This is a genomic window from Microbacterium sp. Ag1 (assembly GCF_001005635.1).
Classification (GTDB): domain Bacteria; phylum Actinomycetota; class Actinomycetes; order Actinomycetales; family Microbacteriaceae; genus Microbacterium; species Microbacterium oxydans.
The window spans coordinates 1-56,078 of record NZ_LBCR01000034.1; the positions used below are offsets into that span (position 1 = coordinate 1).

The window sequence follows — 56,078 nt, forward strand, 5'->3', positions numbered from 1 at the left end:
CACCCGCCTTGACACTTTCCGGGGAGCCGCATCGTTCCACCGAGATGAAGGAGACCCACGATGGCTCGCGAATTCCAAGGCAAGATCGAACTCGACGTGCGCGATTCCGTTCCTGACTGGGACGCCTTCCGACCGCCGACCCCGCCGAGCGGCGCTCCGAACGTGCTGGTCGTCCTGTACGACGACACGGGCATGGCGGCGTGGTCGCCGTACGGCGGACGGATCAACATGCCGACGATGGACCGTCTCGCTCAGAACGGCCTCACCTACTCCCAGTGGCACACGACGGCGCTGTGCTCCCCCACCCGGTCGACGTTCCTGACCGGACGCAACCACCACCTCAACGGCTTCGCGACGATCTCCGAGTCCTCGACGGGCTTCCCCGGCTACAACTCCCACATCCCCGATTCGAACGCGACCATGGCGCACGTGCTCCGTGACGCCGGCTGGTCGACCTTCTGGGTGGGGAAGAACCACAATGTGCCGATCGACGAGTGGACTGCCGGTGCGTCGAAGAAGCACTGGCCGCTCGCTCAGGGGTATGACCGCTTCTACGGGTTCATCGGCGGAGAGACCAACAACTGGTACCCCTCGTTGGCTGAGGACAACCACTACATCGACCAGCCGTACCTGCCGGAAGACGGGTACCACCTCTCGAAGGACCTCGCCGACCAGGCCCTCACGATGATCCGCGACGTCAAGCAGACCGAGCCGGAGAAGCCCTGGTACCTGTGGTTCTGCCCCGGCGCGAACCATGCTCCGCACCACGCCCCGCAGGAGTACATCGACAAGTACAAGGGGCAGTTCGACGACGGCTACGAGGCCTATCGCGAATGGGTGCTCGCCCAGATGATCGAGAAGGGAATCCTCCCCTCCGACACCGACCTCACCGCACTGAACCCCATGCCGGAGGGGACGTTCACCCCGAGCGACGAGGTGCGCCCGTGGGACACGCTGAACGCCGAGGAGAGGGCCATGTTCTCGCGGATGGCCGAGGTCTACGCGGGTTTCAGTGAATACACGGACTCCCAGGTCGGCCGCATCGTCGACTACCTGGAGGAATCGGGGCAGCTGGAGAACACCCTCATCATCTACTGCGCCGACAACGGGGCGTCCGGCGAGGGCGGCCCCAACGGCTCGGTCAACGAGGGCAAGATCTTCGGCGGATACCCGGACGACGAGGCGGAGAACCTCCGCATGGTCGACAAGCTCGGCTCGCCGGAGACCTACAACCACTACCCCACCGGGTGGGCGGCGGCGTTCTCGACTCCATACAAGATGTTCAAGCGGTACACCTATCAGGGCGGCGTGTGCGACCCGCTGGTGATTCACTGGCCCGCCGGGATCAAGTCACGGGGAGAGGTACGCCATCAGTACCACCACTCGACCGACATCGTGCCCACGATCCTCGAGGCGTGCGGCGTGACGTTCCCCGAGACCTACAACGGCGTCGAGCAGACCCCGCTCTCGGGAGTCTCCATGGCGTACTCGTTCGATGCCGCCCCCGACGGGGCGACCGAGAAGAAGACCCAGTACTACGAGATGTTCGGCCAGCGCGGCATCTGGCACGAAGGGTGGAAGGCCGTCACGGTGCACGGTCCGGTCAGCGGCAAGGGCGACTTCGAGAACGACGAGTGGGAGCTCTACCACACCGACACCGACCGGGCCGAGGCGAACAACCTCGCCGCCGAGCACCCGGACAAGCTCGAGGAGCTCAAGGCGCTCTGGATGACCGAGGCGAAGGCCAACGACGTGCTGCCGCTGAACGATCTGCAGATCATCGGAAACGCGAAGGACTTCGAGACCTTCATGACTATGGAGTTCCACCAGCCCGCGCCCCCCTCCGGGCAGTTCATCTACTACCCCGGTACAAGCGAAGTCCCGGAGCGGTCGGCTGCGAACGTGCACGGGGTCTCCTACAAGATCGCCGCCGAGGTCGAGTTCACGCCCGACACCGAAGGAGTCATCTTCGCGCACGGCTCGCGCTTCGGCGGTCACGCCCTCGTCGTGAAGGACGGGCAGGTGCACTACGTGTACAACTTCCTCGGCATCCCCCCGGAGGACCGGGTGTCCGCGCCCGTTCCCACCTCCGGGAAGCACATCATCGGGGTGGAGTTCACGAAGGAACGCATGGGCGAGTACCGCGAGGGAATCGGGCCGGTGAAGCTCTACATCGACGACGAGGTCGTCGGTGAGAAGCAGATCCGCACGGTGCTCGGTCACTTCTCCTTGTGCGGCGAGGGCCTGACGATCGGTCGAGACAGCGCCGATCCCGTGTCGTCGCTGTACGGGTACGGTTTCGACTTCACCGGGGGCGAGATCGCGAAGGTCGTGTTCGACATCGCCGACGACGCCTACCTCGACCTCGAAGCACATCTGGCAGCAGCCATGGCACGCGACTGAGTCGCTCTCCCCGCGGCGGCTGCGTGCGCTACTCGATCCCGAGAGCGTGCGCAGCCGCCGTCACGCTGTCCCGGTCGGAGACGCCCAGCTTGCGGTAGATGTTGCGCACGTGCGTCTTGACCGTGTTCGGGGAGATGAACTCCTGCTCCGCGATCTCCCGGAGCGTCGCGTTGCGACTCAACGCCGCGAGCACGATGCGTTCGCGACGGGTGAGCTCCTCCTCGACGAGCACTCCTGCAGCGGTGAGACGTTCGCGGACGCGATCCGCGAAGCGACCGCGTGATCCCGGAGTCGCGCGCGCGGCGAGAAGGCGCGCGACGACCGGCCCGGCGTCGGCGAATCGTCGGATGTGCTCCTCCGGTTCGGCCAGGGCGAGCGCGAACGACAGCGACACCTGCGCCTGATCGGGACAGCCGGCCTGCACTTCGATACAGGCAGCGACCAGCCAGGCGTCGATCATCGACGCAGGGAGAAGGCACGGCGCCACCCCTTCCAGCACCGGAGCGAGAGCGGCCCGCGCCGGCTCGAACGCCTGATCGTGCAGCGCGGCGATCGCGCGGAGCACGGCCACCTCGCCGACCTCGCCGAGAGCGTCTCCGACGTCGTGGATGAAGCGGTCTCTGAGGGCGTACTCTCCGAGCGCGTTGAAGGCGCGGATCGCGAAAGCGCTCGTCATCGCATACCAGTGCACAGGCAGCGGCATGTCGTCGCGCGGTGCGAGGTTCTCGAGGAGAGCGAGAGCCGCCGCGTGCGCGTCGATGGCGCCATCGACGTTCAGCAGGGCGATCAGGCCGCGCAGACCCCGTGCGATCGCCGGCTCCGTTCCGGACTCGATGATCCCGGTCGCCGTACGCAGCGTCTCATCCACATCCCCGACGAGCATCTGCTCGAAAGGCACCCAGTACCGCCACACCCGCGTGACCTCGTAGAAGGAGTCCGCAGGCATGCCGAGCGCGCGCCAGCGCTCATCCAGCAGCGCGCCGGAACGCAGCACCTCTCGCATCCGTCCTCGGAAGAGATCGGCGGTGTTCAGGATCGCGGCCGCCTGCAGCTCCGCCGCGGCAGTGCCCGCGGCGTGAGCGTGGTCCCCCGCGAGCCGGGCGAACCGGTCGGCATCGTTCAACGCCCCCGTATACAGCTCTGCCATGGCAGCCTGCAGGAATACATAGGTGTCGAGCTGCGACTCCCCCGACACCTCGTAGAGACCCGGCTCCAGCCGGTCGAGCGTTTCCGAGAGGCCCCCGCGACGCACGGCTGTGTGCAGCTCCAGGCCCTTTCGCCATTGACGGACCGCAACGGAAGCCTCAAGGTCCGAGTCCGACTCGAGCAGCGCCGCAGCGCGGGCCGCGTCTCCCTGTGTGAGCTCGGCGGACGCCGTCAGCATCCGCATGGCAGGCTCCGCGAGCACAGGTCGAGGAAGACGCGCGATCGCTGCGACCACCTCAGCCACATAACCCATGAGGATCAGCTGCAGCCCACTGCGACGGAGGATCCGTGAGGTCGAGCAGTCGTCGCCGCTCCGCGCGGCGTGGAACATGGCGCGCTCGTGCTCCTGCTCGGCCGCGAACCACTCCGCCGTCACGCTCTCGAGCTCCTCGACGGCCGCCTCTCCTCTGTCCTTCAGGCGGGCATAGAGGAACTCCCGCAACAGCGGATGGTAGTGATACCAGACCGGTTCTTGACCGCTACGACTGATCAGCACGTTGAGTCGCATGAGCTGTTCGATCAGCGGTTCGGCCGGCATTCCTGCTGTCAACTGCGAGGCTAGAGCCGGCGTGAACGACTCGGGCACCGAGGTGAGAACGAGGAACTCACTGAGGCTTTCGTCGAGATCGGCGAAGACCTCCTCGGCGAAGTAGTCGGTCACCGTCGGAGAGTCACCGCGCAGCGGGAGGACCGTGGCGAACGAATCATGCAGCGCCGCCAGCTCCAGCAGCCGGAGTCCCGTGGCCCACCCCTCGGTACGCAACAGCACGGTGGTGATCTCGCCCTGCGAAAGGCGCATCCCCCTCGCGCGGAAGAACGCTCGCACCTCCGCCGGTGTGAATGCCAGGTCACGGCTTCCGAGTTCCAGTGCCATGCCGACGATACGTCGACGCGCAAGAGGCAGACGCCGGGTTCCGCGTCCGGAGACCACGACGTGGGCGGTACCCGGCACTGCGCTCAGGAACGCCGACAGCATCTCGGCGAGTGACCCGGTCTCGATGAGGTGCACATCGTCGATGATCACGACTACCCGACGGCCCGCGGTGCGGAGGGTCCGGGCCAGATCTCGCGCCCTCTCCGTCGACCACGGCCCGGTGAGGCGGTCGAGTGCCTCGCGCAGCGAGGGGTCTTCGATGCTCCGAAGAGCAGACTGCAGGGGCTCGAGGTCCCGGTGCCAGCGCTGGAGCGAGAGCCACACCACACGCGATCGATCGTCGTCCGAGGAGGTAATCGAATGCGCCCACTGGGTGAGCAGCCGTGTCTTGCCCGACCCCGCGGGGGCCGACAGGACGGTGAGTGTCCAGGGCTCGTCCAACGCGGCGGAGAGTCGTGACAGCAGTCGGGCTCTGGGGATGTCACCGGGGCCTGCGGGAAGCGGAGGGATCCACGCTGAATCGACGTCTGGCTGTTCTTCGACCATCAAGAGCCCCCGGTGAAATGTTAGATACTACGCCCTCCCCTCCTCGAAGTATCCCACCATGGGAGCGCGCACATCAAGCAACTTTCGTCCAGAACCCTCATCGGGCGACCGAGCTTCGCAGCCGGATGAAGCCGACCACCGAGGGCAGCACGGCACCGAACAGCAGAGCGAGCCCCACCCCGAGAAGCGTCTCCACCGCGCGTTCCGCGAATCGAGCCCCCGGAGGCTCCGGCGAGGTGGACATGATGAGGGTCAGGGCGAGGAACGTGGTGAAGCCGGGAACGACGTACCACCGGCTCTCCTGGATGGCGCATGTCGATCCGATGACAGCCCCGACCACGAGCCCGGTCACGAGACCTCCCGGAGCCAGGACAGCCAGGCCCGCGGCCGCGAACGCTCCGACGAGCACCGATGCCGCGCGCCCGATGCTGCGCGAGATCAGCTGCCCCCTGACCGGACGCATGACGAGGAGCACCGCGCCCGTCGCCCACCCCACGTGCTCGAGATCGAGAACGAAGCCGATGGTGGCGGCGAGCGCCGCAGCAATGCCGAGGAGGATCCCGTAGACCAGGAGGGCTCGCCCCCGAGGTACAGGACTGGCGGCACGCGCCCGCTCTTCACGCTCGGGCAAGAGCAGGGAGACCATCCACGCGTACACGGAGCCGGCGACGATGCAGGCGGCGAATCCCCCTGTGGCCGAGGACCAGGAGAAGCTCAGCCCGATCCCGGTCATCGGCAGCACCAGAACGAGGATCAACTGCCCGAGCCGACCTCGCGGGGCATTGAGACTCGCGACGATCGCGAGCCCGAGCACGGCGAGCACGGCGACCACGGGCCACTCCGCCAGCAGCGCCCCGAGAAGCAGACCGAGGGCGCTGAGCGTGCCGACGACGGGGATGATGGCGCGGGCTCTCCTGCGTGGGGGGAGACCGAAGGCGGCGGCGGGTATCACGCCGATCCCGAGCGCGACACCGAGCGTCGGATGGAAGGGGGCGACGAGCATCGCCGGCGCGGCGAACAGCAGACCCAGACCGAACCGCGACCATCGCCAGCTCAGCCCGGCATCCTCACTCATGCATCTCTCCCTCAGCTCCGTCTGCCGGCTTCCCGAGCCGCTGCCGCGACGCCGTCGCTCACCGATGCGTGCACGCGACCGTGCGATTCCAGTCCGAGGAACCAGGGTGTGCGGCGAGCGACAGCGGCTGCCCGCTCGGGAAGCGCGGCGATGTGCAGCACGGTGCCGCGCTGAGCGAGCTCTCCGTCGAGGTTCTCCAGAGCGTCAAGGACGGTGATCGTCATCACCTCCTGCTGCTTCAGACCCAGGACGAGCATGCGGACCGGCTGCTCCTCAGCCTCGACCAGGGCGAGGATCTGCTTCTCGTTGGCCATCGCGTTCGCCGTGTAGAGGCCCCGTTCGAGACGGAGCCCCAGAGCGTCGCCGATGCGAGCGTCGACCGTCACTTTCGGCACATTGAGCTCGCGGAGCACCAGGATCAAGGTCACGACCACACCGACCGCCACGGCCGGGAGAAGGCCGGCGGTGAGCCCGAGGATCGCGACCGCGAGCGCGATCCAGAAATCCACCGGACTGATCCGCGCCCACCGCACGAGCTCGGGGATGTTGATGAGCCCGGCGACGGCCACGAACACCATCGCGGCCAGCGTCGCCTCGGGGAGCAGACTGAGAACGGGTCCCAGGAAGAGCGCGACCAGCACGGCGAGCACCACGGTGACCAGGGTCGCCGCCTGGGAGCGCGCCCCCGCACTCTGATTGACCGCGCTCTGCGAGAAGCCTCCCGCGGCTGGCATCGTGCCGAAGAATGCGCCGACCGTGTTCGCCGCGCCGGTCGCGAACAGCTCCTGGTCGCTGTCGATCTGAGGTTCGCTCGCCGCCCGCAGGCTGCGGGCGACGGCCGCGGACTCCAAGAACGCCATCACGGCGATAGCGAGGGCGCCGGGCACGAGGACGACCGTCTGCGAGAAGTCGGGCACACCCGGAACGGGGAGCCCGCTCGGCACCGGGGCGATGAGGTCGACGCCGTAGCGATCCAGACCAGCGAGGGCGACCAGGAGGATCCCGGCGACCACCACGACGAGTGCGCCCGGCACACGCGGGGCGAACCGCTTGAGCACGACGATCACGAGGATCGAGCCGGCAGACAGCGCGACCGTCGGCCAGTTCACGCTGTCGAAGGCCTGTGCCACTGCACCGAGCGACTTGAGGAATCCATGACCGGAGAAGTTGTAGCTCTCGCCCAGCAGCTTCGGCAGCTGTCCGACGGCGACCGTCGCGCCGACACCGATCTTCAAGCCGAGAACAGTGGCTCCGCTGATGTTCTCCACGAGCGAGCCGAGGCGACAGAGTCTGGCGATCAACAGGATCACTCCCACGAGCAGCGTGAGCATCGTCAGAGAGCCGATCGCGTCGTCCGATCCCGCGGCGACTCCCGCGGACACCAGGGTCGTCGCGGTGAGGGTCGCGATCGTCGAGGTCGTCGACACACTCATGGCGCGGCTTCCACCGAGGAACGCGTAGACCAGCATCGGCAGGATGCACGTGTAGAGCCCGACCTGCACCGGAAGATTGGCGATCGTCGCGTAGGCCATGCCCTGCGGGATCACGACGGCACCAGCGGACAGACCCGCGACGACGTCACGGACCACCCACTCCCGGCGGTAGCCCTCGACCGTGCTGAACAGCCATGGCGGTCTTCTCGTCGCGGTCATCCGCTTCTCCGTCCTCCGGTCGTCAGAAGCGTACTGCGGGGGCATGCGGGGATCGAGTGATCGCACGATCGGCTCACCCTGGTGAACTCCACCGGGAATCGGTGCGCGTGCTGGCGCGGGCCGAGTATCGCCCGACGAGTTGTGCACAATTGAATGACGTGCAATGCTATCTTGGTGCCGATGACCGATGAGATGCTCTGCTTCTCCCTGTACTCCGCCGCGCGTGCCACCACGCAGGCATACCGGACGCTGCTCGCCCCCTGGGGTCTGACGTATCCGCAGTATCTGGTGCTCGCCGCACTCTGGCTCGACGGCGAGCAGACGATCGGGTCGCTGGGGGCGGTGATGCGCCTGGACTCCGGCACGCTCTCCCCCCTCGTCCGGCGACTCGAGCAGGCCGGACTCGTGACCAGGACACGCGGCCGCGACGACGAGCGTGTGGTGACGGTGACCCTCACCGACAAGGGCCAGGACCTGCGGGCCGAGGTGGCCCCCATCCACACCACCATCGCGTCGATCTCCGGGCTCCAGGACGAGGAGCATCGCCGTCAGCTCATCGCCGAACTGCACGACATCACCGACCGCCTTCAGAAGACCACGAAAGATCTCGCCGACGCCCACCAGAGCGACCGGCCCTGATCGACACCCCGAGAGAGAACGGAATCGCCATGCGCGCACTCATCCACCCCACCTTCGGCACTCCGGAGGAAGTCCTCCGAGTCGAAGATCGACCTCTTCCGGAGCCCGGCGAAGGCCAGGTCCGTCTGCGGATCGTGCTCTCCCCCATCCACAACCACGACCTGTGGACCGTTCGCGGCACATACGGCTTCAAGCCGGAGCTCCCCGCCGCGTCGGGGACCGAGGCCCTCGGCGTCGTCGACGCGCTCGGTGCCGGAGTCGAGCACCTCGAGGTGGGCCAGCGCGTCGCCACCGGCGGAACCTTCGGCGCCTGGGCCGAGTACATCGTGACGAATGCCGCCGGACTGATCCCGATCCCGGACGGCCTTCCTGACGAGACGGCGGCTCAGCTGGTCTCGATGCCCTTCAGCGCGATCACGCTGCTGGACTTCCTCGATGTGCAGGCCGGCGGCTGGATCGTGCAGAACGCCGCGAACGGAGCTGTCGGACGCATGCTCGCTCAGCTCGGCTCAGCGCGCGGAGTGAACGTGCTCGGGCTGGTGCGTCGGACAGCGGGGGTCGACGAGCTCCGCGCACAGGGCATCGACAGGATCGTCGCGACCGATCAGCCCGATTGGAAGGAGCAGGTCGAGGCGATCACCGGAGGTGCGCCGATCACCGCCGGCGTCGATTCCGTCGGTGGTGCATCCGCCGGCCAGGTTCTCTCGCTGCTCGCGGAAGGCGGCACGTTGGTCGCGTTCGGAGCGATGGACTCCCCCACCATGGAGATCGCCTCCTCCGACGTGATCTTCAAGCAGGCCACAGTGAAGGGCTTCTGGGGCAGCAAGGTGATCCCGAGCCTCGATCAGGCCACCCGTAGCGCACTGTTCGGTGAGCTGTTCCAGCGTCTCGCCGACGGCAGCCTGACGTTGCCCGTGGCCGGCATCTTCGACGCCGCCGACATCAGCGCGGCCGTGCGTGCGAGCGACACCCCGGGTCGCGTCGGCAAGGTGCTGCTGCGCTTCTGAGCTGCACGCCGACGAGGGACTTCCGGATGTCGGCGCCCCGGTGCAGAGTGTGGCCATGGAGATCACACTCGGACAGCCCGATGGGCTCGTCGTCAGTCCTGCATTCAGCCATGTGGCCGTCGTCCCGCCAGGGGCGACGACAGTGTACGTCGGCGGCCAGAACGGTGTCGACGTCACCGGAGCCGTCGTCTCGAGCGATGCCGGCGAGCAGTCCGCTCGCGCCGTCGAGAACGCCAGGATCGCCCTCGAGTCCGTGGGTGCAGGGCTCGAAGACGTGATCAGCTGGACGGTGCTGATCCATCAGGACGCGGACCTGCGCGCGGCGTACGGTGCGGTCGCCTCACGGCTGGCGCGGGACGGAGCCCCACCCCTCGTCACCGCGGCGCTCGTGGCGGGCCTCGGAGTCCCGGGTGCCCTGATCGAGGTGAGCGCGGTCGCGGCCGTGCTCCGCCCCTGAGCGGACGACGCTTCCCTCGATGTCCCGGTGCGGGGTCAGATCCTTCCCCGCACGGGTGTGCGCTCGACGCCATCATCCTCCGGCGCCGTCATCTCCGCGCGGACTCCGAGCAGTCGCACCTCTCGCTCCGGATCGAGCGTGCCGGCCAGCGCCGCGGCAACCGCGACGAATTCCGCGCGGTCCGTGGTCGGCGCGGAGAGCTTGCGGCCGAAGGTCTTGGTCTCGAACGGGGCATATCGCACCTTGAGGTGCACGCGGACGACCGGCCGCCCCTCCACCGCGCAGTCGTCGAACGCGTGGGCGGCGAGATCGCGGATCGCCGCATCGACCTGCTCCGGCGTCGTGAGGTTCTCCTGGTACGTCGTCTCCCGGCTGTGGCTTCGCGCAACCCACGGCGTGTCGTCGACGCTGCTCGGGCCGATCCCTGAACCCAGCCCGTGATACCAGACGCCCATCCGCGGTCCGAACTCGGTCACGAGGGTCTGCTCGTCCGCCTCGGCGAGATCTCGCACCGTCGCGATGCCGTGGACCGCGAGACGCTTCTGCACCTTCGGCCCGACACCCCAGAGGTCGCGCGTCGGCTTGTCGCCCATCACCTCGAACCAGTTGTCCGCGGTGAGGCGGAACACACCGCGGGGCTTGCCGAACTCGGTGGCGATCTTCGCCCTGACCCTGTTGTCCCCGATCCCCACCGAGCAGTGCAGCTGTGTCGCCTCGAACACGGCTTCCTGCGCGGACGAGGCCACACCTTCGGGAGAGTCCGTCTGCACCCCGAGGAAGCACTCGTCCCATCCCACCACTTCGAGCACCACGTCCGGCAGCGCACGGAGAGCAGCCATGACCTCGTCGGATGCCCGTGCGTAGGCGTCCCGATCGACCGGGAGGAACACGGCATCGTCCGGCGCCTTCCGCGCCGCGATCTTCAACGGCATGCCCGAGCCGATCCCGAACGCACGGGCTTCGTAGGAAGCGGTCGACACCACCGCCCGCTCGGTCGGATCGCCGCGTCCGCCCACGATCACCGGGCGACCGGCCAGCTCCGGTCTGCGCAGCACCTCCACCGCGGCGATGAACTGATCCATGTCCACGTGCAGCACCCAATCGGCCATGCAACGAGTGTGACCGGTGCCGACGTGGATGTCACCCCTCGATCGTCACCGGATCGCGAGGCCGATCGCGGTGACCACGACAGCGAACAACGGCAGGGTTCCCTGCATCGCCGCAGCACGCACCTTGGTCCGATCGGAGAGCACGAGCACGAGCGCGGCGGCGAGCATCATCCCGGTTCCGGCGAAGACGAGGGTGAGACCCGCCGTCTCGGCTCCGACGATCACGAGGCCGATGCCGAGCAGGGCCGTCAGTGCGAGGAAGAGGTTGTAGAAGCCCTGGTTGAAGGCCAGCTGCTTCATCGTGACCGCGTCCGCCTCGCTGGGGACGCCGAAGATCTTCCTCGTCTCCGGCTCGGTCCACCGCAGCGACTCGAGCGCGAAGATGAAGACGTGGAAGGCCGCAGCTGCGGCGGCGAGGACGAGACCGACGATGAGCATGGGCTGATTCTTCCGTTCCCGGGGGCCGGGAGCAAGCCGACAGCACCGGCGCGCACGAACCTCCTCGTCACAGGAGGAAGATCGGAAGAAGTCCCGGGTTGTGTGCGTGTACCAGCACGGCGAACACCACAGCATCGAAGAGCAGGTGCACCGTCACGACATAGGCCAGCGAGTGCGTCCGCACGAAGATGTACCCCTGCAGCAGGGCGAACGGGATCGTCAACAGGGGTCCCCACTCTCGGTAGCCCAGCTCCCACAGGAAGGAGACGAAAACGATGGCCTGCAGGACGTTGGCGAGCAGGTCGGGAAAGTGTCGGCGCAGCAGGGCGAACACGGTGCAGATGAAGAACAGCTCGTCCCAGATGCCCACGGCGCCGACCCCGACGAAGAGACGGGCGATGAGGTCAGGAGTGTCCACGACCGGCCAGTTCTGGTACACCCCGCTGGTGATGAAGTAGAAGGGCAGGATCAGCCAACCCAGCAGGAGCACCGCCACGAGCCACCCCCATTGCAGCCGTCCCCAGCGCTTGTGTGTGCGCCAGGGGAAGCCGATGGCACGGTCTCGATAGACGAACCTCGAGATCAGGTAGGGCACCGCCACCGCGCCGCCCAGGGCGAGCGTGAACCGCAGCATCGCGAGGTTGTCGAGTTCCGCTGCCAGCGGGATGATGCTCACGATCAGCATGCCGATCGCGATCAGCGAGAGATCGCGGGTGAGCGAAGGACGGCGTGGGCTCCCGGCTGGATCCGCACCCCGCTCACCGCCGCGACGTTCGACGACACGGCGTTCGAGGAGACCGGCGACTGCGATGCCGGCGGCGAGGAGCGTCCAGCCCAGCCACGGGATCTCCAGCACGAAGAATGCCGGAGCAGCGGCGCACACGAGGAGCGCGGGAAGGAGCCCCGTCCGCGACGCCGTGTCGCGCCGCGTGTCGGTCACGCGCGGGTCCTGCGCCGGTACACGAGATCGCGGATATCCCGTCCCTTCGCGATGCCCTTGCGCTCGAACGCGGTCATGACGCGACCGTCGAAGCGTTCGGCCCACTCCCCCTCGAACGCACGCTCGAACAGCGGATCCGCGTCGAGCACATCGCGCATCTGCAGGGCGTAGTCCTCCCAGTCGGTCGCGAGCCTCAGCAGGCCGCCGTCACGGAGCGCTCGCGCTGCGGCGTCGCCGAATCCCGGTCTCACCAGGCGTCGCTTGGTGTGCTTCTTCTTGTGCCAGGGGTCAGGGAAGAAGATCCACACCTCGCGTGCTGCCGCCTCAGGGAGGAACGATGAGAGGACCTCCGGCGCATTCGCCTCGACGACGCGCAGGTTGCGTGCGCCCTCCCTGTCGGCGTCGAGCATGGTCCTGGCGAGGCCGGCGCGGAACACCTCGACGGCGAGGAAGTCGTCCTCGGGGCGCGACGAGGCCGCGGCCACGATCGCGTGGCCTTGGCCCGATCCGACCTCCACGTAGAGGTCAGCGGTGCGCCCATACTCGGTCGCAGGATCGAGGCGCGCCTCGGGGTGCACGGAGGTCCAGGCGACGTCACGCGGAACGTCGAGCAGATAGTGCGGGCCGAGCTCGGCGAAGGCGCGCTCCTGCGCGTCGGACATCCGGCCGCTGCGGCGCACGAACGACACCGGCTCGTCTCGGAAGGTACGGGGTTCGGGCATGTTTCCAGGGTAGCCGTCGACGTCCGTCGCTCCGGCGTCCCCGATTCCCGGGCTCAGGCCGTCGGCGCGGTGACGAAGTCGATGAGCTCCTCCACACGGCCCAGCAGCGCCGGTTCCAGGTCCCGGTAGGTCGTGACCTTGGAGAGGATGTGCTGCCACGCGCGCGCGATGTCGGCCTGCGTCTCGTGCGGCCAGCCGAAGGCACGGCAGATGCCGACCTTCCACTCGATGCCGCGCGGGATCTCCGGCCACTTCGCGATGCCGAGGGCCCGAGGCGTCACACACTGCCAGACATCGACGAACGGGTGGCCGACGATGCGCAGATGGCGTCCGTGCGGGCCCCGGGCGACCGCGTCGGCGATGCGCGATTCCTTCGAGCCAGGGACGAGGTGGTCGACGAGCACGCCGTACCGCCGAGTCGCGCTGGGTGGCTCTGCGGCCAGCAGGTCGTCGAGCAGGTCGACGCCCTGGAGGAACTCGACGACGACGCCCTCGACCCGCAGGTCGGCACCCCACACCTTCTCGACGAGTTCGGCATCGTGCTTGCCCTCGACGAGGATTCGGCTGGGCAGAGCGACGCGGGCGCGCTGATCGGCCACCACGAACGATCCGGATGCCGTGCGCCGCCGCCCTTGATCGGCAGCAACGGGCACGATCAGCCTCACGGGTGCGCCGTCGATGAGGAACCCTCCGCCGAGGGGGAACAACCGCCGACGGCCCACGCGGTCCTCCAACTCGACGTTGCCGCCCTGGACACGTGTGACCGCACCGCAGAAGCCGTCGTCGGCGACCTCGACCACGAGATCCGGCTCGGCCGCGACCTGGGGCACCTTCTTCGCGCCGCGCTCGCGCCAGCCCGCCGCGAGCACATCGGAACCGTAGATGTCGTCCATGCCTTCCAGCGTATGTGCCTCCGCTGAGGGCGAACGGCGAACCCGTGTCGAGTGCTGTCGCGTGTCGGGCCCAGTGCATAGACTCGTGGCATGGGGCTCGGCTGCCGGTCGGAGGGAACACGATGACGAAACGGTGGCTCACGCTGGCCGCACTCGCTCTCGCCGTTGTCGCCGGTGCGTTCAGCACCTCCGCAGCATCCGCGACCGATCCCGTCACGCTCGATGCCGGATACGTCACCGACCAGGCCGGAGTGCTCAGTGCCGACGAAGAGGCGACGGTGGAGGCCCGGCTCCAGGAGCTGACGGACAATTCGAGCGCCGATCTGTTCGTCGTGCTCGTCGACGACTTCACGAACCCATCCGACAACGTGCAGTGGGCCGACACGGTCGCGCAGAACAACAACCTCGGCACCGAACAGTACCTCCTGGCGATCGCGGTCGACGGGCGCAGCTACTACATCTCCGCTGCCCCCGACGGCCCGGTGAGCTTCGGCCAGCTCGACAGCATCGAGGACAAGATGGTCCCCTTCGCCGCGGACGGCGATTGGGTCGGCGCCATCACTCTCGCCGCCGACGAGATCCAGGGCGACGGGGGCGCCGGCGCGCTCCGCATCGGGCTGATCGTCGTCGCCGTCGTCGTCGCCGCGCTGCTCGTGTGGCTCGTCGTGGCACTGGTGCGCGGAGCCCGCCGGCGGGCGGAGATCCGCGAGCGAGGCGCCATGCCGGAGACGCCGGACCCCGCCGACCCCTTCTCCACTCTCACCGACCAGCAGGTCGAGACGCAGGCAGGACTCGCGCTCGTGCAGGCGGACGATGCCATCACCTCGAGCAAGGAGGAGCTCGGCTTCGCCGTCGCGCAGTTCGGCGATGCAGCCACCGAGGAGTTCACTCGGGTCGTCGATGCGGCGAAGGCGAAGATCTCCGAGGCTTTCGATCTGAAGCAGAAACTCGACGACGAGATCGAGGATTCGATCCACGACCGCCGCGCGTGGCACATACGCATCATCCGGATCGCCGACGAGATCGACGACATCCTGGACGACAACACTGCGGCGTTCGACGAGCTCCGAAAGCTCGAGCAGAACGCCCCGCAAGAGCTCGAGCGCGTCCGCGGTGAGCGCGCGGCGCTCGACGCCGCCCTCGCCTCTGCGGAGCCTGCCCTCGACGCGCTGTCCGCCACCTATGCCCCTGCGGCTCTCGCCACGGTCGCGGACAACCCCGTGCAGGCACGCGAACGGGCCGACCTCGCGGATCGGTCGATCGCGGCGGCGGCGCAGGCCATCGCAGCCGGACGTTCAGGCGAGGCCGCGTTCGCGATCCGCACCGCCGAGCAGTCCGTCGCACAGGCCGCCCAGTTCGTCCAGGCGGTGACGGCGCTGGGAGCGGAGCTGTCGACGCTCGAAGCTCAATCTCGTGCCCTCATCGCCGAACTGCAGAGCGACCTCGCGGCCGGGCAGCAGCTGCCCGACCCCTCGGGTGCCATCGCCGCTGCGGCTTCCGCCACGGCCCAGCAGCTCGGGGCGGCGCAGACCGATCTGAGCGGTACCGCCCGCGATCCACAGCGAGTGCTCGAGGCTCTCACCGCCGCGAACACGCAGATCGACGCCGCGATCGCACAGGGCAGGGAGAGCGTCGAACGTGCCCGCCGGGTGCAGCAGCTGCTCGAGCAGACTCTCACGCAGGCGAACTCCGAGATCCGCGCGGCTCGGGACTTCATCGAGACCCGTCGAGGGACGGTGGGCTCCACCGCGCGCACCCGCCTCGCGAACGCGGAGGCGAGCCTGTCGCAGGCGCTGAATCTGCGGGCAACCGACCCCGATGCCGCGCTCGCGGAGGCGAACCGTGCGCTCGCTCTGGCGACGCAGGCCACGTCGGCCGCGCGGTCGGACGTGCAGGCGTACACCCCTTCCGGCTACGACCAGGGCGGCTTCGGCGGCCCGTTCGGCGGGTCCGGATCCTCGTCGGGCGGCTCAGGACTCGGCGGCGACATCCTCGGAGGCATCATCGGTGGGCTACTCGCCGGCGGTGGCGGCGGCTCTTCCCGTCGAGGAAGCAGCAGCGGATGGCGCTCCTCCGGCGGCGGCTTCCGGAGCTCCGGTTTCGGAGGCGGCTCCCGCAGCAGCGGCCGCAGCGGCCGATCAGGAGGTAGACGCTTCTGATCCCCCACACAGACATGTACGACAAGCTCTCGAAGACGCCCTCTGAAAGGAACCACGCATGACCAAGCAGTCCATCTTCGGACGTATCTCGACCCTCGTCCGCGCGAACATCAACTCCTTGCTGGACTCTGCGGAAGACCCGCAGAAGATGATCGACCAGCTCGTTCGCGACTACACGAACAGCATCGCCGACGCCGAGTCCGCGATCGCCGAGACCATCGGCAACCTGCGCCTGCTCGAGCGCGACCACGAGGAAGACGTCCAGGCATCGACCGAGTGGGGCAACAAGGCTCTCGCCGCCAGCCGCAAGGCCGACGAGATGCGCGCGAGCGGCAACACGGCCGACGCGGACAAGTTCGACAACCTCGCCAAGATCGCTCTGCAGCGTCAGATCAGCGCCGAGCGCGAGGCCACCGGCGCCGAGCCGCAGATCGCGGCGCAGACCGAGATCGTGGACAAGCTCAAGAGCGGCTTGAACGGCATGAAGGACAAGCTGGTCGAGCTCAAGAACAAGCGCAGCGAACTCCTCGCCCGCGCCAAGGTCGCCGAGGCGCAGACCCGCGTCCAGGACGCCGTGGGCTCGATCAACGTGCTCGACCCCACCAGCGAGCTGGGACGGTTCGAAGACAAGGTCCGCCGCCAGGAGGCCATCGCTCAGGGCAAGATCGAGCTCGCAGCGTCGAGCCTCGACGCCCAGTTCGAGAGCCTCGAGGATCTCGGCGAGCTGACCGAGGTCGAGGCACGTCTGGCCGAGCTCAAGGCCGGCGGCGGCGCTCCCCGCCAGGCCATCGAAGGCAACTGACATCACCGGGCGGATGCCTCGGCCGCGGGCCGAGGCATCCGTCCCCTCTTCTTCGGAGGCACTCATGGTGCGATTCCTCGTCATCCCGCAGTGGCAGGGCTCGCCCGCAGCGCGCGCGATGCTCCTCACGGACGGCGCTGCAGCGATCGCCGGAGATCTCCCCCGCGCGGCGACGACCGTTCTCGACGTTCCTGTCGAAGCCGGTGAATCCCTCGGCACAGGTGTACGCCGTCTGAGCGCTCTGCTGCGCACTCGTGAACTCGTGCACGGGCACATCGACTCCGACACCGTCGTGATCGGGGGCGATTGCAGCATCACCGTCGCCGCGCTCGACGCATTGCCGGGCGGAACCGACGACCTCGCCGTGGTGTGGTGCGACGCGCATGCCGACATGCACACGCCGGACACGTCCCCTTCCGGTGCCTTCTCGGGCATGGCACTGCGGGCTGTGCTCGGCGAGGGCGAGGAGCAGCTCGTGCTCTCGCCCGCGATCCCCGCCGATCGCGTGATCACCGTGGGCATGCGGAACCTCGATGACGCGGAGGTCGAGCAGCTCGCGCCTCTGACGAATCTCTCCGTCGACGACCTCGCAGATCCCGAGGCGCTGCTCGGCGCGGTCCGCGCGACCGGGGCATCACGGGTCTGGGTGCACATCGACGTCGACGTGCTCGATCCGTCCGACTTCGCCGGTGTCTCGTCGTCGGTGCCGTTCGGGCTGTCCCCCGCTGCGCTGAGCACCGCCATCCGCGCACTGCGCTCGGAAGTGCCGCTCGCTGGCGCGACCATCGCAGGTTTCGCACCGAGGTCACCGGCCGATGCCGTCGATGATCTCGGTGCACTGCTGCGACTGGTCGGAGCGGTGGCATGACGACGGCTCCTGACTGGCGACCCGCGGCGAGTGCCGCCCTGGCCCGGGGCCGGCGTCTCGACCGCCGCATCCCCTCCTTCCTGCTGCGCTCCCCGATCAGCCGCCTGGGCTACCTGTGGGGCACCGCCGTCGGCTGGCTGTGGGGCTCGCTGTGGAGCACAGGACCCGTCGAACGGCGGGCGGGCCTGTGGATCTTCCAGGGCATGCCGGCATGGACGTTCAATCGCGGCGGAGTGTGCGTCGGCGGCTGCTTCCTGACCGGAGACGTGCGACCGAGCGACGCCGTGCTCCGTCATGAGGCTGTGCACAAGGCGCAGTGGCTCCGCTACGGGTTCCTGATGCCGATCCTGTACTTCCTCGCGGGGCGTGACCCCCTGCGCAACCGCTTCGAGATCGAGGCAGGGCTCGAAGACGGCAACTACGTTCGACGGACGCGCTGACCCTACGACGGTCTCTGCACGGACGTCTCAGGCCGCGAGTGGCCGATTCGGATCAGGCGCGCGGACGCGGCGTCAGCGGTCGGCGGGCAGCAGGCCGAAACGCTCGGGGGTACGGATCAGCGTCGGCGAGACCTCGAGATGACTCGTCAGGTGCTCGACGATGTCGGCCGTGCCGAGGTAACCGCCGAGCAGTGTGACGTGGGTCTCGATCTCGTCGTCGCACATCATCTCGTCCGCCCAGGCGCAGGTCGCACGGGTGAGCGCCTGACCGGCTGCGCACGCACGGCTGCTTCCGGGAGCCCCGGAACGCTGCTCACGAGCGAGCCACGTGACCGTCATACGACCGGGAGCCTCGATGACGCCGATGTCGGCGACCGTCGGCACCTCGATGAAGATGCGCCCGGAGGCGCACAGTGGCAGCGTCGTCAGGAACACCTCGAGCTCCGTGAGGGAGTTCTCATCAGCCGTCACCAGGTGATGGGCGCGCCGACGCGCTGCGCGACGTTCGGCGCGCGTGCCGCGGGTCTCGAGCGAGGTGTTCATGGTGTCTTCATCGTACACCAAGTGAAGGCTTGCCTAACCTGGTAGCCGCTGGGCGATGATCATGCACGCTCCGGCCGCTGCTCGCGCTCGACGAGTGCGACGGCCAGGGCGTCGAGCTCATCGTCGGTCATCCCCTGCGCGCGCAGATACCCGGCAGCCGAGCCCCATCGTTCGTCGACCTGCGCGAGCAGACGGCGCATCACGGGAGCCGGCGATTGCGTCGCTAGCGCCACGGCGTGCACAGCCTCCGGGTGCTGCGTGCGCAGGTAGTCGGCGATCCACCGGGTGCGCTGAGCCGGCAGCTGAGACTCGGTGAGCGCGTAGTCGGCTATGATGGCCTCCCGATCCGCACCGACCGCGGAGAGCGCGAGGGCGACGGTCACGCCCGTCCGGTCCTTACCCACAGTGCAGTGCACCAGCGTGCGCCCGCTCGCCGCGATGATGCGGATGGCCGCGACGAGCCGTTCCCCGCTCTCTTCGAGGAGGTGGAGGTAGAGGTCGTCGAGACTGGTGTCCGCCTCGAAGAAGGAACGGACGGATCCGAGGAACAGCGGGAGGTGGGTGGTGTCCGGCCCGTCGATCTCCGTCGGCTCGGCTGCGACCTCTTCGCCGTCTCGCAGGTCGACGATGTGCGAGACACTCTCCCGCAACGCGGCGGCGCCCGCGGTGGTCGCTCCGGAGAGCTGTCCGGAGCGCAGGAGGACGCCGGAGCGGATCCGACCGCCCTCCGCCGGCATGCCTCCCACGTCGCGGACGTTGGAGACCCCTTCGACGACGAGGATCGTCATCCCGCCGCCTGCGGTCCTCGCGGGGGCACCGGGTAGCGGCCGGCGATCACGATCCTGTTGAAGGCGTTGATCGAGACGCATGCCCAGCTGAGCGCCGCGTACTCCTTCTCGGTGAAGACGCTTCCGACCTGGTCGTACACCTCGTCGGAGATCCCGTCCTCCGAGATGAACGTGAAGGCCTCGGCGAGTTCGAGAGCGGCGCGCTCCCGCTCGCTGAAGACACCGCTCTCACGCCACGTGGGGATCTGGGTCAGTGTGTCGGCGTCGACGCCCGCAGCGACCGCCCTGTCGACGTGGATCCGCGCACAGTAGGCGCAGCCGTTGAGCTGCGAGCAATGGATCATGACGAGCTCTTTGAGACGGTCGTCGATGCCGTTGGCCGCGCAGATCTGGCCCACCGTCTTCGAGAACGCGTCAAGCGCCTGGTACGCGGCCGGCTCGGTCTTGGACAGGTGCACACGCGTCTCGCTCATGACTCCATGATATTCGGCGGACGAGCGGGAAGCTCTGCCGCAGAGGAACCGGAGCTTGGATCAATATGCCCATCAAATCCAGTCCTCATGCGACATAATGCGACACGTTGCGAAATATTCTCTTGTCATACTGGTCCGGCATTTCCGACGCCGCTTCCCGAGGGCGCAGAATGTGGAGGTGGCGATCGACAACAGCGAGTTCAGCTATCTTCCCGCACAGGCCGAAGCGCTCGGCGTACCGGTTCCGCCGGTCACGCGCCTCACCCTCCCACTCGCCGACGGCCGCATCCTGAGCGCCCTGCGTTTCGGTAGCGAAGCACCGCGTGTGACGCTGCTCCACGGCGCCGGCCTGAACGCACACACCTGGGACACCACCGCCCTCGCCCTGCAGCAGCCGCTGCTCGCGATTGATCTCGCCGGACACGGCGACTCCTCCTGGCGGGACGACGTCGACTACACGCCGCGCACACTCGCTCGTGACGTGGCCGCAGCGCTCGACGCCTGGGTGGAAGGGCCGCAGGTCGTGGTCGGGCAGTCCCTCGGCGGACTCACCGGCGCTGCTCTGGCAGCAGCGCGACCGGATCTGGTGTCCGAGCTCATCGTGGTCGACATCACTCCCGGCATCGATGTGAGTGCCGGCCCGGCGGCGTTGCGCGAGTTCTACGCGGGCCCGACCGACTTCGCGACACGCGACGAGCTCGTCGACAAGGCGATCTCACTGGGGTTCGGGGGCTCCCGACCCGAGACAGAGCGCGGTGTCTTCCTGAACACGCGAGTGCGCGAGGACGGGCGGGTGGAGTGGAAGCACCACTTCGCACACCTCGCCGCCCAGACACTCGCCGCTCACGACCCCGGGTCCCCGACCACACCGTCGGTGCTGCATGAGACGGGCTGGGATGATCTGACCGCGGTCACCGTACCGGTCACCCTGGTGCGTGCCGCACGCGGATTCGTGAGTGAAGCCGACGCCGTCGAGCTCCAGCGACGCGTCCCCGCGGCTGAGGTGGTCGTGCTCGACGCCACCCACAACGTGCAGGAGACCGCGCCGGTCGCCCTCGCCGGTCTGATCGACGCCGCCGTGCCCGCCCTCGGAATATGACGTTCCGTTCCACACCCGACCCTGACCCCTTCTCACATCTCTAGGCTCGATTCCACGGCACACAGCAGTTGCCGCACCGAGAGGAAACACCCATGTTCCGACGTACCCGACGTCTCGCGCTGATATCCGCCCTCGCGGCCACCGCCGTCATCCTCAGCGCCTGCTCCGGCACCACCGAGCCGGAGACCAGCAGCTCACCCGGTGCCCCCGACCCGAGCGCCACTCTCCACGTCGGCCTCGTCCTCGAGCCCACCAACCTCGACATCCGCCACACCAGCGGCGCCGCACTCGAGCAGATCCTGATCGACAACATCTACGAGGGCCTCGTCACGCGCACGCAGGACAACGAGATCGAGGGGCGTCTCGCCTCCGACTACGAGGTCTCCTCGGACGGGCTCACATACACCTTCACCCTCAACGACGGCGTGGTCTTCCACGACGGCACGCCGCTGACGTCGGCGGACGTCGTCTCCTCGTACGAGACCGTGCGCACGGACGCCACCGTGCAGGGCAACGCGGACTTCGCGTCGGTCACAGCGATCACGGCGCCGGACCCGACCACGGTTCAGATCACCCTGTCCGCTCCGAACCAGAACTTCCTCTTCGCGCTCACCGGCCCGGCCGGTCTCGTGTTCAAGACCGGCGACACCACCGATCTGAAGACCGCGGAGAACGGCACAGGTCCCTTCACGCTGACGCGCTGGAACAAGGGAAGCACCATCACCTTCGCGCGCAACGACGCCTACTGGGGGGATCCTGCCGGCGTCGCCCAGGTCGAGTTCCAGTACATCCCCGACTTCACCGCCGGCGTCAACGCCGCACTGGCCGGCGACGTCGACGTGCTCACGGCCGTCGACCCGAACCTCGCGCCTCAGCTCGAAGACTCCGGGGACTTCACCCTCACCACGGGGCGCACCACCGACAAGGCCACTCTCGCGTTCAACAACAAGAAGGCGCCGCTCGACGACGTGCGGGTGCGCGAAGCCCTGCGCCTCGCCATCGACCATGAGGCTCTCATCGACGCGGTCGGCGCCGGCACGGCACTGTACGGGCCCATCCCCGAACTCGACCCGGGCTACGAGGACCTGTCCGACGTGATCTCCTACGACCCGGAGAAGGCGAAGAAGCTCCTCGCTGAGGCTGGTCAGGAGGACCTCGAGCTGACCCTCACGATCCCCTCGTTCTACGGCACGACCGTGCCCAAGGTGCTGATCTCGGACTTCAAGAAGGTCGGCGTGACGCTCGAGGTGAACTCGGTCGAGTTCCCCACCTGGCTGGAGGACGTGTACACGAACCACGACTACGACCTCAGCTTCGTGCTGCACGTCGAGCCGCGCGACTTCGGCAACTTCGCCAACCCCGACTACTACTTCGGCTACGACAACGCCGAGGTGCAGGATCTGTACACGAAGGCTCTGGCCGAGGTCGACCCCGACAAGTCCGCCGACCTGCTGGCACAGGCAGCGCGCATCGTCTCGGAAGACCACGCCGCCGATTGGCTCTACAACGGAGAGACGATCACCGCCGTGAGCCCCATCGTGTCGGGCTTCCCCGAAGACTCGATCAACTCCCGCATCAACCTCACGGGCGTCACCGTCTCCGCTGAGAAGTAGCAAGCGATCACCGCGTCGTGATCCGCTATGCGCTCGTCCGGGGAGCCCTGCTCATCGCAGGGCTCCTCGTGTCGAGCGCGCTCATCTTCCTGACGCTGCGCGTCTTCCCCGGCGACGTCGCACAGCTCATCGCCGGCACGCAGGCCTCACCCGCCGAGGTCGAAGCGCTCCGCGAATCCCTCGGCCTGAATCGCCCGCTCCTCGCCCAGTACACCGAGTGGATCGGGGGCATCTTCCGCGGCGATCTCGGCACATCGCTGCTGTCCGGCGCCTCTGTCGGCGAAGAGATCCTCCTCAAGTCCCAGGTCACCGTTCCGCTCGGAGCGATGTCGCTCCTGATCGCCGTCGTCATCGCTGTGCCGTTCGGGATCCTCGCCGCCCTTCTTCGCAATCGGCGCGGCGGGACGGCGCTCAGCGTCGGAGCCCAGACGCTCGCCGCCGTCCCCGTCGTCTGGGCCGGCATGATGCTGATCGTCGTGTTCTCGGTATGGCTGGGATGGCTTCCTCCCCAGGGCTTCCCCCGCACCGGCTGGTCCACACCGGGGAAGGCGATCGAGTCGCTGCTGCTCCCCGCGCTCACGATCGGGATCGTCGAGGGGGCGATGCTCATGCGGTTCGTACGCAGCGCGACCCTGCAGGCAGCGGGACAGGACTTCGTCCGCACCGCCGCCGCGAAGGGTCTCACCCGTACCCGAGCCCTCATCCAGCACGGCATCCCCGCCGTCGGCCTCTCCATCATCACCGTGCTCGGGCTCCAGGTGGCCGGCATCATCGTCGGGTCCGTCGTGATCGAACAGCTGTTCACCCTGCCGGGGATCGGCCGTATGCTCGTGGCCGATGTCGGCACGCGCGATCTGATCAAGGTGCAGAGCGAACTCCTCGTCCTCACCGGATTCGTCTTGGTCGTCGGTTTCCTGGTCGACCTCCTGCACCGCGCGATCGATCCTCGTCAGCGGGAGTCCGCATGAATCCGCGCTGGCTCTCCCGCCTCTGGGACACCTCCACAGGACGCTTCGGCATCGTCGTCGTCCTGGTGATCGTCATGACAGCGCTGATCTCGCTCCTCTGGACACCGTTCGATCCGCAGGCCTCGGACATCGGCGATCGGTGGCTGCCGCCGAGCTGGCCCCACGTCCTCGGCACCGACGACACCGGACGCGACATCCTGAGTCTGCTGATGGCTGGTGCCCGCACGACGGTGTTCGTGAGCGTGGGGGCCGGTATCGTCGCCACGGCTGTGGGGATCGCCCTGGCCGCACTCGGAGCGCTCACTGCACGGTGGATGCGGGAGACCGTCGCCGTGCTCGTCGACATCCTGATCGCCTTCCCTGTGCTGTTGATCGCGATGATGATCTCCTCTGTCTGGGGCGGTTCGCTCTGGGTCGTGATCTGGGCGGTCGGCATCGGCTTCGGCGTCAACATCGCGAGGGTCACGCGTCCGGAGCTGCGCCGCGTGCAGCAGAGCGACTTCGTCCTCGCCGCCAGAGCCGCAGGGCTCACCCCCGCGCAGAGCCTGGTGCGCCACCTGCTGCCGAACGTGGCACCCGTCTTCATCGTGCAGCTGTCCTGGTCGATGGCCGTCGCCGTCCTCGCGGAGGCCGGCCTGTCGTACCTGGGTTTCGGCGCCTCCGTGGTCGATCCGAGCTGGGGCCTGCTGCTCGCCGACCTCCAGCGCTACATCGGGGTGCATCCGTTGTCGGTCATCTGGCCGGGACTCGCCATCACGATCACGGTGCTCGCGCTGAACCTGCTGGGTGACGGTCTGCGCGAGGCGACGGATCCGACGCTGCGGCACCGCTCCGCCGAGATCCACACTCCGGGGGTGGTCGCATGAGCCTGTCGGTGCAGGACCTCGTGATCGAGATCGACGGTCGGCCGGTGGTCGACGGCGTCTCCTTCGAGGTCGCAGACGGAGCGAGGCTCGGGCTGATCGGGGAATCCGGCTCGGGGAAGTCGCTCACCGCCCTCGCGGTGCTGGGACTGCTCCCCGACGGTGCGACCGCCAGGGGAAGCATCCGCTGGAACGGGATCGAACTGATCGGGATGCCGGACCGCGAGCTCGCGCGCCTCCGAGGAGACGACATCGGCATCGTGTTCCAGGAGCCCCGCACCGCGCTCAACCCGATCAGGACCGTCGGCCGCCAGATCGCGGAATCGATCCGCATCCACGAAGGGCTCGGACGCCGCGCGGCGCGAGAACGGGCGATCGCGGAAGCGGCTCGGGTGCGGCTGCCCGACCCGGAGTCGATCGTCGACCGCTACCCGCACCAGCTCTCCGGCGGTCAGAGGCAGCGCGTCGCGATCGCGATGGCTCTCGCCTGTCGTCCGCGTTTGCTCATCGCAGACGAGCCGACCACGGCATTGGATGTCACGATCCAGGCGGAGATCCTCTCCCTGCTGCTGACGCTCGTCGCGGACGAGGGCATGTCGCTGGTCTTCATCACCCACGATCTCGCCGTGCTCGCCCAGGTCGCGACCGAGGGTGTCGTGCTCGAACATGGCAAGGTCGTCGAAGCCGCACCGGTCCCCACCCTTCTGTCGAGTCCCGCTTCGCCGATCACGCAGGGACTGCTGCGTGATGCGACGGCCACGCTCTGGCGTCCGGACGGGGGCGCCGCATGAGCCTGATCGAAGCACGAGGCCTCAGCCGGGACTTCTTCGCACCGAAGCGCTCCGCGTTCGAGCGTGCCCGAACCGTGACCGCCCTGGCCCCGACCGACCTCGACATCGTCGAGGGGTCAGCGGTCGGCATCATCGGCGAGTCGGGATCGGGCAAGTCCACCCTGGTGCGACTGCTGCTGGGACTCGACCGCCCGACATCCGGCTCTGTGACGGTCGACGGACGTGCCGTGGACGCATCCGCTCCCGCGAAGTCCCTGCACTGGCTGCGGCGGGAGACGGGATTGGTCTTCCAGGATCCCTACGCGTCCCTGGACCCGCGCATGACGGCAGGCCAGATCGTCCGCGAACCGCTGTGGGCGCTCGGCGTCGAAGGCGACCACCGCGCGCGCGTCCGCGAGGTACTGGCCCAGGTGGGCCTCGAGCCCGACATGGCAGACCGGTATCCCCACGAGTTCTCCGGCGGGCAGCGTCAACGGATCGCGCTCGCGAGGGCGATCGTCCACGGTCCGCGGGTCCTGGTCGGGGACGAACCCCTGTCCGCCCTGGACGTCACCGTGCGCGCGCAGATCCTCGAGCTGCTGATCGAGCTGCGACGCACGGGCAACCTCACACTCGTGCTCGTGTCTCACGACATCGGCGTGGTGCAGAACCTCTGCGACACGGTCGTCGTGATGAAGGACGGGCGCGTCGTCGAACGGGGCGCGACGAGCGATGTGCTCCTGCACCCCACGCAGGACTACACCAGGAGGCTGCTCGCGGCGATCCCCGTCATCCCCACCCCGCCGGGCGGTTGAGCGGACGAGGTGAACGGGGTGCGCCCCTCCGGGCATCAGCGTCGCGCGCCGAACAGCTTTCCTCGTCGCCGCCCCGTCGGCGTGAGCACACGACGCATGTACACGGTGCCGAGGTCCCTGCCGAACTTGTAGCCGACCCGCCCCATCCGTCCGGCCTCGACGAAGCCGAGCTTCTCGTGCAGTCGGATCGACGCCTCGGCGCCATGATCGCTGATGACCGCGACCATCTCGCGCAGACCGATCTGCTCGCAGGCGTCGATGAGTGCTTGCAGCAGTGCCGCGCCGAGCCCCTTGCCCCCGGCTCCCGGACCGAGGTAGATCGAGTCCTCGACCGTGTACTTGTAGGCGTTCTTCCCCGCCCAGGGCTGCGCCAGCGCGTAGCCCATCACTTCGCCGCCCGGGGACACCGCCACGAGGAACGGCAGCTGCAGCCTGGTCAGCAGCGCGTACTTCTCGCGCCAGTAGGGGATGCTGCTGCGGCGCTCGTCGAGGGTCACTGCCGAGTTGCTCACGAAGTGGTTGTATATCTCACGCACGTGCGGCAGATCCGCCGGGCGGACCGGGCGGATCGCATAGGAGAACACCTCGGGGGCCGGGGCAGGTCGGAGATGGCGCGGGAGAACGCGGCGACGGTCCCCCGGCTCGAACTGCATGCGCTCAGCTTAGGGAGAGAGGGCCTTCGCCATCCACTCGCCAGTCCACCGCCGCCGCACCCTGCTCCTCGAGAAGGGTGTTGGCACGGGAGAACGGTCGCGACCCGAAGAAGCCACGGCTGGCGGAGAGGGGCGAGGGGTGTGCGGAAGAGATCACCGGCGTCTCGCCCAGGAGAGGCTGCAGGTTCGCCGCGTCCCTGCCCCACAGGATCGCGACGAGCGGCTGATCGCGGGCGACGAGGGTGCGGATGGCCAGCTCGGTGACCTTCTCCCACCCCCAGCCTCGATGCGACGCCGCCGCGCCGGGGCGTACGGTGAGCACCCGGTTGAGCAGGAGGACGCCCTGATCGCTCCACGCGGTGAGGTCTCCGTGCGGTGCCGGCGGAATCCCGAGATCGCTCTGCCGCTCCTTGTAGATGTTCGCAAGGCTGCGGGGCAGGGGGCGCACGTCGCGATCCACGGCGAACGACAACCCGATGGGGTGCCCAGGAGTGGGGTACGGATCCTGTCCTGTGATGAGCACCCGCACGTCCGACAGGGGCCGCTGGAACGCTCGGAGCACATTCCCGCCCGCCGGGAGGTAGCCGTGCCCTGCCTGCTGCTCGGCACGGAGGCGCTCACCCAGCGCGGTGATCGTGTCCTGCACCGGGGCCAGCGCCTCGGCCCATCCCTCATCGATCCGCCCCTCGGCGGCGAGCTCCGCGAGAGTCTGCGCCATCGTCAGTCGACCGATCGCACGCGCAGCGGCCCGCGGGCGAGCAGGTGCTGTGCGGACTGCGCGACGGGACGCATCGTGATCAGGTCGAGATTCACGTGGCCGGGAGACTCCAGGGCGTAGGCGATCACGTCGGCGACGTCATCGGCCACGAGCGGGGCTTCGACACCGGCGTACACCGCCTCCGCAGCCACGGGGTCACCGCCGAGCCGATTGAGCGTGAACTCCTCGGTGTGCACCATTCCCGGAGCCACCTCGACCACACGGATGGGCTCGCCGTTGAGCTCCTGCCGGAGCACCTTCACCAGCATCCCCTCCGCAGCCTTCGCCGCGTTGTAGCCCGCACCTCCGGCATACGCGGTCTGCGCGGCAGTGGACGTCACGAAGAGCGCATCCGCGTGGCCGTCCGCGGCGGCCGCACGGCGCAGCAGCGGAAGCAGGCCCGCGACGAGACGCTGACTCGCCAGGACGTTGGCGTCGAACATCCACTGCCAGTCCTCGACGGACGCGTCCTCGATGCGATCGGTGCCACGGGCGCCACCGGCGACCTGGACGAGAGCGTGGACCGGGCCGGATCGCTCGATCTCGCCCACGAGCGCCTCGACGGCGGACGAATCGGTCAGGTCGCAGGCGATGGCCGAAGCCCCGGTCTCCGCGGCGAGCGCGGCCAGTCGATCCGCGCGGCGTGCCACACCGACGACGTCCCATCCCCTGGCACGGAGCGCACGCACCGTCGCTGCACCGATGCCCGAACTCGCACCTGTCACCACTGCTCGTCTGTTCACCATGCCTCCACCGTACGGCGTTCTCCCCCGATTGCGATCTCCCCCCACGGCGCTGTCGTGGAACCCTCCCGCCGCGTGATTCCGGGGCTCCCCTCTGTTACGTCACATTTCCCACCTGTTGTTGACAAGCGCCGATATTCCGTACTGTCGCTGCAACGGCATCCGCCATCCGACCTTCCGACCACTTCTGGGGGAATCACATGTCCGCACCCGAGTCCTGGCGCTTCGAGACCAAGCAGATCCACTCCGGCGCTGCCCCCGACCCGGTCACCAAGGCGCGTGCCACGCCGATCTACCAGACCACCTCGTACGTGTTCGACAGCGCCGACCACGCGGCCAACCTCTTCGCGCTGGCGGAGTTCGGCAACATCTACACCCGTATCCAGAACCCGACGCAGGACGTGCTCGAGCAGCGTCTCGCCGCGCTCGAGGGCGGCACCGGGGCGCTCGTCCTCGCGAGCGGCCAGGCGGCATCGACCTTCGCGATCCTCAACATCGCCCAGGCCGGCGACCACTTCGTGGCGTCGAGCTCGATCTACGGCGGAACCTACAACCTCTTCAAGTACACGCTGGCGAAGCTCGGCATCGAGGTCACCTTCGTCGAGAACCAGGACGACGCCGAGGAGTGGCGCCGCGCCGTCCGTCCGAACACGAAGCTGTTCTTCGCGGAGACGATCGGCAACCCGCAGATCAACATCCTCGACATCCGCACCGTCGCCGACATCGCCCACGAGAACGGCGTCCCGCTGATCGTCGACAACACGATCGCCACCCCGTACCTGATCCGCCCGTTCGAGCACGGCGCCGACATCGTCGTCCACTCGGTCACCAAGTTCCTCGGCGGCCACGGCACGACCATCGGCGGCGTCATCATCGACGGCGGCAAGTTCGAGTGGTCGAAGCACGTCGACACCTTCCCCGGCCTCACGGTGCCCGACCCGTCGTACCACGGCGCCAGCTACACGGCTGCTGTGGGCGACCCGCTCGCGTACATCATCAAGGCGCGAGTGCAGCTGCTGCGCGACCTGGGATCGGCGATCGCGCCGCAGAGCGCCTGGAACCTCATCCAGGGCGTCGAGACCCTTTCGCTGCGCATCGAGCGGCACGTGCAGAACGCGCAGGAGATCGCCGAGTGGCTCGACAGCCGCGACGACGTCGCGACCGTCAACTACTCGGGCCTGCCTTCGTCGCCGTGGTACGCCAAGGCGAACGAGTACGCCCCCAAGGGCGTCGGAGCCGTGCTGTCGTTCGAGCTGAAGGGCGGCGTCGAGGCCGGTCGCGAGTTCGTCAACAGCCTGTCGCTGTTCAGCCACCTCGCCAACATCGGCGACGTGCGCTCGCTCGTCATCCACCCGGCGTCCACCACGCACGCGCAGCTGACGCCAGAGCAGCAGCTGACCGCCGGCGTGACTCCCGGTCTGGTCCGGCTCTCCGTCGGCATCGAGAACGTCGATGACCTCAAGGCCGACCTCGAGCAGGCCCTCGCCGCGGCACGTGCCGTCTCGGAGGCCGCCCGCGCCTGATCCCCGCACCACGTCGATGCCCCGGAGCCCAGCGTTCCGGGGCATCGACGTGTGACGGCGGCGGCCTCACCCGGCCGACCCACAGGCGGTTCCGTCGAGAATGGGACTCCGCCCCGAGGAGACCATGATCGACGCTCAGCACCCCCCGCACCGCACGCGGCGGTCACGGACCGTCGCCCGGTGGCTCGCCGTGACCGGTGTCCTCCTGGCACTCGTCGTCGCCTGCGGCTGGATCCCGGGGCTCGTCGGCACCGCGGTCTCGGCTGTCCTCCCGTGGCTGGGGATCATCCTCGTCGCACTGGTGCTGGTCGCCCTCCTGCGTGCGCCGCGAGTTCTCGTCCTGATCCTGGTTCCCGCACTCCTGTGGGTCCTCGCGATGATGCCGGCGTTCCCCGGCCTCCCCGGCGGGGCGGACGTGGAATCGGCTGCCGCATCCGAGCTGACCGTCGTGAGTCAGAACGTGCGAGCGCGCTCCGGTGGAGCCGCATCCTCCGCCTCCGAGCTGGCGCAGAGCGGTGCCGACGTGATCGCCCTCGTCGAGCTCGACGGAGACAGCCTCTCCGCCGCGCAGGACACCCTCGCAGCGGAGTACCCGCACTCCTACACCGTCGGGACGGTGGGCGTCTGGAGCAGGTACCCCCTCGCGGATGCCGAGCCCCTCACACTCGGACTCAGCTGGAAGCGCGCGCTTCGCGTCGAGGTGCAGGCCCCGTCCGCTCCCGTCGCCGTCTATGTGCTGCACGCGGCGTCGGTACGGCCAGGGCACCAACAGGACCGTGACACCATGCTGGGCGGCATCGCGGAAGAGGTGGCGTCCGACCCGGCGGAGTCGCTGATCGTCGTCGGCGACTTCAACGCACCGTCGACCGATCCGAGTCTGACCGCCCTGCGCGCGGAGACCGACTGGGTGCGCCCGACCGACGGAAGCCTGGGCTTCACATGGCCCGGGGCCTTCCCACTCGTCCGCATCGACCAGGTGTTCGTACGCGGACTCGACGTCGTCACTTCTGGCACCATGCGCGCAGGCAACAGCGACCATCTGGCGACCGTCACCCGAGCCCGATCCGCGATCACTCCGTAACCTGCCACCGAGGGGTGCCCTGCCAGGCGAGAATGGAAGCATGGACTGGCAGACGACCTCCGAGGACACGGTGCCCTCTGCACCCGTGACGGAGGCCGATGTCAGGCTGCTTCGCGCCCGTCCGCCGGCGACCGGCGCCTGGCGGGACGGCGACCCCGTGGGGGGTCGTCGCTTCGCCGCCTTCGGACCGTTCGCGACCGAGAGCGGCGCAGAGCTCCCCGGCATCCGCATCGCCTACGAGTCCTGGGGCGAGCTGAACGCGGCACGGGACAATGCCGTCCTGGTGCTGCACGCGCTCACCGGCGACAGTCACGTGCGCGGAGCCGCGGGCGCCGGCCACCCCACCGCGGGCTGGTGGGAGGACATCACTGGTCCTGGCGCTCCGCTCGACACGGACCGCTGGTTCGTGATCGCCCCGAACATGCTGGGAGGATGCCAGGGATCGACGGGACCTGCGAGCATCGCCGCGGACGGCTACGAATGGGCGTCGCGCTTCCCCTACTTGACCATCCGCGACCAGGTCGCCGCCCAGGTGCGCCTCGCCGATGCTCTCGGCATCGACAGCTGGGCCGCGGTCATCGGCGGCTCCATGGGAGGGATGCACGCGCTGGAATGGGCGGCCACGCACCCCGAGCGTGTGCAGCGCCTCGCCGTGCTCTCCTCTCCCCCGGTGACCACCGCCGACCAGATCGCGCTCAACACCGTGCAGCTGGAGACCATCCGCATGGACCCGCGCTTCCAGGGCGGCGAGTACTACGACCTCGCGGACGGCGACGGTCCGCACCGGGGGCTCGCCCTCGCCCGACGCATGGCTCTGCTGAACTACCGCAGCCCGATCGAGCTGAATCAGCGGTTCCAGCGCTCCTGGCAGTCCGACGTGTCACCGCTCGGTCACGGCGGACGCTTCGCGGTGGAGTCGTACCTCGACTTCCATGGCAACAAGTTCACACGCCGATTCGACGCGAACAGCTACATCACCCTGGTCGAGGCCATGAACTCGCACGACGTCGGCCGCGGTCGAGGAGGCGTCGAAGAGGCGCTGCATGCGGTCACCGCGACCACGTTGGTGCTCGGGATCGACAGCGATCGGCTCTTCCCTGTCGACGGACAGCAGCGCATCGCCCGCAGCATCCCGAACATCATCGACGACGAGGCCGTGGTCATCGCCAGCGACTTCGGACACGACGGCTTCCTCATCGAGACCGAGGCGGTCGGCTCGAATCTGCGGCGCCTGCTCGAGAGCTGACCCCTCCGCTCAGCTCGGTTCGAACCGCCAGGGCAGCGAACCCGCCTCGAGACGCCCCTGCTCCCAGGCGAAACCCCGACCGGCATCGGAGTCGAGCACCCGCGTCTGGAACAGCTGGGCCGAGCCGCCCGAGGAGAGTGCCGAGGACACATCGCCGAACGCCGAGAGCTGATGCAGTGTGATCCAGGTGGGCGGGTACAGGCTCCACGTCCCGGCCGCGTGGCGCGCGAGCGCCTCAGCCGGGCGCACCCACGCGATCTCCTCGACCTCGTCGGCGGAGGGCGCGGCCTCCCCGGTCGGTGCGTGAGCGAGGAAGAACCAGGTCCGGATGCGCGTCGGTGCCTCCAGCGGCGGCTGCCACTCCGACAGCACGATGAGATCCTCGACCGTGAGGCCGACCTCCTCGGCGGTCTCCCTGATGGCGGCGTGCCGCGCATCGTCGATGTCGCCACTCCCGCGGATGTCACCGGGCTCGACCTTGCCACCGGGGAACACCCACGCTCCCGCGAACGAGCCGCGATCGGGCCGCCGCATCAGGAGCACCTCGAATCCCGGATCCGACGCCCGCAGCAGGACAACGGTCCCGGCCACGGGCAGAGTCGTCTCGGGAGCACTCACCCCGTCACTCTACGGTGCGGTCGAGGTCGGTGCGGTCGAGGTCGGTGCTGTCGATGTCGGTGCTGTCGATGACGAGACGACCGATGCCGATCCGGCCGATACCGCTGTGACGAGCTCCACCGGCGCGGGACGACGCCCTTCGACGCGATAGGACAGCAGGGCGATCAGCAGACCCGCCACGGCGAGCGCGGCCCCTGTCCACGCCGGTGCCGTGAAGCCCCAGCCTGCGGCGATCACGACGCCACCGAGGAAGGCACCCAGACTGTTGCCGATGTTGAGCGCGGAGTGGTTCATGGCTGCCGCGATCGACTGGTTGTCACCGGCCACATCCATGAGGCGGGTCTGGATCGTCGGGCTCAGCACGGACGAGACGAAACCGACTACGAGCACCACGACCGCCAGGCTGACGATCCAGAACGACAGGAAGGCGAGCAGCGCGAAGACGAGAGCCATGGCGGCGAGACCGAAGAGCAGCGTGCGACGCAGATCGATGTCGGCGAGATGACCACCGACCAGGTTTCCCGCCGTCATCCCGAGCCCCATCAGCACGAGCACGATCGGCACGACCCACTCCGGCGAGCCGGACACCTCTGTCACCAGGGGCGCGATGTAGCTGTAGACGGCGAAGAACCCGCCGAACCCGATCGCGCCGACACCCAACGTGAACCACACCTGCGGGATCCGGAACACCCGCAGCTCCTGCCGCATCGTGCGCCCTGGATCCCCCGGATGCTCCGGCACGAACAGCGCGATGCAGACAGTGGCGAGCGCGAACACGATGGCGACGACGGCGAAGGCCGAGCGCCACCCCCACTGCTGTCCGAGGAAGGTGCCCAGCGGCACGCCGACGACGTTCGCGACCGTGAGGCCGGTGAGGATGAAGGCCACGCCCTTGGCACGGTTGCCCGGCCCCATCACCTCGGCCGCCACGAGTGCACCGATGCCGAAGTACGCACCGTGCGGGAGACCGGCGAGGAAGCGGGACGCGGCGACGAGCTCGAACGTGGGCAGCACCACGGTGAGGGCGTTGAACACCGTCAGCGCGAGAGCCAGCACGATCATCACCCGATGCCGTGGATATCGCGCGACGAAACCGGCGATGGTCGGGGCGCCGACCACCACACCCAGCGCGTACAGCGAGATCAGCCACCCCGCTTGGCTCAGCGCATCTTCCGGGCTGGTTGCCCAGAGCGAAGGGAGCAGGTCGGCGGCGATGTTGGGAAGCAGGCCCATGACCACGAACTCGGTCATGCCGATTCCGAAGCTGCCTATGGCGAGAGAGAGGAGCGCCCACTTCGCCGCACCCCTCGATTCAGTCGAGGGATTCACCGGAACAGCCTACCGGCCCTCGGAGGCCCACCTCGTCTCCCCCTCACGATCGAGCGTCATGAACACATCCACGTCGTCCTCGGACTCGACGACGAACCCGTGGCGCTCGTACAGGCCTCGGGCCGGGCTGCCCCTGAGCACGTTGAGGCGATACCGGCCGGCACCGTCGAGCACCGTCGTGAGCACGCGGCCCCCGACCCCGCGACCCTGGTGCGACGGAGAGATGTAGAAGTGCTCCAGCCAGAGCGAATCGCCGTCTCGGCGGAGGGCGACAGAGCCGACGTCGACGGCATCCACGACGATGATCCGCGTCTGCGCAGGCTCGAACGCGTCGCGGAAGCGCTGCCGGACACGGACCTCGTCATAACGTCCGAGTCGCTCCAGGTCGACTCTGAGCACGTCGGCCCGGAGCTCCGCGATCCACTCGGCGTCCTCGGCGAGCGCCGGTCGAAGAGCGATCGACGTCGCCGGGACGACGTCAGCCATCCGCGCGCGCAGAGCCCGCCTCTTCCGAGCCCGCCTCTGTGATAGCAGCCTCGAGGCGTTCGATCTTCGCGTCGAGCTCTCCGGAGTACCCGGGCCGGATATCGGCCTTCAACACGAGCGATACCCGCGATCCGAACGGCATGACGGCCTCGGTCGCACGCTTCACGACGTCCATGACGGTGTCCCAGTCCGGGCCCTCGATCTCGGTGAACATGCTGGTGGTGCGGTGCGCCAGGCCCGATTCCCGCACCACGCGCACGGCAGCGGCCACGGCGTCGTGCACCGATGCATCGGTGCGCTCGGCACCCTCGGCCGGGGTACCGCTCGGGGCGACGGAGAAGGCGATCAACATGGGTTCACTCCAGGGTTTTCGGTTGGCGGACGGGTACGCGAAGCAGAGCACGGATGCCCAGCACGAGCAGGACGATGAGAAGGGCGTTCCGCACCGTGAGGACGGCGACGGAGAGGGTATCGGCTCGCAGCAGCGCGTCGTAGCCGATCGGGTAGACGAGGCAGGTGAGCAGACAGAGGGCGAGGACGACGACGGCGGGGACGCGCGCCCTGACGCGGTCGAGCACGAGCCACAGGATCATCGGCGCGATCAGCCAGGTCTGGAACTGCGGGGAGCCCACCTTGTTCGTGACGATCAGCAACGTCACGAGCGCAAGGGCGAGCGGAGGGAACAGCCGGGTGAAGCGCGCACCGCGGATCGCCTTGAGCGCGCCGACGGCTGCGACCGCGAGCACGCACACCGCCATCAGGGGCGTGAGCACGGCCGCGACGGCATCGACGCCCGGTGCCGTGATCTGGAAGGTCAGGATCTCGAAGCTGTACTCGATGCGGGCGGCCCCGGTGACGGCGAGCCACAGGAACGGCGTGGCGGCGACCGCTTCGATCTGCAGTCCCCGTCCCGTCTGCTCCGTCAGGAAGCCGAGGATCTCGGAATCCGCTCCGAGCACGAGCAGCGCTGCGACGACTCCGGCCGTGACGGCCAGCGCGGCGAACAGCACCCGCATGCGCGCCCTGAGCGCGATCACGGCGGCGAGCACGAGCGCGCCCGGCCAGATCTTGATCCAGGCGCCGACCGTGAGGAGGGCAGCACCGACGACCGGCCGACTCACGAGCCAGAGCCCGCCGATCACGGCGATCGGCACCGTGATCGCATCGATCCGATAGAGCGCGATCGGTCCGAGGAGGAGCAGCGCCGCGCACCAGAACCAGGCGGCCACGCGGCGCGGGCGCGACGGCGAGCGGCCGACCAGCACTCCGAACGCCACCGCATCGACGATCACGACGAGGGCAGCCCACCCGATCAGGTACGCACCGGAGACCCCGAGCAGCGGCACGAGCGGCGCCGCGAGCATCTTGGCCACGAGCATCGGTATGAGCGCGAGCTGCGGGTACACCCAGGTCTCGGTGACGCCGACGATCGGGCCCCCGTCGAGGGCCGACGAAGCCCAGGGCTCGTAGACGAGGACCACATCGCCCATGGGCTGACTGGGATAGACCCAGCCCGCCCATGCCGTGAGCAGGTGGGCGAGGAGGAAGGCGAGCCACAGCACGGCCACCCCGGTCGGCGGGCGATTCACGCGAGGACGTCCGCGATCGCCTGCGGCAGCGCCGCAGCGACGTCCATGGCGACGATCGGATGCCCCGTCCCGCCGTCGCTCATCCCCGCGGCCACTCGGCCCGCATGTCCGTGTATCCACGCCCCGGCGGCGGCGACCTCGGCGATCGGGCGGCCCTGGTTCGCTGCGAGCACGGCACCCAGCACCCCGGCGAGCACATCCCCTGTCCCTGCGGTCGCCAGCCACCCTGTACCCGCGTCGACGGCGATGACGCCGCCGTCAGGAGACGCGATCAGCGTGCGAGCGCCCTTGAGCAGCACGGTGCCTCCGACCCGGTCCGCCGTCCTCCTGGCCGCCGACGCGCGATCCTCTTCGGACGTGGAGATGCCGAGCTGCTCCTGCAGCCGGGCGAACTCCCGCGCGTGAGGGGTCACCAGGAAGGGAGCGCGCGCCTTCCCGGCGAGATCGAGTGCGCCCGCGTCGATCACCACCGCTGCATCGCCCGCGACGATCGCCTCGAGGGCTGCCTGCTCCGCGTCGTCCCGGTCGGTGGGGTCCGTGCCGGAGCCGATCACCCAGGCGTCGATCCGCGACCGGCCGACATCCGCCCCCGCCACCGTCTCCGGACGTCGGGCGAGAACAGCATCTGCCACCCGCTCCGCGCCCACGTACCGGACGAATCCGGCGCCCGTGCGCCACGCGGCCTCCACCCCGAGCACGGCGGCACCCGGATATGCGGGCGACCCGGTGCGAAGCGCCACCACACCACGGGCGTACTTGTCGTCGTCGGCTGTGGGAACACGGAACAACCGCGCCGTGTCATCTCGCGTCCACTCGCGCACCTCGACCATGACTCCACGTTAGTGCGACGGCCCTCGGGTCGCCTGCGCGGCGGTAGCGTCGAACGGTGAGTCTTCTCTTCTCCCCGCTGACCATCCGTTCCGTCACCCTGCGCAATCGCCTCTGGGTGTCGCCGATGTGCATGTACAGCGCCGTCGACGGCGTGGCGCAGGAGTGGCATCACACTCACCTCGCGCAGTTCGCCTCGGGCGGCGCCGGGCTCATCATCGCCGAGGCGACCTCGGTCGTCCCCGACGGGCGGATCTCGCCGCGCGACCTGGGGCTCTGGAACGACGAGCAGCGCGACGCGCTCGCCCCGATCGTCCAGGCGATCCACGATCGGGGCTCGCACGCGGGCATCCAACTCGCCCACGCCGGCCGCAAGGCCTCGACGTGGTGGCCCTGGGCTCCCGAACGAGGCACTGTGCCGACCGGTGAGGGTGGATGGACCACGTCCGCGCCGTCCGCCATCGCGTACGAGGGCTTCGACACCCCGATCGCCCTCGATACGGCGGGCATCGACCGCGTGGTGGAGGCCTTCGCCGATGCAGCTCATCGCGCGGTCGCCGCGGGCTTCGACGTGCTGGAGATCCACGGAGCGCATGGCTACCTCCTCCACCAGTTCCTCTCTCCACTGTCCAACCACCGTGAGGACGAATACGGTGGTTCGCTCGAGAACCGCGCTCGTCTACTGCTGCGCGTGGTCGGCGCCGTCCGCGACGCCGCCGGCGCCGACGTGCCGCTGTTCGTCCGCATCTCCGCCACCGACCACGCGGAGGGCGGGTTCACGCCGGAGGAGGCGGAGATCGTCAGTGGCTGGGCGACCCAGCATGGTGCAGACCTGATCGACGTATCGAGCGGTGGCCTCGTGGCGCATCAGCAGATCACCGTGTTCCCCGGATACCAGGTGCCGCTCGCCGAGGGCGTGCGTCAAGGCGGTCGGATCCCGGTCTCCGCGGTGGGCCTCATCACGGCGGCCTCCCACGCGGAGCAGGTGCTCGCCGATGGCGCCGCCGACGCGATCTTCGCGGGACGCGAGTGGCTGCGCGACCCGCATTTCGCCCTCCGCGCCGCGCACGAGCTCGACGCCGAGGTCGCCTGGCCGTCGCAGTACGAGCGCGCCCGTCCCCGCTGAGCCCCCGACGACGAAGGCCGCCGATCCGTGCAGGATTCGGCGGCCTTCGTCGTGCGGTGGAGGATCAGCGTCCGCGGAAGCGACGTGTCGCGTCCTGAACCTCGCCGACCAGTTCCTCCAGGATGTCCTCGAGGAACAGGACAGCGGTGGTGTTCCCCTCCGCGTCCCGCACCTTGGCCAGGTGCCGGCCCGCGCGGCGCATGACCGCGAGGGCGTCCTCGAGGTCGGTGTTCTCCTGAACGGGCACCATGTGGTGGATACGCTTGGCCGGGACCGGCTGGATCATCTTGGTCTCGGCGTCCGCTCCCTCGGACGCCCGCAGGATGTCCTTGAGGTGAACGTAGCCGATCGGAACCGACTCGTCGTCGACGATCACGTAACGCGAGAACCCGTAGCGGGCGACCGCCTTCTCGATGTCGTCCGGCGTCGTCGACTGCGGAAGAGTGACCAGATCGCTCAAGGGCACAGCGACATCCCTGGCCTTCTTGTCGGTGAACTCGACGGCGGCGGCGACGGTTCCCGCCGTGTCCATGAGCACGCCCTCGCGACGCGACTGGCTGACGATGGTCGCAACCTCTTCGAGCGTGAACGTGGATGCCGCTTCATTCTTCGGCTCGACGCGGAACAGGCGCAGCACGCCGTTCGCCGCCGCGTTGAGCACCCAGATCACCGGCATGAAGACCTTCGACACCCAGACCAGCGGCGGGGCGAGGATCAGCACAGCGCGGTCCGGCACTGAGAAGGCGAGGTTCTTCGGCACCATCTCACCGAACACCACGTGCAGGAACGAGACGACCAGCAGCGCGACCGTGAACGACACGGCATCGACGGCGCCGTCCGGCCACCCCAGCGCATGCAGCGGCACCGACAGCAGGTGGTGGATGGCCGGCTCCGACACGTTGAGGATCAGCAGCGAGCAGATCGTGATGCCGAGCTGCGAGGTCGCGAGCATGAGAGTGGCATGCTCCATCGCGTAAAGGGCCGTCTTCGCTGCACGCGAACCCTGATCCGCGCGCGGCTCGATCTGCGATCTTCTGGCCGAGATCACGGCGAACTCGCCGCCGACGAAGAACGCGTTCGCGACCAGGAGCACGACGAGCCAGGCGAGTCCGCCCCAATCGCTCATCGGGTCACCTCCTCATCGACAGCGAGCGGTCTCGGCACGTAGCGCACCCGATCGACTCGCCGACCGTCCATGCGCACGACCTGGAGCGTGCCGGTGTCGAGCTCGACCTCGTCGCCGACCGACGGAACCCGTTCGAGCACGCTCATGACGTAGCCGCCGACGGTGTCGTAGACGTCGCCCTCCGGCACCTCGACGCCGGCGCGACGACGCAGCTCGTCCGGTCGGAGCTCCCCGGGGAACGTGATGCCCTCGCGGTTGCGGATCACTCCGGCCCTGGTGCGATCGTGCTCGTCGGCGACCTCGCCCACGAGCTCTTCGACCAGGTCTTCGAGGGTCACCAGACCGGCCGTGCCGCCGTACTCGTCGACGACGACGGCCAGTTGGTAGCCGCGTGCCCGCAGCTCGGCGATCAGGGCGTCGACGTGCACCGTCTCCGGCACCCGGAGCGGTTCCGTCGCCAACGCGCCGGCAGGAACCTCGGTCCGACGCTCTCGAGGCACGGAGATGGCCGCCTTGAGGTGGACGACACCGGTGATGTCGTCCAGGTCGTCGTCGTACACCGGGAAACGGCTGTGCCCGGTGCGTCGGGCGAGCTGGATGACGTCGTCGGCGGAGTCGCCGGCCGCGATCGCATGCATGCTCGGACGCGCCGTCATCACATCGGCGGCGGTCAGCCGGGCGAAGGTGAGCGTGCGGTCGAGGAGCGTCGCTGTATCGGCTTCCAGCAGACCGGCGCTGGCGGAACGGCGCACGAGAGAGGAGAGCTCCTCAGCGCTCCGGGCCCCCGAGAGCTCCTCCTTCGGCTCGATGCCCATGCTGCGCAGCACGCCGTTCGCGCTGCCGTTGAGCACCACGACGGCCGGCTTGAACACGGTCGTGAAGGCGATCTGGAACGGGACCACGAGCTTCGCAGTGGCCAGAGGCAGCGCGAGGGCGAAGTTCTTCGGGACGAGCTCGCCGAGGATCATCGAGAGCACCGTCGCCACCAGCATCGCCACGATGGTCGCGATCGGGGTGACGGCCGCCTCGGGGATGCTCCAGGCGATGAACGTCGGACGCAGCAGGTTCGACAGCGCCGGCTCCATCATGTACCCGGTGAGCAGGGTCGTCAGCGTGATCCCGAGCTGCGCAGCGGAGAGATGGGTCGACGTGTGCTTGAGGGCGCTGATGGTGAGGGAGAGCCGCGACTCGCCTCTCGCCTGCCTGGCCTCGAGTTCCGCGCGATCGAGGTTCACCAGGGCGAACTCGCTGGCGACGAAGAGGCCGGTGCCGACCGTGAGCAGGAGCCCCACGCCCAACATGATGTAGTCCATCAGAGGTTCCTCTCCTGTGAGAGAGGCGGACAGTGGGGCGATGTTCTACAACTGGGAGGGTCGTCCATTATGCCGACGATTGTACCCAACACGACCGTGTATGCGCGCAACGATCACCAGCTGACCGGAAGCGCCTTGCCCTCTTCGTAGCCGGCCGCCGACTGCAGACCCACGACGGCGCGGTCATGGAACTCCGGGACGGATGCAGCCCCGGCGTAGGTGAACGAGGATCGCACCCCCGAGGTGATCATGTCGAGGAGATCCTCGACGCCGGGCCGGAGCGGCTCGAGGTAGATCTTCGATGAAGAGATCCCCTCAGCGAACAGCTCCTTGCGCGCACGCTCGTAGGCGTCGAGCCTGCCGAAGCGGGCCTGGACCGCCTTGGTCGACGCCATGCCCCACGACTCCTTGAACAGGCGCCCTTCCGCATCGCGCTGCAACTCGCCCGGCGCTTCGATCGTCCCCGCGAACCACGAACCGACCATGACGGAGGCGGCACCTGCGGCGAGGGCCAGGGCGACATCGCGGGGGTAGCGCACTCCCCCGTCTGCCCAGACGTGCGCGCCGAGCTCCCGCGCCGCCTGTGCCGTCTCGAGCACAGCGGAGAACTGCGGGCGGCCGACCGCGGTCATCATGCGGGTGGTGCACATCGCGCCGGGACCCACGCCGACCTTGAGGATCGACGCACCGGCGTCGACCAGGTCGGCCACGCCCTCCGCGGTGACGATGTTGCCCGCGACGACGGGAAGACCGAGGTCGAGCTCGGCGACGGCCCGCAGCGCTCGCAGCATGCCCTCCTGGTGTCCGTGGGCGGTGTCCACCACCAGCACGTCGACGCCGGCGGCGGCGAGGGCCTTGGCCTTGGCCGCGACGTCGCCGTTGATGCCGACCGCGGCGGCGACGGCGAGGCGCCCGTCGGCGTCGACGGCCGGACGGTACAGCGTCGAACGAAGCGCGCTGCGGGCGCTCAGTGTGCCGACGAGGTGCCCGTGGTGCACGACGGTGACCATCTCGACGCCCGCGTCGGTGATGACGTCGAACGCGTGCCGCTCAGAGCCGATGTCGTCCGCGTCGATCGATGGCGTGCCGCGATGCACCAGGTCACCCAGCTGCGCATCGGGGAGCGCGGTCGCCAGCCTGGTCGCGGGCAGGATGCCGAGGATCCGGCCGACGTCGATGGGGGCAGCGCCACGGGCGACGACGATGCCGTGACCGCTGGTCGCCGGCAGCAGGCGGAGCGCGTCAGCAGCCGAGGCTTCCGGGGGCAGCACGATCGGCGTGTCCCAGAGCACGGGCTGCGACTTCACCTCACGGATCGCGGCATCGAGTTCCTGCAGAGGCAGGTCCTGCGGCAGCACCCCGAGGGCGCCACGCCGAGCGAGTACAGCGGCGATGCGCGGACCCGTCACGGAGTTCATGTTGGCCGCGACCAAAGGCAGCGTCGCCGGCGTGCCGTCCTGCGGCGCGAGATCGACCTGGAGACGGCTGGTGACCGCGGATCTGCGGGGTACCAGGAAGACGTCGGAGTAGGTCAGATCGACGGTCGGCTGCGCTCCAGAGAACTTCATGGTTCCACGGTACCCAGATCGCGACGCGGTGGGCGCTCGGCTTCGACGATTCCCCAAGGGAAACACGTTAGGCTTGTTGGTCGAGAGTGTGCGGGCCCGAACGCATCCTGCGTCGACGTCCGCACCAGAGAGCTTCAGCGATGAAAGAGGGCGATCGAGAGTGTCGAACCAGGTGACCGGCGTCAACGGCGACGGGGGGTTCGGAGCCAATTCCTGGCTCGTTGAAGAGCTCTACGAGCAGTTCAAGGTGAACCGCGACTCCGTCGACAAGGAGTGGTGGCCCATCCTGGAGAAGTACCACTCCGAGACGGCGTCCGCTGCTCCCGCCGCAGCGTCCGACGCACCGGCCCAGGCTGCGCACCCCGTGACGGCACCGATCCCCGTGATCGGCTCCCAGCCCGTCGCGCGCACCACCGCCAAGCCCGCCGCGGCCGCCCCCATCCCCGCCCAGGCCCCGAAGCCCGCCGCGAAGTCGGAGTCCAAGGAGGCTCCCGCTCCCGCCGAAGAGGACAAGGTCACACCGCTGCGCGGTCTGCCGAAGACCCTCGCGGCGAACATGGACGAGTCGCTCACCGTGCCGACCGCCACGAGCGTGCGCACCGTGCCCGCGAAGCTGATGATCGACAACCGCATCGTCATCAACAACCACATGGCTCGCACCCGCGGCGGCAAGGTCAGCTTCACGCACCTCATCGGCTGGGCGCTCATACGCACCCTCGACGAGTTCCGCAGCCAGAACGTGTTCTACGCAGAGGTCGACGGCAAGCCCTCGGTGGTCGCACCGGCGCACGTCAACCTGGGCATCGCGATCGACCTGCCCAAGCCCGACGGCACGCGCGCCCTCATGGTGCCCAGCATCAAGCGCGCCGACACCCTGACCTTCACCGAGTACCTCTCCGCGTACGAAGACCTGGTCACGCGTGCACGAGGCAACAAGCTGACCGCCGCCGACTTCCAGGGCACCACGGTGTCGCTCACCAACCCCGGCGGAATCGGAACCGTGCACTCGGTGCCGCGTCTCATGAAGGGCCAGGGCTGCATCATCGGCGCCGGCGCCCTCGAGTACCCGGCCGAGTTCCAGGGCGCGAGCGAGAAGACGCTCAACGAGCTGGCGATCGGCAAGACGATCACGCTCACGAGCACCTACGACCACCGTGTCATCCAGGGAGCCGGCTCCGGCGAGTTCCTGAAGAAGGTGCACGAGCTGCTCATCGGCCAGCGCGGCTTCTACGACGACATCTTCGCGGCGCTCCGCATCCCCTACGCACCGATCCGGTGGAACCCCGACATCGCGGTCGATCTCGCCGAGCGCGTCGACAAGCAGTCCCGCGTGCAGGAGCTCATCAACTCGTTCCGTGTGCGCGGTCACCTGATGGCCGACATCGACCCGCTCGAGTACGTGCAGCGTTCGCACCCGGACCTGGAGATCGAGAGCCACGGCCTCACCTTCTGGGACCTCGACCGCGAGTTCGTCACCGGCGGTTTCGGCGGACGACGCATCGCGAAGCTCCGCGACATCCTCGGCGTGCTGCGCGACTCGTACTGCCGCACGCTGGGCATCGAGTACATGCACATCCAGGACCCGGAGCAGCGCCGCTGGTTCCAGGAGAAGGTCGAGGTCAAGTACCAGAAGCCCGGCCACGACGAGCAGCTGCGGGTCCTCCGCAAGCTCAACGAGGCCGAGGCGTTCGAGACCTTCCTGCAGACCAAGTTCGTCGGCCAGAAGCGCTTCTCCCTCGAGGGCGGCGAGTCGCTGATCCCGCTGCTCGACGAGATCCTGCAGGGCGCGGCCACGGCAGGCCTCGAAGGGGCTGCGATCGGCATGGCCCACCGCGGCCGCCTGAACGTGCTCACCAACATCGCCGGAAAGACCTATGGTCAGGTCTTCCGTGAGTTCGAGGGCACGCAGACGCCGGGCAACCAGCGCGGATCCGGTGACGTGAAGTACCACCTCGGGACCGAGGGCACCTTCGTCGCCGATGACAAGTCGGAGCTCCCCGTCTACCTCGCCGCCAACCCCTCGCACCTCGAGACGGTCGACGGCGTGCTGGAGGGCATCGTCCGCGCCAAGCAGGACCGCAAGCCCATCGGCACGTTCGCGTGGCTGCCCATCCTCGTGCACGGCGACGCCGCGTTCGCCGGGCAGGGTGTCGTGGTCGAGACCCTGCAGATGTCGCAGCTGCGCGGCTACCGCACGGGTGGCACGATCCACGTGGTGGTGAACAACCAGGTCGGTTTCACCACCACCCCGAACGACGGCCGCACCTCGATCTACTCGACCGACGTGGCCAAGACCATCCAGGCCCCGGTCTTCCACGTGAACGGCGACGACCCGGAGGCGGTCATCCACGTCGCGCAGCTCGCCTTCGAGTACCGCGAGCGCTTCCACCGCGATGTCGTGATCGACCTGGTCTGCTACCGCCGACGCGGCCACAACGAGGGAGACGACCCCTCGATGACGCAGCCTCTGATGACCGACCTCATCCAGGCGAAGCGCTCCGTCCGGCGGCTGTACACCGAGTCGCTCGTCGGCCGAGGTGACATCACCGAGCAGGAGTACGACGAGGCCAAGGCCGACTTCCAGAACCGACTGGAGATCGCCTTCGCCGAGACGCACGCGGCCGAGACCGGTGCCCTCCCCGTCGCGCCGGAGACGCCGCCCGTCGAGGACCAGGTCGGCGCACCGGAGGTCACCGGCGTGCCGAGCGAGGTCATCCAGATGATCGGCGATGCCTTCGTGAACAAGCCAGAGGGCTTCACGGTGCACCCGAAGATCCAGCAGCTGCTCGAGAAGCGCCTCGACATGAGCCGCAACGGCGCCATCGACTGGGGCTTCGGCGAGCTGCTCGCCTTCGGCTCGCTCCTCGTTGAGGGCACCCCGGTTCGTCTGGCCGGGCAGGATGCGCGGCGCGGCACGTTCGTGCAGCGGCACGCGACCCTGCACGACCGCGCGAACGGTCAGGAATGGCTGCCGCTGTCGAACCTCTCCGACGCCCAGGGACGCTTCTTCGTCTACGACTCGCTGCTGAGCGAGTACGCGGCTCTCGGCTTCGAGTACGGCTACTCGGTCGAAGCCCCCGAGGCGCTCGTGCTCTGGGAGGCGCAGTTCGGCGACTTCGTCAACGGCGCTCAGTCCGTCATCGACGAGTACATCTCGGCGGCCGAGCAGAAGTGGGGGCAGCAGTCCAGTGTGACCCTGCTCCTCCCCCACGGCTACGAGGGTCAGGGACCGGATCACTCCTCTGCGCGCATCGAGCGGTTCCTGCAGATGTGCGCGCAGGACAACATGATCGTTTCGCGCCCGTCGACTCCGGCCTCGTACTTCCACCTGCTGCGTCGCCAGGCCTATGCCCGTCCGCGCAAGCCGTTGATCGTGTTCACCCCGAAGGCCATGCTGCGTCTGCGTGGAGCGACCAGCCCGGTCGAGGCCTTCACCCAGGGCCGGTTCGAACCTGTGCTCGACGACGACCGCGGTCTCGACCGCGCCGCCGTCAAGCGCGTGCTGGTGCACTCGGGCAAGGTGCACTGGGACCTGCGGGCCGAGCTCGAGAAGAACCCGAACCCCGCGGTCGCGCTGGTCCGGCTCGAGCAGCTGTACCCGACTCCGATCGACGGCCTCAAGGCCATCACCGATTCCTACCCGAACGCCGAGCTGGTGTGGGTGCAGGAGGAGCCGGAGAACCAGGGCGCATGGCCCTTCCTCGCGCTCGCTTTCGCCGACGTGCCGGGAGACCGTTCGTTCCGTCCGGTCTCGCGCCCGGCTTCGGCCTCGCCGGCGACGGGATCCTCGAAGGTCCACGCGGCAGAGCAGGCTGCGCTGATCCAGGCAGCCGTCACACTCGGCTGATCGTCTGCACGAAAGGGGCGCCGCGACTCAGGTCGCGGCGCCCCTTCTCGTGCGGACTCAATACCAGATGTCGAGAGACGGCGCGGGGAAGGTGATGAAGGCTCGGTCGAGGGCCTCGACCGCAGCGGCATCGGCGGCGATGCGGCCGGCACCGTGCAGCGTCGCAGCGCGGACCCCTCCCGCATACAGGGCGGAGAGCGCGGAGACATCGAGCGTGACATCGACGTCTGTCGCGGAGTCGGTCACCGGATCGACGGTCGCGACGCCGGAGTCGTCCACGTGCAGGCGCCAGTCGCCGTTCGCGAAGCCGAGGGAGTCTTCCACGCGGATGACGGTGTCGATCGGCGCCGAGTATCGACGGGCGGTCAGCGCGGCAGGGATGTCGAGCACGCGCAGCCAGCCGTGGTCGTGCACCTCCTGCTTCACGCCGCGGGTGTCGTGCACGAGCCATGGCAGCGGGTCGTCGACCGGGCGGAGGTCGGCGACCACCTCGTCGACGAGATCGTGCTGCAGAGCGAAGCGCCAGAGCGCCGTGCGCGCGTCCGTCGTCTCGGCGACCAGCAGGCGCACGTCCATCCGGAACCGGAAGGTGCCGGCGGCCTCACCGACGGTGTAGGCCATGACGCCACGCAGCACGCCGTCTTCGTCCCGATAACGCACCCCACGTGCCTGGTCGCGGTCCGGGGTGGGAGACACGCCCGCGTACCCCTCCCATCGACCTTGCCAGCCCGGGATCTGCCCCGCGGCCCTCCCCCGTGCGCGTTCGTGGACCGTGCCGAGGTCTGCAGCGAGGGTCTCCCGGTCGACGTACTCGAGGGTGCCGAGCGGGGTCGGGCCGCTCCAGCCGGCGCGGCGGGTGTCGACCGTGTGACGCGCGACCGGGATCGCGGAGCCGAAGCCGTAGCGACCGTAGATCGTCGCCTCCGACACCGTGAGGCCGGCGATGGGCACACCGGAGGCTGCCGCAGCGCGAAGCTCTCCTTCGAGAAGCGCCCTGGCTATCCCGCGGCGTCGATGCGTCGCCGACACCGTCACCACGCTGATGGCCCACATGTCGATCTCACGCCCACCGGAAACGGTGAGCGGCGTCACCCAGCCGTTGATGGTCGCGACGGGAAGGTCGGCATCGACGGCGCCCTGCTCGTACACCCCGACGTTCCGCCGTTCGGCGAAGGTCTTGCGCACCTGGGCGATCATCTCGGTGCTCGGCTCAGGCCCGAGGAACCCCCGGTCGACCGCGCGCTCGAATGCCGATGCCTTCGGGTCGTCGCTCAGATCGACGACGCGATAGTCGAGACCGGCTCCGGCCAGTCGTTCCCTCGAGGTGGTGTCAGCGGGTACGTCTCTCGCATCGATGGAGGTCATCCACCCACACTACCGACGCCATCCGACCCGGAGTCAGTGCTGGGCTGCCTGCACTGCCCGCAGCCGCGCGAACACCTGGTCGCGCAGCTCCTCGGGTGCGGTCTCCTTGCAGGCCCGCGCGATCACATCGGTGAGGGTGGTAGCGACGAGAGCCTCATCCCGACAGGACGGGCAGTTCTCCAGATGCTCGCGGATCTCGGTGTGCTCGGTCTTGCACACCTCGTTGCGGAGGTACTCCTCCAGATCCTGACGGGCTTTGTCGCAGCCGCAGTCACTCATTTCTTGCTCCTCGTCTCGGCCGCGGCGATGCCCCGCTCAGCGGCGTAATCTGCCAGCAGCTCCCGCAGCATCCGCCTGCCACGGTGCAGACGGCTCATGACGGTGCCGATGGGGGTCTTCATGATGTCGGCGATCTCCTGATACGCGAAACCCTCGACATCCGCGAGATAGACCGCGAGACGGAAGTCCTCCGGCACGGCCTGCAGCGCGTCCTTGACGACGGAGGCGGGCATCCGGTCGATGGCCTCCGCCTCGGCCGACCGGCTGTGCGACGCCGTCGTCGACTCCGCTCCGCCCAGCTGCCAGTCTTCGAGCTCGTCGATCGTGCCCTGGAACGGCTCCCGCTGACGCTTGCGGTAGATGTTGATGTAGGTGTTCGTGAGGATCCGGTAGAGCCACGCCTTGAGGTTCGTACCCTGCGAGAACGTCGCCCAGGACCCATAGGCCTTGACGAAGGTCTCCTGCACGAGGTCTGCGGCGTCGGCGGGATTGCGCGTCATACGCATCGCGGCGGCGTAGAGCTGGTCCATGAACGGGAGCGCCTGCTCTTCGAACTCGCGCCGAGGGTCGCCGACGGTGTCTGCGGTTGCGGTGTCATCCATCACCGGCCAGTCTAGGCCGCTGAGGTCGATCACCTCGCGCTCCAACGTCGCCGTCATACTCGCTCCTTCGGTGGGGTGGGAGCCTGTCGTTCGCGACGAAGCTCCCTGCGTTTACTAAGGTGAGAACCGATGAGCGCCAACAGGTATTCCCCCTCCCGCGTGCAGGGCGCCTACACCGCGCCCTCGACCGACGTGCCCGTGCACGCCGAGCTCACGATCCCCGGTTCGAAGTCGCTGACGAACCGCGAGTTGATCATCGCCGCGATCGCCGACGGTCCCGGCCGCCTGATCGCCCCTCTGCACTCCGACGACTCCGCGCGCATGGTCGACGCGCTGCGTGCCCTCGGGGTGGGCATCGAGGAGGTGGATGCCGGTCATGAGTTCGGGCCCGACCTCGTCGTCACCCCTGCGAGACTCGACGGCGGCACCACGATCGACTGCGGGCAGGCCGGCACCGTCATGCGCTTCATCGCTCCGCTGGCCGGACTCGCCGAGAACGACGTGCATCTCACCGCGCACGAGACCGCCCTCCATCGGCCGATGGGGGGCCTCATCAGCGCGCTGCGCGACCTCGGAGTCGACATCGACGACGAGGGCACCTGGGCTCTTCCGTTCACGATCCGCGGCCACGGGCGCATCCGCGGGGGTCGCATCGAGATCGATGCCTCCGCGTCGAGCCAGTTCGTCTCCGGGCTCCTCCTCGCCGCTCCGCGTTTCGACGTGGGACTGCACCTCGTCCACACCGGCGAGCACCTGCCGAGCCTTCCGCACATCGACATGACCATCGAGGCTCTCAGCCGCCGAGGCATTCGCATCGAGCGCCCAGCCGTCGGCGAATGGCTCGTCGAGGCGGGCGTCCCCCGCGCCAAGGAGATCGCGATCGAACCCGATCTCTCGAACGCCGCACCGTTCCTCGCCGCCGCGCTCGTCACCGGTGGATCCGTGTCGATCACGGGCTGGCCTCCGCACTCCACCCAACCGGGCGCCCTCCTGCCGGAGATCCTCCAGGCGACCGGAGCTCACGTCGGGCGGCACGGCGGAACGCTCACGGTGCGCGCGGGCTCCGGCATCCGCGGTCTCGACCTCGATCTCTCGGCGGCGAGCGAGCTCACCCCGACACTGGTCGGCCTCGCCGCCTTCGCGGACTCCCCGACGACGATCCGCGGCATCGGGCACATCCGTCTGCACGAGACCGATCGAATCGCCGCGCTGATCGGGAACCTGCGTGCCCTCGGCGGCGAGGCCGAGGAACTGCCGGACGGACTCCGCATCATCCCGCGCCCACTGCACGGCGGACGCTGGGCTGCGCACCACGACCACCGCATGGCAACGACCGGCGCGCTCATCGGTCTCCGTGTCCCCGATGTGGAGATCGACGACATCGGCACCACTGCAAAGACCCTCCCGGAGTTCACGATGCTCTGGGAGCGGATGCTGCGGGTCTGACGGTGAGCTGGCTCGACGACGCCGACGACCTCGAAGACGACTTCGAGGACTTCGACGAGAGCAGCATCCGCACCCGCCCGAACCCCAAAGCCAACCGGCCGCGCACGAAGCGCCGTCCCGCGCACGAGGACGCGCAGGTGGGGCGAGTGCTCGGTGTGGATCGGGGTCGCTACTCCGTCCTGCTCGGGGAGGACACGGCGGAGGAGCGCACGATCACCACCACACGTGCGCGCGAGCTGCGCCGAACACCCATCGTCACGGGCGACCAGGCCCGAGTGGTCGGCGACACCTCGGGAGACGATGGCACCCTCGCCCGTATCGTCGGCATCGTGGAGCGGACCTCGCTTCTCCGACGCAGCGCGGACGACACGGACCAGGTCGAGCGGGTGATCGTCGCCAACGCGGACCAGATGCTCATCGTCGTCGCGGCCGCCGACCCCGAACCCCGTGCGCGCCTGGTCGATCGCTATCTCGTGGCAGCACTCGACGCCGGCATCCGCCCCCTTCTCGTCGTCACGAAGACCGACATCGCCGACCCGACCGAGTTCCTCACGCATTTCGAGGGGCTGGACCTTCGGGTCTTCACGAGTTCCCAGGACGAGATGCCCGTCGAGGAGATCGGCGAGGCTCTCATCGGTCACTCCACGGTGTTCGTCGGACACTCCGGAGTCGGCAAGTCGACACTCGTCAATGCACTCGTCCCCACAGCGCTGCGCGCCACGGGACACGTGAATCAGGTGACAGGACGCGGACGCCACACGTCGTCGTCGACCGTGTCCCTGCGTTACCAGGGAGCGGGTGGCACCGGCTGGGTGATCGACACCCCTGGGGTGCGCTCGTTCGGACTCGGCCATGTCGATCCGGCCAACATCCTCGCGGCCTTCACCGAGCTCGCGACGATCGCCGAGGACTGCCCCCGCGGCTGCACTCATCTGGCCGATGCCCCCGACTGCGCGCTCATCGAGGCGGCGGAACGAGGGGAGCTGGGAGAGACCGGTCGTGCGCGACTCGACTCTCTGCAGCGGCTGCTGCAGACGTTCGCAGACAAGGCGGAGCAGACGCCCGGGCGTTAGGCTGGAGGCGTGACCCAGCGCCTCGAACCAGGAACCGCCGCCCCCGACTTCTCACTCCTCGACCAGGACGGGAACACCGTCCGCCTCAAGGATCTGCGCGGCCAGAAGACCGTGCTGTACTTCTACCCGGCGGCGATGACCCCCGGATGCACCACCGAGGCCTGCGACTTCCGCGACAGCATCTCTTCCCTCCAGGGCGCCGGCTACCGCGTGGTCGGCATCTCGCGTGACGACCCCGCGACGCTGACGAAGTTCCGCGAGCGCGACGCCCTCACCTTCCCGCTCCTCAGCGACCCCGATCACGCGGTCCACTCCGCGTACGGTGCGTGGGGAGAGAAGATGAACTACGGCAAGCTCGTCGAAGGCGTCATCCGCTCGACCTTCGTCCTCGACGAGGACGGCACGATCGTGCTCGCGCAGTACAACGTCAAGGCCACCGGCCACGTCGCGCGTCTGCGCAAACAGCTCGGCATCGACGCCTGACCTGCCCCGTAGGCACCTCCCGAGCCTCGGAGATCCGAGCTCCGAGCTCCGAGCTCACTCCGCCGCGCGCTGCGGCCCTTCGCGACGGGCGCTCGTGATCAGCAGCGCGAAGCCGACCAGGCCGGGGAGCCCGACTCCGAGCGTGAACGGCCAGGAGATCGGCTGCAGCGTGAGAGAAGCCAGCGCGAGTGCCACGGCGAGCACCTGGAAGACCACTCCCCCTGATCGCGCCCAGGACTTCCCGGAGCGCGTACCCACCGCGAAGGCGACGAGGGCTGCGGCACCGATCAGCGTGAGCACGATGAGCGCGAGGGCGGTCGGGAGAGAGGCCGCGTCACCCGCACCGAGGCCGGCGAGTTCGATCACCGCGAAGACCAGGAGCGCCACTGCCTCGAGAGCGAGGACGGCTGCTGCCGCGAGGGCGATTCCGGGTGCGCGCACGGTGTCTCCCATGGATCGAATGAGGAGAAAACCCTTGATTTCACGGTTTTCATGTAACAGAATAGAGAAAGTCATGTGCTCCCACAGCGGCGTGGGGCGAGCGTTCACGCTCGCATCACAATTCGCGGGCATTCCGTCCGCATCTCAACAGGGTAGCGGAACCCGAACTACTACCCGAATCCGAGAGGTCGCATCGCGACATCTCATGAAATCCACACCGAGGAGCCCCCATGGACTGGCGCGATAAGGCCGCCTGCCTGACTGTCGACCCCGAGCTTTTCTTCCCCGTGGGGAACACCGGCCCGGCCGTCGATCAGATCGAGAAGGCGAAGACCGTCTGCGCCACCTGCACGGTCACCGAGATCTGCTTGCAGTACGCCCTGGAGACCAGCCAGGACTCCGGCGTCTGGGGCGGCCTCTCCGAGGACGAGCGCCGCGCTCTCAAGCGTCGCGCCGCCCGCGCACGCCGCGCCTCCTGAACTTCCGGAAGCGGCCTGAGATCGACTCTCAGGCCGCTTCCGTCTGTCCGGACCCTGCTGCGCTCAGCGTTCCAGCCAGCGCAGCGGGATGTCGATGACCACCTCGGTGCCGTCGCCGTCGCTCCCGTGCCACTCGATGGTGCCGCCGAGCTCGCCCTGGATCAGGGTGCGGATGATCTGCGTGCCGAGCCCCTGACCGATCCGCCCTTCCGGCAGACCGAGGCCGGTGTCGCGCACCGTGACACGGAGGTTGTCCTCTGTGCGCTTCGCGTCGATCGTCACGACACCCTCCTGGCCGGCGAGCCCATGCTCGACCGCGTTCGTGACGACCTCCGTCAGTGCGAGCGCGAGCGGGGTCGCGTACTCGCTCGGCAGAACTCCGAACCGCCCGGTCGACTGCGTCCGTGCTCGGGTGTTCGGCGCGGAGGCGACCTCGGCGACGAGCTTGAGCACACGGTGGAAGACCTCGTCGAAATCGACCTTCTGGGTGAGGCCCTGAGCGAGGGTGTCGTGCACCACGGCGATCGCGTCCACGCGGCGCATGGCCTGCGTCAAGGCGTCGCGTGCCTCGTCGGAGTGCGTGCGGCGAGCCTGGATGCGCAGGAGCGAGGCCACGGTCTGCAGATTGTTCTTGACCCGGTGATGGATCTCGCGGATCGTGGCGTCCTTCGTGATGAGCTCCTGCTCCTGATGGCGGAGCTCCGACACATCACGGCACAGCACGATGGCGCCGATGCGCGTGCCATGGTCCTTGAGGGGGATGGCGCGCAGGGATACCGTCACGCCGCGGGCCTCGATGTCCGTGCGCCACGGAGCGCGCCCCGTGACGACCACGGGCAGCGACTCGTCGACCTGGCGGGAGGGCGGGACGAGTCGGGTGGTGACCTCGGCCAGCGATTCCCCCTCGAGCTCATCGTCGAAGCCCATCCGGTTGAATGCGGAGAGCGCGTTCGGGCTGGCGAAGGTCGTGATCCCGTCGACATCGATGCGGATGAGGCCGTCGGAGGCGCGAGGGGCTCCTCGGCGGGGCGAGGTGGGGGCCGTCAGGTCAGGGAAGCTGCCGTCGGCGATCATGCGGAACAGATCGTTCGCGCACTCGTCGAACGTGATCTGCTGTCGCGAGGGCGTGCGCACCTCGCCGAGGTTCGTGTGGCGGGTGACGACCCCGATCACAGTGGACTGGGCGTCAGCTCCGCGCTTCACGGTGACGATCGGCACCGCTCGCACCCTCGTCGGTGTCTCCTCGAACCAATCGGGCGAGGAGGAATCGACGATCTCGGCGGACTCGAATGCCCCCTGCACCTGGGTGCGCCACTGGGGCCGCACCCGCTCTCCCACGATGTCGCGATAGAAGAGCGTGGCCGCACCGCTGGGCCGGGCATGCGCGACGGCGATGAACGACCCGTCCTCGGTCTGGATCCAGATCACGATGTCGGCAGAGGCGAGGTCTGCGAGAAGCTGACCGTCGCCGGCGAGTCGGTGGAGCCATTCGACATCGCTGTCGTTCAGGCGCCCCTGGGCATGGGCGAGATCACTGAGGGTTGACACCTGACCAGCCTACGGTCAGATGCCTCAGAGAATCGCCAGCGAAGTCGCGCGCCACCGACGATCGATTCCCTCCAGCCGGACGGCGACCGCCCGGGTGCGGCCGGGCCCCGCCACCACGACGACGGCCTCGATCACCCCGTCGAGAGGTTCTGTGACCCTCAGCGCCCTGATCTCGAACGTCGGCCGCGCGGGCACCACCCCGCGCGCGCTGCGTGCCCTGGCGGACAGGTTCGCGCGGGTCACCAGGCTCCGGAACGCGTCTTCGCTGAGCCATCGGGCGAGCTGGTCGACCTCCCTGACCCCGGCGAGGACCTCGAGGACGCCGTGTGTGAGGCTGCGCAGAAGCGGTACAGGATCGGGAAGCTCGCTGGTCGACGTCGGCTGGGGTGCGAAGTACTCGTGCGGCATCATGACGGACTCTCGATCGGGACGGTCTGCGAGTGAGCCAGTACAGCAGCGCGTGCATCTCGACAGGGCCGGGATCGACGAAGAATGTGGATAACTCGTATGCCCCGTATCCCGGTCGCCTACGCTCTGTCGAATGCACTGGGACCGACTGTTCGAAGACCTCGAGGGCCAGCTCGCCTCGGAATGGGAGGCGGAGCGTGCGGTGCTCGATGCCGAGTCGGAGCGGCTGCGGATCGCGCGGCTGGATCTGCGCCATCGCCTGCGCGCACTGTGCGGCGGCGGCGCCGAGGCCACCATCGACCTCATGAGCGGGCGACGGATCCCCGTCTCGCTGCAGACCCTCGGAGCGGACTGGATAGCCGTGAGGACGAGAGGAACCGGCAGCGGCAGCCCCGCTTCCGGCACATCGATCCTCCCCCTCCTCGCGGTCGCGGGGATCACGCTGGATCACGGGATGATCCTCGCGAGTCTCGATGAGCCCACGGCCGCCGACGTGCCACTGCGGGAACGGATGACGCTCGGCTTCGTGCTGCGCGATCTCGCCCGGCGTCGTGTGCCGGTGCGCATCACCACACTCGTCGGTGACGACCTCCACGGAACCATCGATCGTGCGGCCGCCGACCATCTGGATCTGGCCGTGCACGATCCCGGCGAAGCGCGATCGGCCGCGGCGGTGCAGGCGTTCCGCGTCGTCCCGTTCTCTTCGCTCGTCGCGCTGCGGGCTTCGAGCGGTCAGATGCCCTGAGCGGCGGACGTTCCCCAGACCTCGGGGAAACTCGCCGTCTGAGACTGTCGCCACAGCGCCATCCGGCGGGCGATTTCCGATTCCTCGGACAGATAGCCGTCGAGGCTGGACTCCTCCACTCGCCACCGAGGCGGTGAACCGAGCCGAGCGCCCCTCAGCCTCCCCTCCTGCACGAGGGTGACCACCTCGTCGACGCCGATGCTCAGCAGCTCCGCCACCTGCGCCGGCGCGAGATAACGCGGTGCGCGAACGGGGGTGGCAGCCATGTGCCCATTCTCTCCCAGGCGCTCCCGCAGGTGCCGCCGGATCCTTCGCTGTGGATAACTCGCGAAGCGCCGAAGCCGATTCTGTGACGATATCGCCATGGCTTCCCTCTCTCCTCCCCGTCGCGCCTTCTGGGCCGACGTGCGATTCCTGATCGGCATCGCCCTGGTCGCCCTGTCGATCGGCGGGGTCTGGCTCATCGTCTCCGCCGCCGACGATGCGGTACCCGTTCTCCAGACCACCCGGACGATCACGCAGGGCCAGCCCGTGACCGCCGCGGATTTCCAGGTCGTCGACGTGCGACTCGGCGCTGCCGGTGAGGGATACCTCGGTCCCGACGACCTCCTTGCGGACAGCGTGGCGACCCGCACCCTCGACGGCGGCGAACTCGTCCCCGTCTCGGCGCTGACCGATGCGGAGGACAGCCGATCGACGACGGTGGTCATCCAGAGCACGACGGGAATCCCGGAAGGCGTCGCCGCGGGAACAGTCGTCGAGATCTGGCAGGCACCGCCGGTGGATGAAGGGCGCTCGTACGATGTCCCGCGCATCCTGGTCGCAGACGTGATCGTCCGCGACGTGCTCGAACCCGAGGGGGTGCTCGCCGAGGCCGGAACCCGGCTCGAGGTCGTGATCGACCGCGCCGATGTCGCCGACGTGCTCGCGGCGATCACGGGAGGCTCCGCGCTCTCGGTGGTGCCGGTCGGGGCGGGATCGTGACGGGCGTCGTCGTGGCCATCCCGCAGCCACGGGCGGATGAGCTGGCAGCGGAACTCGCCCTCGAAGGCGTCGATGTCATCGCGACCGTCCCCGCCGCCCCACTCGCAGAGATCCCGGACGGGGTGGAAGCGATCATCGTCCCCGCCACTCGATCGATCCTGAATGCGGACCTGATCGCACTGTGCGACCGTGCCGGAGTCCGTATCCTGGCTCTCGGCGCCGAGGATAGC

General features: G+C 68.6%; 56 protein-coding genes (1 of these 56 running past the window's edge). 26 read left to right on the top strand and 30 right to left on the bottom strand.

The features are described from left to right. The first annotated feature begins 60 nt into the window (after positions 1–60). Complete coding sequence (locus AAY78_RS16745; protein WP_046749437.1) at positions 61–2,403, top strand: arylsulfatase; 2,343 nt, start codon at positions 61–63, stop codon at positions 2,401–2,403. 28 nt (positions 2,404–2,431) lie between these two features. Here AAY78_RS16745 and AAY78_RS16750 read toward each other — a convergent pair whose 3' ends face one another. The 3 genes from AAY78_RS16750 to AAY78_RS16760 form a co-directional block, all read right to left on the bottom strand. After that, positions 2,432–5,029 (bottom strand): LuxR C-terminal-related transcriptional regulator, encoded by a 2,598-nt coding sequence (locus AAY78_RS16750; protein WP_046749438.1) that lies wholly within the window; start codon positions 5,027–5,029, stop codon positions 2,432–2,434. Between the two features lie 97 nt (positions 5,030–5,126). Further along, positions 5,127–6,104: an FUSC family protein gene (locus AAY78_RS16755; RefSeq protein WP_046749439.1), complete on the bottom strand. Its 978-nt coding sequence runs from the start codon at positions 6,102–6,104 to the stop codon at positions 5,127–5,129. 11 nt (positions 6,105–6,115) lie between these two features. Then, positions 6,116–7,756: a SulP family inorganic anion transporter gene (locus AAY78_RS16760; RefSeq protein ID WP_046749440.1), complete on the bottom strand. Its 1,641-nt coding sequence runs from the start codon at positions 7,754–7,756 to the stop codon at positions 6,116–6,118. Positions 7,757–7,936: 180 nt separating this feature from the next. Between AAY78_RS16760 and AAY78_RS16765 the strand changes: the two genes are divergently transcribed. The 3 genes from AAY78_RS16765 to AAY78_RS16775 are packed head-to-tail and all read left to right on the top strand — an operon-like array spanning position 7,937 to position 9,859. Continuing rightward, entirely contained in the window at positions 7,937–8,395 is a 459-nt protein-coding gene (locus AAY78_RS16765; RefSeq protein ID WP_227750928.1) for a MarR family winged helix-turn-helix transcriptional regulator, read from the top strand. Between the two features lie 29 nt (positions 8,396–8,424). Further along, positions 8,425–9,402: a zinc-binding dehydrogenase gene (locus AAY78_RS16770; protein WP_046749441.1), complete on the top strand. Its 978-nt coding sequence runs from the start codon at positions 8,425–8,427 to the stop codon at positions 9,400–9,402. 55 nt (positions 9,403–9,457) lie between these two features. Next, on the top strand, positions 9,458–9,859 hold the full coding sequence (locus tag AAY78_RS16775; protein WP_046749442.1) for a RidA family protein: 402 nt from the start codon (positions 9,458–9,460) through the stop codon (positions 9,857–9,859). A 35-nt stretch (positions 9,860–9,894) separates the two neighbouring features. Here AAY78_RS16775 and AAY78_RS16780 read toward each other — a convergent pair whose 3' ends face one another. The 5 genes from AAY78_RS16780 to AAY78_RS16800 all read right to left on the bottom strand — a co-directional run bounded on the left by AAY78_RS16780 (position 9,895) and on the right by AAY78_RS16800 (position 13,961). Beyond that, positions 9,895–10,968: a DNA polymerase IV gene (locus tag AAY78_RS16780; protein WP_046749443.1), complete on the bottom strand. Its 1,074-nt coding sequence runs from the start codon at positions 10,966–10,968 to the stop codon at positions 9,895–9,897. 45 nt (positions 10,969–11,013) lie between these two features. Continuing rightward, positions 11,014–11,406, bottom strand: a complete 393-nt coding sequence (locus AAY78_RS16785; protein ID WP_046749444.1) for a DUF1304 domain-containing protein — start codon at positions 11,404–11,406, stop codon at positions 11,014–11,016. 67 nt (positions 11,407–11,473) lie between these two features. Then, the gene (locus AAY78_RS16790) at positions 11,474–12,346 is read right to left on the bottom strand and encodes a CPBP family intramembrane glutamic endopeptidase (protein ID WP_046749445.1); all 873 of its coding nucleotides are present in this window, start codon (positions 12,344–12,346) and stop codon (positions 11,474–11,476) included. Continuing rightward, on the bottom strand, positions 12,343–13,068 hold the full coding sequence (trmB, locus tag AAY78_RS16795) for a tRNA (guanosine(46)-N7)-methyltransferase TrmB (protein ID WP_046749446.1): 726 nt from the start codon (positions 13,066–13,068) through the stop codon (positions 12,343–12,345). Before trmB ends, AAY78_RS16790 begins: the two co-directional genes overlap by 4 nt. A 53-nt stretch (positions 13,069–13,121) precedes the next feature. Continuing rightward, positions 13,122–13,961 carry a DUF3097 domain-containing protein gene (locus AAY78_RS16800; RefSeq protein ID WP_046749447.1) on the bottom strand — a complete coding sequence of 280 codons (840 nt, stop codon included), beginning with the start codon at positions 13,959–13,961 and terminating at the stop codon, positions 13,122–13,124. A gap of 122 nt (positions 13,962–14,083) precedes the next feature. Between AAY78_RS16800 and AAY78_RS16805 the strand changes: the two genes are divergently transcribed. From AAY78_RS16805 to AAY78_RS16820, 4 genes are all read left to right on the top strand, one after another. Further along, positions 14,084–16,120: a TPM domain-containing protein gene (locus AAY78_RS16805; RefSeq protein ID WP_046749448.1), complete on the top strand. Its 2,037-nt coding sequence runs from the start codon at positions 14,084–14,086 to the stop codon at positions 16,118–16,120. A gap of 58 nt (positions 16,121–16,178) precedes the next feature. Further along, the gene (locus AAY78_RS16810) at positions 16,179–16,922 is read left to right on the top strand and encodes a PspA/IM30 family protein (RefSeq protein WP_046749449.1); all 744 of its coding nucleotides are present in this window, start codon (positions 16,179–16,181) and stop codon (positions 16,920–16,922) included. Between the two features lie 64 nt (positions 16,923–16,986). Then, entirely contained in the window at positions 16,987–17,790 is an 804-nt protein-coding gene (locus AAY78_RS16815; protein ID WP_046749450.1) for an arginase family protein, read from the top strand. Continuing rightward, complete coding sequence (locus tag AAY78_RS16820; protein ID WP_046749451.1) at positions 17,787–18,230, top strand: hypothetical protein; 444 nt, start codon at positions 17,787–17,789, stop codon at positions 18,228–18,230. The genes AAY78_RS16815 and AAY78_RS16820 overlap by 4 nt, the downstream gene beginning before the upstream one ends. 72 nt (positions 18,231–18,302) lie before the next feature. On the opposite strand, the gene AAY78_RS16825 is transcribed toward AAY78_RS16820, so the two are convergent. The 3 genes from AAY78_RS16825 to AAY78_RS16835 are packed head-to-tail and all read right to left on the bottom strand — an operon-like array spanning position 18,303 to position 20,034. After that, on the bottom strand, positions 18,303–18,773 hold the full coding sequence (locus AAY78_RS16825) for an SIP domain-containing protein (protein ID WP_046749452.1): 471 nt from the start codon (positions 18,771–18,773) through the stop codon (positions 18,303–18,305). A 59-nt stretch (positions 18,774–18,832) separates the two neighbouring features. After that, positions 18,833–19,561: a tyrosine-protein phosphatase gene (locus tag AAY78_RS16830; RefSeq protein ID WP_046749453.1), complete on the bottom strand. Its 729-nt coding sequence runs from the start codon at positions 19,559–19,561 to the stop codon at positions 18,833–18,835. Then, a complete protein-coding gene (locus tag AAY78_RS16835) occupies positions 19,558–20,034 on the bottom strand; it encodes a carboxymuconolactone decarboxylase family protein (RefSeq protein WP_046749454.1) in 477 nt (158 codons plus the stop codon). Before AAY78_RS16835 ends, AAY78_RS16830 begins: the two co-directional genes overlap by 4 nt. 172 nt (positions 20,035–20,206) lie before the next feature. Between AAY78_RS16835 and AAY78_RS16840 the strand changes: the two genes are divergently transcribed. The 6 genes from AAY78_RS16840 to AAY78_RS16865 all read left to right on the top strand — a co-directional run bounded on the left by AAY78_RS16840 (position 20,207) and on the right by AAY78_RS16865 (position 26,162). Further along, the gene (locus AAY78_RS16840; protein ID WP_046749455.1) at positions 20,207–21,133 is read left to right on the top strand and encodes an alpha/beta fold hydrolase; all 927 of its coding nucleotides are present in this window, start codon (positions 20,207–20,209) and stop codon (positions 21,131–21,133) included. Positions 21,134–21,225: 92 nt separating this feature from the next. Next, positions 21,226–22,746 (top strand): ABC transporter substrate-binding protein, encoded by a 1,521-nt coding sequence (locus AAY78_RS16845; protein WP_046749456.1) that lies wholly within the window; start codon positions 21,226–21,228, stop codon positions 22,744–22,746. Between the two features lie 17 nt (positions 22,747–22,763). Further along, on the top strand, positions 22,764–23,714 hold the full coding sequence (locus tag AAY78_RS16850) for an ABC transporter permease (RefSeq protein ID WP_046749457.1): 951 nt from the start codon (positions 22,764–22,766) through the stop codon (positions 23,712–23,714). Further along, on the top strand, positions 23,711–24,580 hold the full coding sequence (locus AAY78_RS16855) for an ABC transporter permease (protein ID WP_046749458.1): 870 nt from the start codon (positions 23,711–23,713) through the stop codon (positions 24,578–24,580). The genes AAY78_RS16850 and AAY78_RS16855 overlap by 4 nt, the downstream gene beginning before the upstream one ends. Next, a complete protein-coding gene (locus AAY78_RS16860; RefSeq protein WP_046749459.1) occupies positions 24,577–25,368 on the top strand; it encodes an ATP-binding cassette domain-containing protein in 792 nt (263 codons plus the stop codon). Before AAY78_RS16855 ends, AAY78_RS16860 begins: the two co-directional genes overlap by 4 nt. Continuing rightward, on the top strand, positions 25,365–26,162 hold the full coding sequence (locus tag AAY78_RS16865; protein WP_046749460.1) for an ABC transporter ATP-binding protein: 798 nt from the start codon (positions 25,365–25,367) through the stop codon (positions 26,160–26,162). The genes AAY78_RS16860 and AAY78_RS16865 overlap by 4 nt, the downstream gene beginning before the upstream one ends. A gap of 35 nt (positions 26,163–26,197) precedes the next feature. Here the strand turns inward: AAY78_RS16865 and AAY78_RS16870 are convergent, their stop codons facing one another. Genes AAY78_RS16870 through AAY78_RS16880 form a run of 3 tightly spaced genes read right to left on the bottom strand, consistent with a single transcriptional unit; the run spans position 26,198 to position 28,318 of the window. Beyond that, positions 26,198–26,815 carry a GNAT family N-acetyltransferase gene (locus tag AAY78_RS16870; RefSeq protein WP_046749461.1) on the bottom strand — a complete coding sequence of 206 codons (618 nt, stop codon included), beginning with the start codon at positions 26,813–26,815 and terminating at the stop codon, positions 26,198–26,200. Positions 26,816–26,819: 4 nt separating this feature from the next. Then, positions 26,820–27,533, bottom strand: a complete 714-nt coding sequence (locus AAY78_RS16875; RefSeq protein WP_046749462.1) for a uracil-DNA glycosylase — start codon at positions 27,531–27,533, stop codon at positions 26,820–26,822. Positions 27,534–27,535: 2 nt separating this feature from the next. After that, complete coding sequence (locus AAY78_RS16880; protein WP_171010962.1) at positions 27,536–28,318, bottom strand: SDR family oxidoreductase; 783 nt, start codon at positions 28,316–28,318, stop codon at positions 27,536–27,538. 197 nt (positions 28,319–28,515) lie between these two features. On the opposite strand from AAY78_RS16880, the gene AAY78_RS16885 reads away from it, so the two are divergent. From AAY78_RS16885 to metX, 3 genes are all read left to right on the top strand, one after another. After that, entirely contained in the window at positions 28,516–29,838 is a 1,323-nt protein-coding gene (locus AAY78_RS16885; RefSeq protein ID WP_046749463.1) for a bifunctional o-acetylhomoserine/o-acetylserine sulfhydrylase, read from the top strand. Positions 29,839–29,938: 100 nt separating this feature from the next. Continuing rightward, complete coding sequence (locus tag AAY78_RS16890; protein WP_052748821.1) at positions 29,939–30,919, top strand: endonuclease/exonuclease/phosphatase family protein; 981 nt, start codon at positions 29,939–29,941, stop codon at positions 30,917–30,919. A gap of 40 nt (positions 30,920–30,959) precedes the next feature. Continuing rightward, positions 30,960–32,165 carry a homoserine O-acetyltransferase MetX gene (gene metX, locus AAY78_RS16895; RefSeq protein ID WP_046749464.1) on the top strand — a complete coding sequence of 402 codons (1,206 nt, stop codon included), beginning with the start codon at positions 30,960–30,962 and terminating at the stop codon, positions 32,163–32,165. Between the two features lie 9 nt (positions 32,166–32,174). Here the strand turns inward: metX and AAY78_RS16900 are convergent, their stop codons facing one another. From AAY78_RS16900 to AAY78_RS16925, 6 genes are read right to left on the bottom strand one after another with little or no spacing between them, the layout of a single operon-like run. Next, entirely contained in the window at positions 32,175–32,783 is a 609-nt protein-coding gene (locus AAY78_RS16900) for an NUDIX hydrolase (protein WP_046749465.1), read from the bottom strand. Between the two features lie 9 nt (positions 32,784–32,792). Continuing rightward, positions 32,793–34,112, bottom strand: coding sequence for an MFS transporter (locus AAY78_RS16905; protein WP_231589742.1), 1,320 nt, complete (start codon positions 34,110–34,112; stop codon positions 32,793–32,795). 9 nt (positions 34,113–34,121) lie between these two features. Further along, positions 34,122–34,598 (bottom strand): GNAT family N-acetyltransferase, encoded by a 477-nt coding sequence (locus tag AAY78_RS16910; protein ID WP_046749466.1) that lies wholly within the window; start codon positions 34,596–34,598, stop codon positions 34,122–34,124. Continuing rightward, positions 34,591–34,950 (bottom strand): thiamine-binding protein, encoded by a 360-nt coding sequence (locus AAY78_RS16915; RefSeq protein WP_046749467.1) that lies wholly within the window; start codon positions 34,948–34,950, stop codon positions 34,591–34,593. The genes AAY78_RS16910 and AAY78_RS16915 overlap by 8 nt, the downstream gene beginning before the upstream one ends. Before the next feature lie 4 nt (positions 34,951–34,954). Then, on the bottom strand, positions 34,955–36,187 hold the full coding sequence (locus AAY78_RS16920; protein WP_231589743.1) for a hypothetical protein: 1,233 nt from the start codon (positions 36,185–36,187) through the stop codon (positions 34,955–34,957). Further along, complete coding sequence (locus AAY78_RS16925) at positions 36,184–37,017, bottom strand: NAD(P)H-hydrate dehydratase (protein WP_046749468.1); 834 nt, start codon at positions 37,015–37,017, stop codon at positions 36,184–36,186. The genes AAY78_RS16920 and AAY78_RS16925 overlap by 4 nt, the downstream gene beginning before the upstream one ends. 56 nt (positions 37,018–37,073) lie before the next feature. On the opposite strand from AAY78_RS16925, the gene AAY78_RS16930 reads away from it, so the two are divergent. Then, positions 37,074–38,141, top strand: coding sequence for an NADH:flavin oxidoreductase/NADH oxidase (locus AAY78_RS16930; RefSeq protein ID WP_046749469.1), 1,068 nt, complete (start codon positions 37,074–37,076; stop codon positions 38,139–38,141). A gap of 64 nt (positions 38,142–38,205) precedes the next feature. Here the strand turns inward: AAY78_RS16930 and AAY78_RS16935 are convergent, their stop codons facing one another. The 3 genes from AAY78_RS16935 to AAY78_RS16945 all read right to left on the bottom strand — a co-directional run bounded on the left by AAY78_RS16935 (position 38,206) and on the right by AAY78_RS16945 (position 42,148). Beyond that, positions 38,206–39,267, bottom strand: coding sequence for a hemolysin family protein (locus AAY78_RS16935; RefSeq protein WP_046749470.1), 1,062 nt, complete (start codon positions 39,265–39,267; stop codon positions 38,206–38,208). Beyond that, a complete protein-coding gene (locus AAY78_RS16940) occupies positions 39,264–40,580 on the bottom strand; it encodes a hemolysin family protein (RefSeq protein ID WP_046749471.1) in 1,317 nt (438 codons plus the stop codon). The genes AAY78_RS16935 and AAY78_RS16940 overlap by 4 nt, the downstream gene beginning before the upstream one ends. A gap of 113 nt (positions 40,581–40,693) precedes the next feature. After that, positions 40,694–42,148 carry a GuaB1 family IMP dehydrogenase-related protein gene (locus AAY78_RS16945; RefSeq protein WP_046749472.1) on the bottom strand — a complete coding sequence of 485 codons (1,455 nt, stop codon included), beginning with the start codon at positions 42,146–42,148 and terminating at the stop codon, positions 40,694–40,696. Between the two features lie 160 nt (positions 42,149–42,308). Between AAY78_RS16945 and AAY78_RS16950 the strand changes: the two genes are divergently transcribed. Next, complete coding sequence (locus AAY78_RS16950) at positions 42,309–45,995, top strand: multifunctional oxoglutarate decarboxylase/oxoglutarate dehydrogenase thiamine pyrophosphate-binding subunit/dihydrolipoyllysine-residue succinyltransferase subunit (protein ID WP_046749473.1); 3,687 nt, start codon at positions 42,309–42,311, stop codon at positions 45,993–45,995. 57 nt (positions 45,996–46,052) lie between these two features. Here AAY78_RS16950 and AAY78_RS16955 read toward each other — a convergent pair whose 3' ends face one another. The 3 genes from AAY78_RS16955 to AAY78_RS16965 are packed head-to-tail and all read right to left on the bottom strand — an operon-like array spanning position 46,053 to position 48,298. Further along, the gene (locus tag AAY78_RS16955) at positions 46,053–47,360 is read right to left on the bottom strand and encodes a GNAT family N-acetyltransferase (RefSeq protein ID WP_046749474.1); all 1,308 of its coding nucleotides are present in this window, start codon (positions 47,358–47,360) and stop codon (positions 46,053–46,055) included. 33 nt (positions 47,361–47,393) lie between these two features. Then, positions 47,394–47,639: a zf-HC2 domain-containing protein gene (locus AAY78_RS16960; protein ID WP_046749475.1), complete on the bottom strand. Its 246-nt coding sequence runs from the start codon at positions 47,637–47,639 to the stop codon at positions 47,394–47,396. After that, complete coding sequence (locus tag AAY78_RS16965) at positions 47,636–48,298, bottom strand: sigma-70 family RNA polymerase sigma factor (RefSeq protein WP_046749476.1); 663 nt, start codon at positions 48,296–48,298, stop codon at positions 47,636–47,638. The genes AAY78_RS16960 and AAY78_RS16965 overlap by 4 nt, the downstream gene beginning before the upstream one ends. Positions 48,299–48,370: 72 nt before the next feature. Here AAY78_RS16965 and aroA point away from each other — a divergent pair, with 72 nt between their 5' ends. From aroA to bcp, 3 genes are read left to right on the top strand one after another with little or no spacing between them, the layout of a single operon-like run. Beyond that, positions 48,371–49,687: a 3-phosphoshikimate 1-carboxyvinyltransferase gene (gene aroA, locus AAY78_RS16970; RefSeq protein ID WP_046749477.1), complete on the top strand. Its 1,317-nt coding sequence runs from the start codon at positions 48,371–48,373 to the stop codon at positions 49,685–49,687. Positions 49,688–49,689: 2 nt separating this feature from the next. Then, positions 49,690–50,760, top strand: coding sequence for a ribosome small subunit-dependent GTPase A (rsgA, locus tag AAY78_RS16975; protein ID WP_046749478.1), 1,071 nt, complete (start codon positions 49,690–49,692; stop codon positions 50,758–50,760). A 9-nt stretch (positions 50,761–50,769) separates the two neighbouring features. Further along, positions 50,770–51,243 (top strand): thioredoxin-dependent thiol peroxidase, encoded by a 474-nt coding sequence (gene bcp / locus AAY78_RS16980; protein WP_046749479.1) that lies wholly within the window; start codon positions 50,770–50,772, stop codon positions 51,241–51,243. 54 nt (positions 51,244–51,297) lie between these two features. On the opposite strand, the gene AAY78_RS16985 is transcribed toward bcp, so the two are convergent. Beyond that, the gene (locus tag AAY78_RS16985) at positions 51,298–51,684 is read right to left on the bottom strand and encodes a hypothetical protein (RefSeq protein ID WP_231589744.1); all 387 of its coding nucleotides are present in this window, start codon (positions 51,682–51,684) and stop codon (positions 51,298–51,300) included. A 230-nt stretch (positions 51,685–51,914) separates the two neighbouring features. On the opposite strand from AAY78_RS16985, the gene AAY78_RS16990 reads away from it, so the two are divergent. Continuing rightward, positions 51,915–52,163, top strand: a complete 249-nt coding sequence (locus AAY78_RS16990; protein WP_017203224.1) for a WhiB family transcriptional regulator — start codon at positions 51,915–51,917, stop codon at positions 52,161–52,163. 63 nt (positions 52,164–52,226) lie between these two features. On the opposite strand, the gene AAY78_RS16995 is transcribed toward AAY78_RS16990, so the two are convergent. After that, entirely contained in the window at positions 52,227–53,711 is a 1,485-nt protein-coding gene (locus AAY78_RS16995; RefSeq protein ID WP_046749481.1) for a sensor histidine kinase, read from the bottom strand. 24 nt (positions 53,712–53,735) lie between these two features. After that, on the bottom strand, positions 53,736–54,122 hold the full coding sequence (locus tag AAY78_RS17000; RefSeq protein WP_045262053.1) for an Rv3235 family protein: 387 nt from the start codon (positions 54,120–54,122) through the stop codon (positions 53,736–53,738). Positions 54,123–54,252: 130 nt separating this feature from the next. On the opposite strand from AAY78_RS17000, the gene AAY78_RS17005 reads away from it, so the two are divergent. Then, positions 54,253–54,864 carry a hypothetical protein gene (locus AAY78_RS17005; protein WP_046749482.1) on the top strand — a complete coding sequence of 204 codons (612 nt, stop codon included), beginning with the start codon at positions 54,253–54,255 and terminating at the stop codon, positions 54,862–54,864. Here the strand turns inward: AAY78_RS17005 and AAY78_RS17010 are convergent. After that, entirely contained in the window at positions 54,852–55,130 is a 279-nt protein-coding gene (locus tag AAY78_RS17010) for a helix-turn-helix domain-containing protein (RefSeq protein ID WP_046749818.1), read from the bottom strand. The two genes, AAY78_RS17005 and AAY78_RS17010, sit on opposite strands and share 13 nt — an antisense overlap. A 97-nt stretch (positions 55,131–55,227) precedes the next feature. Here AAY78_RS17010 and AAY78_RS17015 point away from each other — a divergent pair, with 97 nt between their 5' ends. Together AAY78_RS17015 and AAY78_RS17020 are read left to right on the top strand one after the other, a co-directional pair. Further along, a complete protein-coding gene (locus AAY78_RS17015) occupies positions 55,228–55,848 on the top strand; it encodes an SAF domain-containing protein (RefSeq protein WP_046749483.1) in 621 nt (206 codons plus the stop codon). Beyond that, on the top strand, positions 55,845–56,078 hold the start of the coding sequence (locus tag AAY78_RS17020) for an AAA family ATPase (RefSeq protein ID WP_046749484.1). 1,002 nt of this gene lie beyond the right edge of the window; 234 of the gene's 1,236 nt are visible here — the first part of the coding sequence; its start codon is at positions 55,845–55,847; its stop codon lies beyond the right edge, outside the window. The genes AAY78_RS17015 and AAY78_RS17020 overlap by 4 nt, the downstream gene beginning before the upstream one ends.

Bases quoted from the DNA above. Each gene is read 5' to 3' on its own strand.
- AAY78_RS16745 (WP_046749437.1), top strand. From the start codon at position 61: ATGGCTCGCGAATTCCAAGGCAAGATCGAACTCGACGTGCGCGATTCC.
- AAY78_RS16750 (WP_046749438.1), bottom strand. From the start codon at position 5,029: ATGGTCGAAGAACAGCCAGACGTCGATTCAGCGTGGATCCCTCCGCTT.
- AAY78_RS16755 (WP_046749439.1), bottom strand. From the start codon at position 6,104: ATGAGTGAGGATGCCGGGCTGAGCTGGCGATGGTCGCGGTTCGGTCTG.
- AAY78_RS16760 (WP_046749440.1), bottom strand. From the start codon at position 7,756: ATGACCGCGACGAGAAGACCGCCATGGCTGTTCAGCACGGTCGAGGGC.
- AAY78_RS16765 (WP_227750928.1), top strand. From the start codon at position 7,937: ATGACCGATGAGATGCTCTGCTTCTCCCTGTACTCCGCCGCGCGTGCC.
- AAY78_RS16770 (WP_046749441.1), top strand. From the start codon at position 8,425: ATGCGCGCACTCATCCACCCCACCTTCGGCACTCCGGAGGAAGTCCTC.
- AAY78_RS16775 (WP_046749442.1), top strand. From the start codon at position 9,458: ATGGAGATCACACTCGGACAGCCCGATGGGCTCGTCGTCAGTCCTGCA.
- AAY78_RS16780 (WP_046749443.1), bottom strand. From the start codon at position 10,968: ATGGCCGATTGGGTGCTGCACGTGGACATGGATCAGTTCATCGCCGCG.
- AAY78_RS16785 (WP_046749444.1), bottom strand. From the start codon at position 11,406: ATGCTCATCGTCGGTCTCGTCCTCGCCGCCGCAGCTGCGGCCTTCCAC.
- trmB (WP_046749446.1), bottom strand. From the start codon at position 13,068: ATGCCCGAACCCCGTACCTTCCGAGACGAGCCGGTGTCGTTCGTGCGC.
- AAY78_RS16800 (WP_046749447.1), bottom strand. From the start codon at position 13,961: ATGGACGACATCTACGGTTCCGATGTGCTCGCGGCGGGCTGGCGCGAG.
- AAY78_RS16805 (WP_046749448.1), top strand. From the start codon at position 14,084: ATGACGAAACGGTGGCTCACGCTGGCCGCACTCGCTCTCGCCGTTGTC.
- AAY78_RS16810 (WP_046749449.1), top strand. From the start codon at position 16,179: ATGACCAAGCAGTCCATCTTCGGACGTATCTCGACCCTCGTCCGCGCG.
- AAY78_RS16815 (WP_046749450.1), top strand. From the start codon at position 16,987: ATGGTGCGATTCCTCGTCATCCCGCAGTGGCAGGGCTCGCCCGCAGCG.
- AAY78_RS16820 (WP_046749451.1), top strand. From the start codon at position 17,787: ATGACGACGGCTCCTGACTGGCGACCCGCGGCGAGTGCCGCCCTGGCC.
- AAY78_RS16825 (WP_046749452.1), bottom strand. From the start codon at position 18,773: ATGAACACCTCGCTCGAGACCCGCGGCACGCGCGCCGAACGTCGCGCA.
- AAY78_RS16830 (WP_046749453.1), bottom strand. From the start codon at position 19,561: ATGACGATCCTCGTCGTCGAAGGGGTCTCCAACGTCCGCGACGTGGGA.
- AAY78_RS16835 (WP_046749454.1), bottom strand. From the start codon at position 20,034: ATGAGCGAGACGCGTGTGCACCTGTCCAAGACCGAGCCGGCCGCGTAC.
- AAY78_RS16845 (WP_046749456.1), top strand. From the start codon at position 21,226: ATGTTCCGACGTACCCGACGTCTCGCGCTGATATCCGCCCTCGCGGCC.
- AAY78_RS16855 (WP_046749458.1), top strand. From the start codon at position 23,711: ATGAATCCGCGCTGGCTCTCCCGCCTCTGGGACACCTCCACAGGACGC.
- AAY78_RS16860 (WP_046749459.1), top strand. From the start codon at position 24,577: ATGAGCCTGTCGGTGCAGGACCTCGTGATCGAGATCGACGGTCGGCCG.
- AAY78_RS16865 (WP_046749460.1), top strand. From the start codon at position 25,365: ATGAGCCTGATCGAAGCACGAGGCCTCAGCCGGGACTTCTTCGCACCG.
- AAY78_RS16870 (WP_046749461.1), bottom strand. From the start codon at position 26,815: ATGCAGTTCGAGCCGGGGGACCGTCGCCGCGTTCTCCCGCGCCATCTC.
- AAY78_RS16875 (WP_046749462.1), bottom strand. From the start codon at position 27,533: ATGGCGCAGACTCTCGCGGAGCTCGCCGCCGAGGGGCGGATCGATGAG.
- AAY78_RS16880 (WP_171010962.1), bottom strand. From the start codon at position 28,318: ATGGTGAACAGACGAGCAGTGGTGACAGGTGCGAGTTCGGGCATCGGT.
- AAY78_RS16885 (WP_046749463.1), top strand. From the start codon at position 28,516: ATGTCCGCACCCGAGTCCTGGCGCTTCGAGACCAAGCAGATCCACTCC.
- AAY78_RS16890 (WP_052748821.1), top strand. From the start codon at position 29,939: ATGGGACTCCGCCCCGAGGAGACCATGATCGACGCTCAGCACCCCCCG.
- metX (WP_046749464.1), top strand. From the start codon at position 30,960: ATGGACTGGCAGACGACCTCCGAGGACACGGTGCCCTCTGCACCCGTG.
- AAY78_RS16910 (WP_046749466.1), bottom strand. From the start codon at position 34,598: ATGGCTGACGTCGTCCCGGCGACGTCGATCGCTCTTCGACCGGCGCTC.
- AAY78_RS16915 (WP_046749467.1), bottom strand. From the start codon at position 34,950: ATGTTGATCGCCTTCTCCGTCGCCCCGAGCGGTACCCCGGCCGAGGGT.
- AAY78_RS16925 (WP_046749468.1), bottom strand. From the start codon at position 37,017: ATGGTCGAGGTGCGCGAGTGGACGCGAGATGACACGGCGCGGTTGTTC.
- AAY78_RS16935 (WP_046749470.1), bottom strand. From the start codon at position 39,267: ATGAGCGATTGGGGCGGACTCGCCTGGCTCGTCGTGCTCCTGGTCGCG.
- AAY78_RS16940 (WP_046749471.1), bottom strand. From the start codon at position 40,580: ATGGACTACATCATGTTGGGCGTGGGGCTCCTGCTCACGGTCGGCACC.
- AAY78_RS16945 (WP_046749472.1), bottom strand. From the start codon at position 42,148: ATGAAGTTCTCTGGAGCGCAGCCGACCGTCGATCTGACCTACTCCGAC.
- AAY78_RS16955 (WP_046749474.1), bottom strand. From the start codon at position 47,360: ATGACCTCCATCGATGCGAGAGACGTACCCGCTGACACCACCTCGAGG.
- AAY78_RS16960 (WP_046749475.1), bottom strand. From the start codon at position 47,639: ATGAGTGACTGCGGCTGCGACAAAGCCCGTCAGGATCTGGAGGAGTAC.
- AAY78_RS16965 (WP_046749476.1), bottom strand. From the start codon at position 48,298: ATGACGGCGACGTTGGAGCGCGAGGTGATCGACCTCAGCGGCCTAGAC.
- aroA (WP_046749477.1), top strand. From the start codon at position 48,371: ATGAGCGCCAACAGGTATTCCCCCTCCCGCGTGCAGGGCGCCTACACC.
- AAY78_RS16990 (WP_017203224.1), top strand. From the start codon at position 51,915: ATGGACTGGCGCGATAAGGCCGCCTGCCTGACTGTCGACCCCGAGCTT.
- AAY78_RS17000 (WP_045262053.1), bottom strand. From the start codon at position 54,122: ATGATGCCGCACGAGTACTTCGCACCCCAGCCGACGTCGACCAGCGAG.
- AAY78_RS17005 (WP_046749482.1), top strand. From the start codon at position 54,253: ATGCACTGGGACCGACTGTTCGAAGACCTCGAGGGCCAGCTCGCCTCG.
- AAY78_RS17010 (WP_046749818.1), bottom strand. From the start codon at position 55,130: ATGGCTGCCACCCCCGTTCGCGCACCGCGTTATCTCGCGCCGGCGCAG.
- AAY78_RS17015 (WP_046749483.1), top strand. From the start codon at position 55,228: ATGGCTTCCCTCTCTCCTCCCCGTCGCGCCTTCTGGGCCGACGTGCGA.